Origin of the sequence: Leptolyngbya sp. FACHB-60, from assembly GCF_014695775.1 — a bacterium.
Lineage (GTDB): Bacteria > Cyanobacteriota > Cyanobacteriia > Phormidesmidales > Phormidesmidaceae > Nodosilinea.
In genome coordinates this window covers 56,207-112,757 of the sequence record NZ_JACJOX010000058.1, presented here as the reverse complement: position 1 = coordinate 112,757, position 56,551 = coordinate 56,207, and the positions used below count along the sequence as shown (strand labels likewise).

Sequence of the window (56,551 nt, the reverse complement as noted above, 5' to 3'; positions counted from 1 at the left end):
AAGCGGCCTCAACCTCCTTCTTCAGCTGTAAAATTTCCTACTTCTAACCGCTCCTTAGGATGGAAATTGCAACCGCTTTGAGTAGTGCCTCAATTTCCTCTTGCCAGATTAAATTACAGTACTGATTTGACCGATCGCGCCGTTGCTGGCGTTTTATCTCAGATTGCCCACAGCCACACTCCACACTCCCATCCCAGGATTCCTTGAACCCGAGATGATGGTGGCCCTAGCCCAGCGCAGTAGCCATCGCTATCTATTCAAAATTGACGAATGGCCCAAAACTGCAAGACGCTGAGAATACTGTCCAGACTCAACACCGATAGCACGCTACCGGCGCTGCCAACGCTCAAAATGCTGCCTGCACTGCCAATGCTCAAGATGCTACCCGCGCTGCCAATGCTGAGAATGCTGCCGGTGCTGCCAATGCTGAGAATGCTGCCGGCGCTGCCCAGACTTAACAAGCTAAAGTAACTCCCTCGGCTTAAAACAGCGCGATGCCGTGGGGGAACAGCATGACCGTTAGTAGTAGGGGAGTTTTGCTGCATTTCAAACACGTTTCAATAACCTGATCAAGCTTGGGTATGAAAACTTTCTCTCATTATGATTATTCCTCAGCTACCTCAAAGCCAACCGATAAGCTTGAACTGAGTGTTTACCCAGCGCGCGATGGGTTTAGCGAAGGGCGATCGCACCTCTACTCATCGGTTATAACCTCATAGGTCTTAACGTTCCTTCTCCCTCATAAATTGACAAGGTGGTTGGGATAGATCGAACATGCAAAGCCCCTTAGTTGCCCTCAATTTGCCCCGCCTTCACCGTCAAAATCTGCGATGAGGTCATCCACTGGCTGCCGAAAGCCCCCAAGTGGGTGGTGGTGATGATGGTTTGAAAGCGATCTTGAATGGCTTCTAAAAGCTGATTTTGGCGGTTGAGATCCAGCTCGGCCAGCACGTCATCGAGCAGCAACAGGGGCGGTTCGCCAACAACCTCATCGATCAGGTGCAGCTCCGCCAGCTTGAGCGCCAGCACCAGAGTGCGCTGCTGGCCCTGGGATCCATATTGGCGGCTAGGAGTGTCATTGATGGTGAACTCAATGTCGTCGCGGTGGGGGCCAACCAGGGTGGTGCGCTGGTGCTGTTCTGCGATCGCCCGCTGCTTAATCTTCTCTAAAAAGCTGGCCTGAATCACCTGCGGATCATCCTTTGTCATTGGCACATTGGGCTGGTAGTGCATGCGCAGGTCTTCTCGCTGGCCGCTGATTGCCTGGTGCCACTGGTGAGCGATTGGGGCGAGGCGATCGATCGCCCTGGCCCGCCGCCGAATCACCCGCGTGCCCAGGGCCGCTAGTTGGGCATCCCACAGGGCAAACTCGGTGGCGTCTAGGGCAGGGGCAGGCTCGCCATCGTCATCGCCAAAGGATTTTTTGATCAGGGCGTTGCGCTGCTTGAGCACCTGGTTGTATTGGCTGAGAATGTGAGCATAGACCGGCTCTAGCTGGATCAGCAACGTATCAAGCCAGTCGCGCCGCCCTCCCGGCCCGCCCCGCACCAGGTCGAGATCGAGGCTAGAGAACTGCACCGCGTTGAGGGCACCGAGAAAATCGAGCTGTCGCCGCAGCTTTTCGCCGTTGAGAATGGCCGTGCGCCGCCCCGCCTGGCGTAGCACCAGGGAGAGATCGGCTACGCCCAGGTCGCGCCGCACCGAGGCGGTGATTTGAGCCACAGGCTGATCTTGCTGCACTAGGTCGCGATCGCGGCTGGTTCGGTGCGACTTGAGCGTCGCCAACAGCTCCACTGCCTCCAGCAGATTCGACTTACCCTGGGCATTTTCCCCCACCAAAATGGTCTTGGGGGCGGCAAAGTCGATCTGCTGCTCGCCGTAGTTGCGAAAGTGCCTGAGCAATAGATGGGTGAGATACAAGGGGTAAAGCCAGCGCTGAACTTGGTTTAGGATACAGGACAGCGTAGAGAATCTAAGAGCTGAACTCACAGACGCACAGGGCGCTAACCCTGCGGTCGGCTCATCAGCACTACGGTCGATCGCGGCCCCACTGGGTACAGGTCGCTTTCAAACACCGGGGCTTCCTCTGGGTAGCAAAAGTCGCGGGGGGGCGGCACAGTGGTATCGACAATGCGGTGCCAGCGATCGTGGGGACCTAGCCCCGGCAGGTCAAACATCAGCGCCTCCCAGTAGGCGTTGAGCATGACGTGAATTTGTTCCTTGGCGTCGGGATAGCGCAGGGTAAAGGCCAGGGTGCGGGAGTGCTCTGACCAGTCAGGCTGGTTTAGTGTGGTGCCATGCCAAACAATATGGGGTTCGTAGTGCCAGGTGGTGGTCACCCGCAGCAGGTGCCGTAGCTGAAACACCTTTAGGTTTTGAATGAAGTGAATCAGCCCCTGGGTAAAGCGCAGCAGCGGCTGTTCTTTCTCCACGGCATCCCAGTTAAACCAGCTCAGGTCGTTGTCTTGGCAATAGGCGTTGTTGTTGCCGCGCTGGGTGCGGCGCACCTCATCACCCATCAGCAGCATCGGGGTGCCCTGGGCCATAAACAGCAGGGTGAGAAAGTTTTTGATCTGTCGCTGGCGCAGCTGTTCTACCTCGGATGGGGCCGAGAGACCCTCTATGCCGCAGTTCCAGCTGTAGTTGGCGTCGGTGCCGTCGCGGTTATGCTCGCCGTTGGCCTCGTTGTACTTTTGGTTGTACGAGACCAGGTCGTTGAGGGTAAAGCCATCGTGGCAGGTGACAAAGTGAATGCTGCGGTTGGGCTCACGGTTGGGCTTTTGGTAAATGTCGGGGCTACCCAGCAGGCGGGCGGCCAGGTCGGGCACCACGCCCTCGTCACCTTTGATAAACTGGCGCACGTGGTCGCGGTAGGGGCCATTCCATTCGGCAAAGCGATCGCCGATAAAGCTGCCCACCTGGTACAGCCCAGCGGCATCCCAAGCTTCGGCGATGATCTTGGTGCCCGCCAAAACCGGCTCCGACTCAATATTCCACAAAATCGGCGGGTCTTCGAGGGGGTTGCCCGCCATGTCGCGCGACATCACCGAGGCCAGGTCAAAGCGAAAGCCATCCACGTGCATTTCCGACACCCAGTAGCGCAGGCTGTCGAGAATCATGCGCCCCACAACAGCGTGGTTGGGCGACAGGGTGTTGCCGCAGCCGCTGTAGTTGGAGTAGTAGATCGGGTTGTCTTCGAGCATGTAGTAGGTTTCGTTGTCGATACCCTTAAAGCTGAGGGTGGGGCCTTCGTGGTTGCCCTCGGCGGAGTGGTTAAACACCACGTCGAGAATAACTTCGATGCCCGCTCGGTGCAGGGCCTTGACCAAATCGCGAAACTCGTTCACCGGCCCCAGAGGGTCTTTGCAGGAGCTGTAGGCGCGGTGGGGGGCAAAAAAGCCCAGGGTGCTATAGCCCCAGTAGTTCTCCCGCCCAGGCATCGCATCTTGGGCGTCGAATTGGTGAATGGGCAGCAGCTCCACTGCCGTAATGCCCAGCGCTTGCAGGTAGGGGATTTTTTCGATTAGCCCAGCGTAGGTGCCCCGCTGCTCGTCGGGCAGCCCCGAGGAGGAGTGGCGGGTAAAGCCGCCCACGTGCATCTCATAGATGACGCTGCTGGAGTAGGGAATGTGCAGGGGGCGATCGCCCTGCCAGTCGTAGTTGCGGGTGTCAACCACCACCCCCTTGAGGGCGGTGGCACAGTTATCGCCAGGGCCAATGGCGCGGCTGCGATCGTAGATATCGTCGCCGACAATGGCGCGGGCGTAGGGGTCGAGCAGTACTTTAGTGGCGTCGAAGCGGTGGCCACGGGCCGGGTCAAAGGGGCCGTGGACGCGGTAGGCATAGACCTGGCCACTCTTTAGCCCCGGCACAAACAGGTGCCAGTAGTAAAACGTGCGGTTCCACAGCGGGTCGAAGGTAATCACCCGGCTGGGCTCGGTGAGGTCGTCGGCCTCAAACAGCAGCAGATCTATACCAGTAGCATGTTTGGAGTACAGGCAAAAATTTACCCCCACGGCGTAGACGGTGGCCCCCAGGGGGTAGCTTTGGCCAGGGAGAACTTTTGGATTCATAGCGTAACCTGTGTGCTGAAGGCTGACAGTACCTCTCCACCAGAGATAGCCTTACGTTCTAAGGCTTTACCTTATCACCGAGAGTTTGCCAGATGCCCAGGCTCAATACTTAGTTAAGCTCTAAGCTCTGGTTCACCGGGGCCGAGCGCTCTAGCTGCCACAGACCGAGCGGGTCATCTAAATCCAGCGGCGTCCACCGAAGTGGGGTGCCCAGGCTGGCCTCAGTGCCAAACAGAGAATGCCAGGTGTGATCCCAATATTGCCAGGCCGTGGCAGAAAACGCGCCAAAGCTCTCCGCCTCCCGCAAGGGGTCAGTGGTGGGCGATTCTCCAGGGGAGACGCTTTGCGATTCTCCACCGGAGACGCCTTGCGATCGCCATTGATGCACCAAGACGGCCCAGTTGCCTACCCGGAGAGCCTGCCCCTGCTGATCGGCCCGCTCCAGACGCCACACCTGCACGGGGCCAGGGTGAAGGCGATACCAGTGCTCCACAAAGGGGTGGAGACCGCCCTCGTCATCCTCACAGGTGCCCTGTTCTAAAAAGTCGTCTGGCCCTAGCCATTGATAATCGCTGGTGTCGGGCCACTGGCGGGGGGTAAGGGCAAGGCTATGGTGCCAAGTACAGGTCGGGGGAGCTTCGGACCAGCTAAAGGTGCCGGCAAAGCCGAGCAGGTCGGCGTCGAAGCGCGATCGCCAATCCATCGACCGATACCGCTCTGGCGTGAGCCGTCCCGCAAAGGGAGCGCTACGCACGTCAGCGAAGTAGGTTTCGGCCTGAATCCACAGGACGGATTGGCTGGTTTCGATCGGGCCTTGGTCAAACTGAATGGAGCGGCGTTGCCAGACGCCGAGGAAGGGATTGAGGGGCATGGGGTGGATGAGTAGGCGGGGGAATGGGTAGATGGGTGGGCGGGTGGATGGGTAAAGGTGGCAGTGGGTCGTAGGGTGGGCAGTGCCCACCAGCGTTACCTAGCGCTATACAACCAGGGTTCCGTGTAGGGGCAAACGGTGTTTGCCCGGCATCAACTCATGCTGCTAATCAGACCCACGTTGCTAATCAGCTCCACTAGCAGCGGCAAGGGCGTCCCAGATCAGCTTTTGCTGGTGGATAACACGCGATTCCAGACCATTCACCGGGCCGGGGGTGTAGGCACCGCTGGCGTAGCCCTGCTGCACGCTTTCGGTGAGCACCATGTCTTCTTGCATGAAGGCTTCAAATTCGGCCAGCAGGGTTTCGTTGGGCGGGCAAAATTCTGGGTCGCCATAGAGGTCTAGGGAAACCTGGCAAGACTCAGCGGTGAGCGGCTCGATGTGCAGCCAGGCCAACAGGCCGTTGGGCAGCCCTAGCAGGTGCAGGTTGGGATAGATGCCGTAGGTAAAAAATCCCTCGCGGCTGCGGCCCTGGAGGGACGGCAAGATGGGGTTTTCGGCCTGCCAATCGGCGGTGGTGGGAGTGTAGAGCAGGTTGACGAAGGCTTCGAGCTGGTGCTGGTAGTGGCGAATGGGGCCTTGCACCTGGTTGAGGGTGGTGCGGTGGGCGATCGCCACGTGGTAATCGCACAGGGTGTTGTCGTGGTAGTTCTTCCAGTTGCAGGCGACAGTGTACTGCTTGGCCGCCAGCGGTTGGGTGGCGGGGGTGCGGTGCTGCCCAAGGTGCTCAGGGATGCTGCCCAGAAACTCGACTAGCGGCGGCGCACTGTCGTCAAAGCAGACGAACATAAAGCCCGACCAGGTCTCTAGCCGCAGCGATCGCAGGGCAAACTCCTGCTTCTCAAATGACTCTGAAAACTGATTTTGGGAAGGCACCCCCACCAAATTCCCAGAGAGGTCATAAACCCAGGCGTGGTAGGGGCAGACCAGCTTTTGGCAGGAGTGAATGCCCGCCTGGGGCGACAAAATTGCGGCTCGGTGGGGACAGAGGTTGTAAAAGGCCCGCAGCTCGCCACCATTGTCTCGAACGATCAGCAGGGGAGCCCCCGCCACCGACCTGGCCCACACCATGCCCGGCTCAAGGCGATCGCCGTCGCCCACGTAGAGCCAGGTGCGGCGAAAGATCGCCCGCTGCTCTATCGGGATCCATTGAGGATTGGTGTAGTGATCGGCAGTGAGCAAAAATCGTTCCGGCAGCCCGTGAACATCGGGGGGAACCGGCGATGACCCTTGGGGGTCGGTCATTGACCATTGCAGCGGCAGACTAGAAACCATGGCTAGATACTCCCTATTAGCTCACCAAGGCCGGCGTTGTCTTGCCCCGCAGCAGATCCATGATGCCTTCGCGGTAGTCCTGAAAGGCGCGATCGCGGCGGATCGTGTAGGTGCGATCGCTGGGCAAATCCACAAACACTTCTCGATGAATGGTGCCGGGGTGCGCCGTCAGCACATAGACTCGCTGGGAGAGGAATACTGCCTCATCGACATCGTGGGTAATCATCAAAATGCTGACTCCGGTGCGGTTCCACAGGTCGAGCATGAACTGCTGCATGGTTTCTTTGGTCTGCACATCCAGGGCCCCAAAAGGCTCATCCATCAGCATAATTTTGGGCCGCGAGGCCAAGGTGCGGGCGATCGCCACCCGCTGTTTCATGCCTCCCGAGAGCTGCTTAGGCAGCGATCGCGCAAACTTGGTCAGCCCCACTACGTCTAGATAGTAGGAGGCCATTTCCCGCCGCTCCCGTGGCCCCACGCCCTGGAGCTTGAGGCCAAACTCCACATTTTTCTGCACCGACATCCAGGGGTATAGGGTGTAGCTCTGGAATATCATGCCGCGATCGGATCCTGGACCCGTCACTGCTTGACCATCCACCGTAATCCCCCCCGCCGTGGGCATATCCAGCCCCGCTACCAGCCGCAGCAGCGTAGATTTTCCGGAGCCTGAGGCCCCCACCACGCAAACAAACTCGCCCGTTTCCACATGCATATTGATGTCATCGAGTGCCAGCACCGGCCCCTGGCGGGTGTCGAACTGTTTGCTGAGGTTGTTGATTTCTAAGTGCATGGTGGGGTGGGGAGTAAGGGATAGGGGGTGGATGGGTGAAGGGGGTGCGCCGTAGGGTGGGCACTGCCCACCAGTCCAGATCAGCGCTATAAACCGATGAACTGCCTAATCCACGACCCATTTGCAGGTGACCTTCATCAGGTACCGCAGCGATAGATCCAGGGCAAAGCCGATCACGCCGAGGATCAGCAGGCAGGCAAAGATTTCATCGGTGTTAAAAAACTTTTGGGCCAGCACAATCCGTTTGCCCAGGCCGTTTTCTGCCGCCACCAGTTCCGCCACCACCACCAGGTTCCAAGAGGTGGCAATGTTGATGCGAAAGGTGTCGATAATGTTGGGCACCACGTAGGGCGTAATCACCTGAAACAACGCCTGTCGCCGCTGCCCGCCCAGGGTGTAGGTGGTTTCGAGCAGAGCCTTGGGCACAAACTTCACCGCATCCATAATCATCAAAATGTTGAAGAACACCGTGCCGATGAAAATCAGGGCGATTTTAGGTGCTTCGCCCAGGCCCAGATAGATCACCAGCAGGGGAATGAAGGCCGGGGCAGGCATGTAGCGCACCACGCCGACGATCGGTTCGAGCAGCGATCGCACGCTGGCAAAGGCCCCCATCGCAATGCCAATGGGAATCGACACCAGCGCCGCCAGCAAAAAGCCCACTGTTACCCGCATGATGCTGGCGGCGGTGTCTCCCAGCAAAAAGCCATCCGTCCAGAGCCGTCCCAGCGCCTGAGCCACCTGAAATGGTGAGGGCAAAAACTTGTCATTTACCAGATCCAGGCTGGCCACCACCCACCAGAGAGCAAAGGGCACCGCAATGGAGAGCACCATCAGCGCCGTGCTCATGGATTTAGGAATGTCTTCGGCCAGTCGCCAAAAGACACTGGGCTTCATGCCTTGGGAAGCGGTGGGCGCGGTGGAAAAGGAAGGGGAAGCGGGAGTCACAGAGGTTAGCCCAAACGTACAACAAACCTGAAAAGCATTAGCCCCATCATCCACAGAACGGTGATTGGGGCTTGCATCAACGGCTACTTCTTGGCGGTGTAGGCCTTAACAAATTGGTCATCGAGAATGGCCTCTAGGTCGGGGGCTTCGGGGATAAACTTAAGCTCCACCATGAAGTCAGCCATGACTTGGGAGGCGTAGGGCATGTACTTCATGTCGTCGCCGCCTGCGCTAAAGGCTTCTAAGTTGTCGTCTAGGGTGAAGATTTTGGTGCCCTCGGTGTACTTCTCAAACTCGGTGTCGCTAACGCTGGCTCGCTTCGCCATAATTTCGTTGGCCCGGTCGGGGTTTTCCTCGATAAAGGCCAAAATGTCGAACCAGGTATTTACCAGGGCTTGCACCTGGTCGGGGCGGCTATCAATCAGCTTTTGGGCAACCACCAGTAGGTCGGGAATCGCACCCGGGTATTCTGCCGATGTCACCAGCTCTTTGCTGCCCTCGCGGGAGAGCGCCGTTTCCCAGAAGGGTACCCAGCCGGCAAAGCCATCGACCTGCTCGGCAGCGAAGGCGGTGGCAGCGGACCCAGTCTCTAGATTTTTAATTTCTACAACGTCGCGGGTTAGCCCAGCATCTTCGAGGGCCAAGCTGAGTAAAAAGTCGCCTACTACGCCCTCTTCTAGGGCGACGGTTTTGCCCGCCAGGTCGGCGACGGTGTCGATGCCCTCGGCCCCAATCACCTTGTCGTTACCGGCGGAGTTGTCGTTGACCAGCACCGCCACCATGCCGTTAACGGCATCCCCCGCGAAGGAAATGGTGTCGTTGAGGGTCTGACTGTTGGCATCGAGTTGCCCGGCGGCTAGGGCTTGCAATGACTCTAGGTAGCCGTCAAACCAGATCAGCTCGACGTTGGCCCCGTTTTTCTCGAATAGGCCCTCTTCTTCGGCGATCGCCCAGGGCCACCAACCCGCCCAGCTGCTGTAGCCAAGCTTCACCGGCTCACCGGTTGTAGCAGTCGCGGGGGCATCGGCGGGCGCATCGGCTTGGGGCGTATTTTGGGCACAGCTAACGGTAATCAACAGGCTGCAAAAGAAGGCAAGCAGCGTGGGTAAAAAGGTACGTCGTTGCATAGCTGTGGGTCTTGATCTCAAAAAACTATAAGAAAAGCTGTGGAAAAAGCTGTGGAAAAACTGACGCCGCTGGGAATGGTACGGCGCGATCGCTAGAAAAATTTCAGGTACCGCTTGATTTCCCAGTCGGAAATGTGGGTGTGGTACTCCTCCCATTCCTGGCGGCGAAAGTCGATGTAGGTCTGGTACATCAGCGGCCCCATCACGGTTTGGCTAAGGGAATCGGTCTCAAAAGCGTCGATTGCCTCTTGCAGCGTGCGGGGCAGCATGTCGATCGCCATCGCCTGCAGGTCGGCCAGGGAATAGTTGTACATGTTTTCGGTGTGGGGATCACCGGGGTCGAGCCCCTCGGCAATGCCCTCTAGCCCGGCGGCGAGAATCATCGCAGCCCCCAGGTAGGGGTTGGTGGCGATATCGGCGGCGCGGCACTCAACTCGGCCCCCCGCCAGGGGAATGCGCAGCATGTTGGTGCGGTTGTTGTTGCCGTAGCAGATGTAGACCGGGGCCCAGGTAAAGCCCGACATGCTGCCCTGACGCAGCAGCCGCTTGTAGCTGTTGACCGTCGGGCAGGTGACGGCGCAGATGGCCTTGGCATGGCGCAGCACCCCGGCAATAAACTGGTAGCCCAGCTTAGAGAGCTTGCAGCCGCGCGAATCGTCAGGATCTTCGAACAAGTTTTGCCCAGTTTCAATGTCGGCCAGAGACATGTTGTAGTGAGCCCCGCTGCCGGTGCGATCGCCAAAGGGCTTGGGCATGAAGCTGGCGAAGTAGCCGTGCTTGCGGGCAATTTCTTTGACCATCAGCCGAAAGAAGGTGAGGCGATCGGCCATAGTCAGGGCATCGCTGTAGGCAAAGTCGGTTTCAAACTGGCCATTGGCGTCTTCGTGGTCAAAAGAATAGACATCCCAGCCAAGCTGGTTCATGTACTCCACCAGTTCACTCAGCCAGGGAGTATTGTCGAGCAGGCTGGGCAGGTCGTAGCAGGGCTTGGCTAGGTGGTCGCGATCGCTCACCGGCCCAAAGCTACCGTCTGGGTGCTCTTTGAGCATAAAGAACTCGGTTTCAATGCCCAGGTTAAAGGTAAACCCCATCGCCGCCGCCTTGGCCAGCATTTGCTTGAGAATGGTGCGGCAGCAGGCCTCAAAGGGTTGCCCTTTTAAGTAAAGATCGCTGGCGAACCAGGCCACTTCAGGCTTCCAGGGCAGCACCGTGGCCGAGGCCGGGTCGGGCATGGCTGCCACTTCCTCATCGCTAATCTCCTGGGGTACCCCGTCGAGGGCCGCACCGGTAAACAGCTCTGAACCCGCCATCATTTGGCCTAGGTGAGCCAGGGGCACCATTTTAGCCTTGCCCATGCCGTGGATATCGACATAGCTGGCCAGGGCATATTTGACGCCCTTCGCCTCCAGAGATGTTTTGAGCGCTTCGATTTCAGGCATTAGAGAATGGGCCATAGGTGAGTCGATAAACGAGTCAGTGGGTGAATGCGTGGGCAGGGCGATTTGAGAAAAATGGCATAAAAAATAGCGGCCCGAGAGAATGACGAAGTCATGCTTCGCTATCCTCCCGGGCTTTTATCCCGCCGTGTACCAGATACCTTAGGCCGCTGCTGCATGCAGGGTTGAGGAAATCTGGCGGTTTCTCTCGGACCAGGCGCTTGACCACTGCGGCGGTCAGCCGGAACCCTAGAAACCCTTTTGGGTATTTACTTTGACTATTTAAAGTGGCTAATTAATCGATTAATTTTTGACTAGCGTTGGAGCAAGGTCGATGCCTTAATAGGCTTAGCAATTGCTCAAGCATTAGAAAGTAACCGCTGTTACTAAACCGCCCTTTATTCGGAATTCTTCCCCGCTTGGCGGTGAATTAAACCTACAATTTAGGGCAGTTATAATTTCTAAACCCATGGCCCCAGTTGAGTTTGATCACGCCATTGCCCTTCGCTATCCCCGGCGATCGCTCAAGCGGGCCGAACGCGCCTTTCGGTGCTCTTCTTTTCGATTAGATCTGCTGGGAGATATGCGATCGCAGAGCATCTCCATTCGCCAGGTGTGTGGCCAGAGCGGCATCAAAAGTGGCTATAGCCGCCGCCCTCTTACCGAACTAAAAGCCGAAAACGAAATGATGTGGCTGATCGCCGTGGGCATGCTGCGCCGCGAAGTCGATGGCCAGGGCCTCACTGACAGCTTTCGCCTCACCCCTATGGGTCGCCAAGTATTTGATGCCCTCGCACCCCTCACCCCGGCCCAGTATCACCCAACCCTGGGCGATCATCTTTATAATGCATGGTGCCGATGGGTGCGATCGCCGAGCTGGTGGCACGGTTAGACTTGGCCCCTGTCTTTTGCCCATCGTCCTGATGGGTTGTGTTGTTCCTGAAGAATCTGCATAGGGAGTGGCTAGGTGCCGGGCAACCGTCCCGACTGTCGCCCTACCGTCAAACTCATTCATCTTTGGAGACGCTCCATGAGAGCAATCATGGTAGTGGGAACAGCCTCCCACGTGGGTAAATCATTGATTACCACGGCCCTCTGCCGCATTCTCAGCCGTCGGGGCTGGCGGGTCGCCCCCTTTAAAGGGCAAAACATGGCCCTCAACTCTTACGTCACCGCCAACGGCGGCGAAATGGGCTACGCTCAAGCGGTTCAAGCCTGGGCCGCAGGCGTGCCCCCCCAAGTCGAGATGAACCCCATTCTGCTCAAGCCCCAGGGCGACATGACCTCCCAGGTCATTCTCAAGGGCCGGGCCGTGGGGCGCACCACCGCCATGCAGTACTACGAAAACTTCTTTGACCAGGGCTGGCAGGCCATTCAAGAAAGCCTCACCCGCCTCGGCCAAGACTTTGACTTTTTGGTCTGTGAAGGGGCGGGCAGCCCCGTTGAAGTCAACCTTAAACACCGCGATCTCACCAACATGCGAGTCGCCAAGCACCTCAATGCCCCCACCGTGCTAGTGGCCGATATTGATCGCGGCGGCGTGTTTGCCCACATCATCGGCACCCTAGAGCTGATGGATCCGGAGGAGCGCGCCCTGGTCAAAGGCATTATCATCAACAAATTTCGCGGCCAGCGTGAGGTGCTAGAGCCCGGCCTAGCCTGGCTCAAAGAGCGCACCGGCATCCCCGTCCTCGGCGTAGTGCCCTGGATTGAAAACGCCCTGCCCGCCGAAGACTCGCTCAGCCTGCTCGATCGCACCCCTGGCAGCAAAAAACAGGCCGACCTCACCATCGCCGTCATTCGTCTGCCACGCATTTCTAACTTCACCGACTTTGACCCGCTGGAGGCCGAGCCCAACGTGCGGGTGGTCTACCTCAGCCCCAAAGAAAAGCTCAGCTACCCCGACGCGGTAATCATTCCCGGCACCAAGACCACCATCGCCGATCTGCTAATTTTGCAGCGCACCGGCATGGCCGAAGAGATTCAAAACTACGTGGCCGCTGGGGGCACGGTGATGGGCGTCTGCGGCGGCTTCCAGATGATGGGGCAGTTCTTAGCCGATCCCGAAGGCATTGAAGGCCACGAGGGCCGCTTCCCTGGTCTTGACCTGTTTCCCCTGCGCACGGTGATTACCCAGCAAAAGATCGCCCGCCAGCGCACCGTTAGCTCCCGTTTTCCGCAGGAGGGGCTGCCGGTGTCGGGCTACGAACTGCACCAGGGCCGCACCCAGCTACTACTCTCCGAAGGGAAAGACGAGAAGGGAACCCAGTTTGAGTTCTTATTTGAAGACCGCAGCCTGGGCGTGGTCGATGCCAGCCAATCGCTGTGGGGCACCTACCTGCACGGCATCTTCGACAACGGCCCCTGGCGGCGAGCCTGGCTCAACCGTCTGCGCCAGCAGCGGGGCCTGGGGTCATTGCCTACCGGCATCCCCAACTACCGCGAGCAGCGCGAGGCCATTCTCAATGAGCTAACTGAAGCAGTCAGCGAGCATCTAGATCTGACGCCACTGCTCAGCTAGTCAACCCGCGCCGGGATCCGATGATCTATACCTAGTGCGCTACCCTCAAGTGCCCCACCGCCGAGAGGCCTTGATCTCGGCGATGTTGAGCTGTCGCCTGCGCTGCTTTTGAGCATACATAGCAGCATCGGCCTGGGAGATTAGCTGATTCAACGTTGGGTTGGCACCATCTCCCTGGCTTACCGCTAGGCCCACACTCATTGAGAGGGGATAGGGGAGATTATTTTCTTGGGCAAAGACCTCGGCATTGGCTTTAAGCCGGTTGACCACCTCTTGGCCATCGGCGCAGTCGATCGTTAGCACAACAAACTCATCACCCCCTAGCCGCGCCACAATGTCGCCCTCGCGAAAAATCTTGTGCAGACTAGCGGCGGTGCCCAAAATTAGCCAGTCGCCTGATTTGTGGCCATAGTGGTCGTTTACCTGCTTGAGATAGTCAACATCAATAAAGAAGACTGTTACCGACTGTTGCTGACGATGGGCTTGCAGCAGCTGTGGATTTGCCAGCAGAAAAAAGCCGCGCCGATTATATAAGCCGGTTAAGCCATCGGTGAGTGAGAGCCGCGTTAGCTCAGCTTCGGTGGTGTGGCGCTGCAAGACTTCGGCTCGCAGTTTGGCATTGGTGTGCTCAAGCACTTCGAGCTGCGATCGCGCCGCTGCCTCTAGCCTCTCTTGACCGAGGAGGCGATCGAGCACCGTGGCGGTGGTGTCAGCTAAGACTGCAGCAGCTCAACTTCCTCGGTCAGGGGTTGATGGCGTTCGGCCCAGTACACGCCGATCACGCCCACCGGATTATCCTGGCGCATGGGCACCACGGTCAGGCTTTTCACAAAGGTCGGGGCATAGGCCTCTACCGGAATCCGCGCATCGCTGTACACGTCTTCAATGATGGCGGCCTGTTTGTGGTTAATGGCCCAGCCACAGATGCAGCTACAGAGCGGAAACCGCTGCCCCTTCCACAGTGGAGCAACCGCGTTTTCGTGGGCGTAGAAGCATTGATCCCCCTCTTTAAGCACAAAGGTAGCCCCGTCAGCATGGGTGAGTTCGCGGGCGGCCACCCCCACCAGGGTCATGAGAATATCGAGGCTAGGGGCGAGGCATAAATCTCGAATAATTTCAACTAAGCGCTTTGTGGCCTGTAGATCGTTAGCCATTGGTGTTCTCCACCACAACTCAGTAGGTGGCTCGATGAAGGCGCTTAGTAGGGCTGTAGATAGCGCCTTGACGTGTCGTTTCGCGCTATATTGCCGGTCGGGGTGGCAAGGTAGCCGCTACATAAAACGCCCTTACCTCATTAACCCGGATCTCCAGGGTGAGCTAAATCCGTATAAACACTGCTTCTTCATATACTCTTCAAGTAGGTTTTTCCATTACAGGATCGGGCGGCTGCGGTTGCGGGATTCTGTAGGTAGACCAAGTCCTCCATGTTTGTCAGCAATCCATGACCGCATCCCCGCGCCCGGCCTCCAGCAAAATCTGGCCCTTGGGTATTACAGTTCCTCAACGGGTGATTCCCTACCTATTTTTGCTGCCCGCCCTGGTGGCTCTGGGGATCTCGGTGTTTTGGCCAGCGTTGCGGGCGTTTTATCTGAGCTTTACCACCTTTGGGGTAGACCTGACGGCGGCCCCCACCTGGGTGGGGTGGGCCAACGTGCAGCGGCTGAAAACCGACCCAATCTTCTGGCAAACGGTGCGCAACACCCTGGTCTACTTAGCCGGGGTAGTGCCGATTTTGACCTTTGCACCCCTAGGCCTAGCGATCTTGGTGAATCGGCAGCTGCGGGGCATTCACTGGCTGCGGGTGGCCTACTATTCGCCCGTGGTGGTGTCAATGGTGGTAGCGGGCATTGCCTGGCGCTGGCTCTATGCCGAGACGGGGCTGTTTAACCAGGTGCTCAAATCTTTGGGGCTGACCGAGAACGGTATTCCCTGGTTGACCAGTCCGGCCCTAGCGCTGTTTAGCGTCATGGTGGTGACGGTGTGGAAGGGTCTGGGCTATTACATGGTGATCTATCTAGCGGGGCTCCAGGGCATTCCCCAAGATTTGTACGAGGCGGCGGCGCTGGATGGCTCCGACGGCTGGCGACGCCATTGGGATATTACGCTGCCGCTGATGCGACCCTACCTGGTGTTGGTGAGCGTGATCTCGGCGATCGCCGCCACCAAAGTCTTTGAAGAGGTCTATATCATGACCCAGGGCGGCCCGCGCCACAGCTCTAAAACCGTGGTCTACTACATTTACGAGCAGGCCTTTCAAAAGCTCGAAATCAGTTATGCCTGCACCATCGGGCTGGGGTTGTTTTTGGTCATTCTCGTGCTGTCTGCCCTCCGTCTGGCAGTCAACGACGGCTCAACACCCATGGCCTAAGCAACCTATGCAGAGTCAAGACTAAAAATTATAATTCTCATCGGTGGGTGCAGCGGAGCCTTCGCAAAGCGTCTCTAGAAGAGAAAACCTTACAGCAGCAAGCCTCGTTGGGTTCTGCTATTGCTTAAGCCCAACCTACAACTAGGATTTGCTCAAGCTACTCGCACTGACTGGGCTAGCTCTAGAACGTTGACCTGCACGTCGTGTACTTCAACGTGGGTGGTGCCTTCGGTGTGCAGCGCTAGGTCAACGAGCTGATCAAGCAGATCTAGGGTGTCTATCTGGCCGCTGAGAATAACAGCCGAGCCACGCTGCTTGACGGTGAGCTGCTTAACGGCCTCACGCCCCACTTGACCCTGAAAACTCGTCTTAATGCGTTTGGCCAAGCCGTAGTAGTCATATTCGCCATTTAGCCCGACCCGCTCGGGGGGAATAGCCGATAGGGCCGGGATCGACTGGCTCAAATAATTGGACTTGGCATAACAGACTCCACGAATGGTGTGGCCCGTTGCCACCAGCGATTGCATGATGTTAGCCATCTAAGCCTTACCCCTTTGCCTCTATGACAAAAACCAGCACCTACAGCCGCGAACCCTCCACAGATTAGCCTTGAGACAAGACCCAATCGAAGCTCAGCAGTAGATACACAGCCATTACCGCAAATTCCGCTCTAAACTCGTATCAATCTTGAAGATATCATAAAGTAAGTTTACGAGTTTCTCGAACAGATTAAGTATCTTTTACAACCATTGCTGAGAGTTTTTGAGGTCAAATCTACATATGCAGAGGCTCTGACTCATACAAATTTCACAAAGTGGTTTGACCCCTAAGGATTCAAAAGGTTCCCAAGGGACGAGAGTCAAACTTTGGCGGCTTGGGCAAGCCAGGCGAGGGGGGATTAGTCGGCGGTCGTGAGGAGCGCTACAGCGTAGGCAGCAATTCCTTCCTGGCGACCAACCGGGCCGAGTTTTTCGTTGGTAGTCGCTTTTACCCCCACCTGGTCGGGGGCGAGACCCAGCTGACCCGCTAGGCGCGATCGCATCGCTTCGATGTGGGGCTTGAGCTTGGGCTGCTCGGCCACCACTACCGAGTCGATGTTGCTCACCTGCCAGCCCCGCTCGTGCACCATCGCATTCACCTGCGCCAGCAGCTTGAGGCTGTCAGCCCCCGCCCACTCCGGATCGCCAGGGGGAAAGTACAGGCCGATATCGCCCAAACTCAGCGCCCCCAGCAGCGCATCCATAATCGCGTGGGTCAGCACGTCAGCATCGCTGTGGCCATCGAGCCCCAGGTGGTGGGGAATGGTGACACCGCCCAGAATGAGCGATCGCCCCTCTACTAGCCGATGAATGTCATACCCATTGCCAATCCTGATCCCCATAGTTTCCCCCACCATTAAATGACCTTAGCTTTTGAGATGGTGCATCGCTACGCGGATGCACCCCAAGACTTCTCCCATTCACCCATCCACCCACCTACTCATCCACCCGCCTACTCCCCACACTCTCCCTCCACCCACCGCTCATATAGATCAGGCCGCCGCTGCTTTGTGCGCTCGATCTGCTGCTGCCGTCGCCACTGGGCGATCGCCTCGTGATTGCCCGATCGCAACACCTCCGGCACCTCCCAGCCGCGAAAGCTGGCGGGGCGAGTGTACTGGGGGTAGTCGAGCAACGGGGTCTCAAAGCTCTCAAAGCGCAGGGAGTCAGTTTTACCCACGGTGCCCGGCAGCAGCCGCACCACGCCGTTGATTAACGCCAGGGCCGGAATTTCGCCGCAGGTGAGCACAAAGTCCCCCAGGGAAACCTCGCGGGTGAGCAGATGGTTGACCCGCTCATCGACCCCTTCGTAGTGGCCGCAGATCAACACCAGCTGATCGAGCGTGACCAGGTGGCGAAACAGGTCTTGGGTCATCGCCTCGCCCTGGGGGGTGAGCAAAATCACCTCGCGGCGGGGCAGCACGGGCAGCGATTCCACCGCCGCAAAGATCGGGTCGGGCTTCATCAGCATGCCTACACCACCGCCGTAGGGTTCGTCATCGACCCGGTGGTGCTTATCCGTTGTAAAGTCCCTGGGATTGGTAAGATAAACTTCTGCAATTTGGCGCGCCAGGGCTTTACCAATCAGCCCTGACTCTAGGGGAGATGAAAAAAAGTCTGGAAACAGGCTGACAACATCGATTCTCAGATGGGAAGCCCCAGGGATGCCAGTTGTCATAGCCTAGACTGCTGAGGCCTAACGACCTGATGGGTTGAGTAAATGTCATCCAAGTTCAGAAGTGGAGCCCTACCGGTAGGAAAACTACAGATCTTGAGCTGGACTTGGTATATAACGCTCTCTATCATGCAGTAATTGAGTCTAGGTAGCAATTTTCGTCCCTTTGTTGAGCGGCCCATGTCTCCCGTCAAGCACCATGCGATTCTGGCCATTGGTGGCGCAGAAGATAAAGTTCACGGTAAAGAGATTTTGCACACCTTTTTCGAGCGGTCTGGGGGGACGGCGGCTTGCATTGGTATTATTCCTTGCGCTTCGCGGGATCCGGTAGCGATCTCGGGTCGCTACCAGGAGATTTTTGCCGAAATGGGCGCTGCCGAGACGGTGGTGATGGATATTCGCGAGCGCGCCCAGGGCGAAGACCCCAGCTGGAAAACCATCGTCGAACCCTGCACTGGTGTCTTCATTACCGGCGGCGACCAGGTTCGCCTCTGTGGCCTACTGGCCGACACCCCCTTAATTAACACGGTGCGTCAGCGGGCGCAGCTGGGCGAAATTACCCTCGGCGGCACCAGCGCCGGGGCCGCCGTTATGGGCCACCACATGATCGCCGGGGGTGGCAGCGGCGAGTCGCCCAATCGCTCGCTGGTGGATATGGCGATTGGCTTGGGCTTTGTGCCCGAGGTGATTGTCGATCAGCACTTTCACAACCGCAACCGCATGGCCCGACTGATGAGCGCCATGGCTATGCAGCCCAACCGTCTGGGTTTAGGCATTGACGAAGACACCTGTGCTCTATTCGAGGGCGACGGTAGCTTTCGCGTGATCGGCAAGGGGGTGATTGCCGTGGTTGACCCCGGCGATATGACCCACACCAACGAGCCCGACATTACCGCCTCCGACCCGCTCAGCATCCACGGGCTGCACCTGCACCTGCTGGCCCACGGCGATCGCTTCGACATCAACCACCGCAAAGTCTTGGCTACAGCTAAAAGCTAAGACTCAGGAGATTGATCTAAGCGCCAGAGCCGAATGTAGGGTTGGGTACCGCCAATAGTGATGATTTGGCCATTGGGCTGCACCGTAAAGCGCCAGATATCGGTTTCAAAGCCAGTAATCCGTTGAATCGGGGCTTTTTGCTGCAAATCCCACACCAGGATGGTTTTGTCAGCGTCGGCACTCCAGAGGAGAGGCCCCTCCAGTCGCAGGGTATTGACATAACCCTGATGCCCTTCCAACGCAGCCGTTTTAGCCTTTGTGGCCATATCCCAAAGCAGCACATTTTGATCGGCTGAGGCACTCACTAGGGTTTGATCGTCGTCGGTAATGTCGATCCGATTGATAAAACTGGTGTGCCCCTCCAGGGTGGTAGGCAGGCTGTCCGCCCCCACATTGGGATCTTCTAGACTCGCTAGATCCCAAAGCTGGAGGCTTTTGCCGCCACTGACCAGCATGCTGTTATCGCGAGTAAACAACAAGTCGTTGAGGGTGCCATCGGCCTGGAGGGTGTGGCTGGGGCCACCGTCTGCCATCCCTGGTAGATTGAGGGCACCCGTGCTGCCGGTCAATGGCCATAGTTTAATGGCACCCTCGCTGTCAGCACTGACCAATGTTCGACCATTGCGGCTGACCTCTAGGGCACGAATGGGAGTGCCGTGGGCATTGTCAATTTGTCCTAGGGGACGGCCATCGGGCAATGACCAAAAGCGAATGGTGCGATCATCCCCGGTGCTAATCAAGGTCGTCTGATCAACAGTAGTGGCGATCGCCTGAACAACATTGCTGTGCGCCAAGGTGTGACGCAGCGTATTGTCCTCTAGGTTCCAAATGCGGATTGTGCTATCGGCACTAGCAGAGATCAGCGTTTTGCCGTCTCGCAGTAGTAGCAGATCGTAGATATCATTCTCATGCCCGGTCAGCATTGATACAGGGCTAACCGTCAAATTCTCAAGAGCAGGCGCAGTAACCCGAGGGCCATTGCCTGCCAAGGGCATTGCCCCTCGACTTAGGGCATACCAGCCCAAAGGCACCGCTAGAGCCAATCCTGTAAGACCGGCCAGCAGCCAGGGGCGCTGGTCTAACCAGGGGGGCAAAAAGCTGTGCGAGGGTTTAGGGAGAGTCTGGGCCTCGTGGGGGTTGAGGGTGGTCATCGGCCAGGTTGGGGCAGCGGCGCTGGCCGGGCGAGGCAAACCAGAGACCTGGCGCGATCGCACCTGAGCCAGACGTTCTAAAATCGCCTCGGTATTTTGGGGCCGGTTGGCCGCCGCCGGAGCGATTAGATTGTCAATCAAATCGGCCAGGGGGGCAGAAATCTGCGGCGCTGCCAGCCGCCACGCAAACGCATTGGTGCGCGAGTTGTAGATAGCCGGGTCATTGGGCAGCTTGGCCGTCATTAAATAAATGAGCGTGCGACCCAGGGCATAGAAGTCAGACTGAGGCACTGCCTGGCCCTGCTCCTGCTCGGGGGGCGTATAGCCCGCCGAACTCACCGTCGTAATGCCGCTATCGCCCAGGTTGGCCATGTAGGTCTGGGTCATCTCACGGGCCGCACCAAAGTCGACCAGCACCAGCTGCCCCGACGGGCGCAGCATAACATTTTCGGGCTTGATGTCGCGGTGAAAGTAGTTGTGCTGATGCACCAGATCGAGCACATCGGTTAGCTGAGTCAGCCACAGCATGGCCTGCTTTTCGCTGATCGGATGGTTGCCTTGCTGCACCATCCACTGCTTCAGGTTGGGGCCTTCGATCTTCTCCATCACCAGGCAGTGAGAAGGCTCGCCACCATTGGCTGGGTGATAGAGAAAATAGCCCTCAGACTCTACCCGAGGCACCCCCGGATGGTTGAGCTGGCTCAAGACCTGGGCCTCACGGCGAAACAGCTCTACCACTTTGTCGTTGGTGTTATAGCCCTCTTTGAGCACCTTGAGAATTTTGGGGACGTTGCGCTCGTAGGCCTCATACACACGGCCAAAGCCGCTGTCGCTGCTAATCAAGCGCATCACCCGGTAGCGATCCTGAAGCACCAGGGCCGACCCACAGGCCATGCAGGTAGAACTGCCCCCGTTATCGGGATGGTTGGGCTGACGGCAACTTGGGTTAATACAAAGACTCATAGCCGACGTTAGAATGCATTCCCTGTGTAGCAACAGTGTTCCATGGAATGCAGGCGGTTTATCCAGGCAACGGCCTTTCTTTGCAATTGATCAGCGGCCAACAAGTGAGGATTCACTTACCAATTGCCGCTGGCTCCGCCCCCCGAAGACGAGCCACCCCCCGAAGACGAGCTACTCCCCGAGCTATATGACGAACTTGTGCTGCGTTCAAGGCGCGGCAAAACGATCGTGATCTGATCAGTATGGTTGCAGTGGCGGCAGCAGCGGTCAGTCAGCGCCTCCCCTGATGACTGGTAGGTTGGCTCACGTAGGGTCGTTTCTTTCAAAACTTTTAGGGTTTTATAGTGGCAGCTAGGGCAATCGCTATAGGCAGTAAAACTAGGAAAGTGTCGCTTTATATACTGATGACACTGAGGGCATTCTAAAACGTTGTGAGTCACAGACCCGATCTCCAACTCTAGGCACTGCCCAGCATCAAGGTGAGTTTTGGCAGCTTCTTGGCTTAAAGAGGTCATGCGCACTTGGCAATGCTCACACTTAGGCCGCCAAAAGTCGAAGGCTTTCTTCCCGCCAAGAAGTCCACCTAACCCCAGCACCATCAGCCCGCCACTGAGAACTAACGACTCTGTGCCGGATAGGGGCACAGGTTCTATCGGCGAAGGGGGTGGGCCGGTGAGTTGGCGAATCATCGCCTCAGTGCCAGCGTACAGTCCAGCGCTGTACTCAGAGTTGCGAAAGCGGGGCACCATGTACTCATCAATAACCGTTTGCATAGGAGCCTCGTAGTCGCGGCTGTAGCCCCTACCTAGCTCAATGCGCACGGCGCGATCGCCCTGGGAAAACAGCACCAGTACCCCGTCGTTGCGTTGGGCATCGCCAATGCCCCAGGTGTTGAAAAGATTGGTGGCAAAGCTCTCAATAGCGGCATCCTCAGTTTCGTAAAACCCGATTGAGGGCACTGTCACCACCACGATCTCAATGCCGGCAGTCGTCTTCACCTGCTCCAGCAACGCTCGCAGACGATCGGCATCAGCCGGTAACAGCACCTCACCGTAGTCATTGATCAGGGCGTCTTGGCGCTGGGGATAGCTCGTTCGAGCTTGAGCCAGGAGCGGCTCAGCGGCGGTTTGGGTTAGACCGGGTTGGAGGTTAGCATTGCCTAATGCTGGGTCAGGCGCTAAGAGCACTAGCCCCATCAGAGCACTCATGCCCACTACCAGAATCCATTTTTGCCGCAGTGTTCCACTGATTGTTGCCACTGGTTAACCCCGCCTCCGCCGTGTTAGTTAACTCAAGAATTCCCTTGAACCCGGCGGCGATCGCTCCTGACAGAGGCTAGGCAAAACTCTATTTATAAATGCAGCAGATCGGCGCGCTTTTGCCAGCCCGCTCAACTCAAACAGCTTTGGTGGCAGGCTGGGATAGAGACACACCCGCGGCGGCGAGCGTGACTAGGCCAATGGCACCAATCATGGTCAAACTCAGGGTTTCGCCGAGCCAGAAAAAGCTGATCACGGCGGCGATCGCAGGCTCTAAGCTCATCAGCACGCCAAACACGTTCACCGGCATGCGCCGCAGCGCCGTCATCTCCAGAGAATAGGGCAGAGTCGAGGCCAGCATCGCGACCCCCAACCCCAGCAGCAAAACATTGGGTGACAGCAGCAGCCGGCCCTCCGCCATAATCCCGACGGGCAACAACAACAGTGCACCCACCGCCATCGACAGGGCCAACCCCTCCCCGCCGCGAAAGGCCTGTCCCATGCGGGCCGACAGCACAATGTAGCTGCCCCAGGCTACCCCGGCCAGCAGCGCCATCACCACACCCAAACTGTCAAGCGCCGGGGTGTTGAGGGGCGACAGCAGCACAATGCCCACCGCCGCCAGAGCCACCCAGAGACCGTCGAGCCAGCGGCGCGAGTGCAGCAGCGCCACCGTCAGCGGGCCGGAAAATTCTAGCGCCACCGCCACCCCAATAGGAATCCGGGCGATCGCACAGTAAAACAGCGCATTCATCACCGCTAACGACAGCCCAAAGGTCACCAGCAGCCGGTAGTCAGCTAGTCGGTGCCCGCGCCAACGGGGACGGCACCAAGCCACCAGCACCACCGCCGACAACCCCACCCGCAGCAGCACCATGCCCAAGGGCCCCACCTGACCAAACAGGCTCTTGGCCAAGGTCGAGCCCAGCTGGGTCGAGGCCATAGCGGCCATCACCAGCAGCGGCGCTGGCGGGTTGAAGGCAGGCAACAAGGGCTTGGGTAGCCAAGAATTAGGCAGCACAGGGCAAAGCTCCAGGAGCGAGGTGAGAAAGAGTTCTCCAACTCTAACGCCCCCAACCAACCCAATCTAGCGACGGCATCGATACTCTATTATCACCGGCACAAATATATAGATGTATGGATGGCCGCACCTCTAGCCGTCCTAGCGGTGGTCCTGGTTTTGGCTATGATCCGCTTTAGACTGCGGCCATCACTCCAGCACCCTGCCCCCAGAGGTGTGACGTTTTCCAGGATGTTTTCTATGCCCATTTTTTTAGCCCTTGACCCGACTACCTCGCCCCTGCCCCAGGGCATCTCTGGGATGTACGCCCAAGTGACCCAGTGGGTAGCCAGCCTAGTCAACAGCAGCAGTAGCTCCCTCACTCAGCTAGGTCACAGCATTGCTAGCTTGCCTGCCCAGGTGCAGGTGCCCACAACGCTCGACACCACTGAGGTGTGGCATCTCGCCCTGTACTGGCTGCTGGTGCTGGTCATGGTGGTGGGAGTAATCGGCGCAGTAGTGCCCGCCCTGCCCGGAATCACGCTGATTGTAGGGGCCATGGTGATCTGGGGCCTGGTAGTCGGGTTTGTCGGCCTCAAATGGGCGCTGGGGGTTGCGATCGCCGCTCTCATCCTCAGCTTTGTCATCGACTATTTAGCTGGTGTGCTGGGGGCGCAGCGAGTGGGGGCTAGCAACTGGGGTCAAATTGGCGCCTTTGTAGGCATGTTTTTTGGCCTGTTTGGGCTGCTGCCCCTATTGCCCACGGGCATTCCCCTGCTCGGGCTTTTGGTCGGCACGGTGCTGGGGGCTTTTATCGGCGAATTTCTGCACCGCCGTGAGCTGAAGCTACCGCAGCGGGTTAAGCAGTCGGCCAAGGTAGGCTTGGCCATTGTGGTTGGCACGCTGGTCGGCAATATTTTGCAGGGCATTCTCGCCCTGATTAGCCTGATCGTGTTCTTAGTGACCACGTGGCCAGGAAGCTGGGCCTAGAGTCTAGCTCTTTAGCGGCTTTAGACCAGCCAGCAGCGCCATCTCGCGCCATTTCCAAAGGCAGTCAACATCGTCAAGCCCAAGCTGCCTGAGCCAGCCCAGCTGAGTTTCCACATCGAGCAGTTGGTTTGAGGGATCTTCTGTCTCAGGGGTATAGCCAATCGCTGCTAAAAACTGGTGGTGCAGCCGTTCTGTAGGAGAAGCCACATGTTCTAGGTTGCAAAAGCAGCCTCCAGGCTCCAGGATTTGACATATTTCTGCGTAAAGCGCTGCCTTGCGGGGATGATCGAGGTGGTGAATAGCAAAGCTTGAGACCACTGCGTCAAAAGTGCCGAGGTCGGGTAAAGGCTGAGACAGGTCGTGGTTGACGATGGTGACGCTAGGGTCTGCGTCGAAGCGATCGCGCACCGCTGCCAGCATGGTCTGCGAAAAATCCAGTGCTACGCAGCTGGCATTAGGACGATCGATTCTTAACAGTTTCAGGAGCCGCCCATCCCCTGTACCTAGGTCGAGAATACGGCGAGCAGTCTTGGGCACCAGATTCAGCAGTACAGCCTCCCCTTCGGTGCGGTGCGGAATCGTATCGGCCCGGGCCAGGTAGTCTAGGGTATGGCTGGCGAGGTCCATTGATTGCCGGTCGGAGATAGAGTCATGGGGTTTGCGGATATAAAGGCGGTTGGCATTGCTTGGCGTGCAGCGCAGAGATTTTCTCAGCCAAGGCAAATCTAGGTTCGTCAAACCTCCAGCGTCATGGGTGGTCACAGAGAGCGTGACGTGGTTGTAGATCTCCCGATCAGGGTAGTGCTCCAATCGATCAGGGGGTCTACGAGGTGCTCCACAAAGGCGACGGCGGCAGCAAAGTCAGCTAATTGTAGGCCGTCATCAGCCCCTCTCCCTCCTGCACCCACTCAGAAGGCACGCCCCTTATAGCAGGCAGTACATTACCACCCCCCAGGGTAAGACTCAAACTCAGTGCGCCCAGCTTTATACCCGAGCTACGTCGCCGAGGAATGCTGCCCTCCCGTAACGCAGGCTTCACCCTCAAAACCCTGGCCACAACTTTGGCATAGGTCTAGATGTAGAGCGTTTACCACCAGATTAACTTATCGATAGCACAGAAATGTCAAATCTATTGGCGATCGCTGGTTTAATTAAGCGATTGCCAACAGCTTGATCGCACCATTTAGACAGTCGCTCTAGAGATCCAAAAAGCGACAAATTAGAGAAATCTCACCTAACGTTTAAGTACCAAGACACAAATTTTTGTTTCGGCCAGATGACGGAAGTACAAAATTATCTCTGTGATCCTACGGAGACTTACCGCCAATTGGCAGATTCAACTCAGAAAACCCGTTAGTTTTTTCGGATTTCTCGGTTGCGATTAAACTTACAGTGCGCTCAAAGCCTGAATTTTTACGCAGATTTACGGATTGCTTTACTTTCCAAAAAAACCTGCTTTTTTCAAGGCTTTTTTTGGGGGTGAAACCCCTCTTAGAAGATTTTTGCCTCTTAGCTAAACTTAACCTATTGAAGCGTGAGCACTCGGTTTGAGACGTGGTTTTTTCACAGTTCTCGATTAGCTGGGTCACAGAAAATCTCACCTGAAGTAAATGGCTAAAGTTTTTGTGTTCCCCTTTTATTTATTAGTAGTTAGTCAAATTTAGAGAACGCCAGATCAGGGTGCGAGGAAAATGTCAAGGGATGCGCTTGTTGTCGGAATCAATACTTACCAGCACCTGCCGGTTTTGCAGGCCCCAGCCCACGATGCTGAGTCGGTAGCCCGCTGCCTAGAGAGCTTTGGTGAATGCCGTGTAGTCAGGTTGCCAGAGGCTATCACCCATCAAAAACCAGAGATTAGTCAGCGAGGCGGTGTTACCACAGCGCTGCTCGAAGAAGCTCTCATTAAATTATTTAAGCCAGCCGGCAAAACCATTCCTCAAACCGCCATTTTTTATTATTCTGGCCACGGTTTACAGCGCCAGGCAGGCATTCAAGAAGGCTATTTGGCAACTAGCGACGCAAACCCAGCCGCCGGGCATTATGGGCTATCACTACACTGGCTGCGGCGACTGCTGCAAGAAAGCCCGGTGCGTCAGCGCGTTATTCTGCTCGACTGCTGCAACAGCGGCGAGTTCTTTAACATGCTAGAGGCCGATCCCGGTGCCCGAGCGGGCACCGATCGCCTCTTTATGGCCGCAGCCCGAGAGTACGAAGCCGCTTACGAATCTCTCAACAGCAACCACAGCGTCTTCACCCAAGCGCTACTGTCGGGTCTTAATCCCTACAAAATAAAGGGTGGCATTGTTAACGGCCACTCCCTTACGGATGCGGTCAACCGGGATCTCAAGGGCGAGCTTCAGCAGCCTCTGTTTGAAAGCTCTGGCAGCGAAATTGTGCTCACTCGCATGTCAGGCATGACTTCCCAGGCCGCAGATACAGCGCCCCCGCTGCTGGAGAGACTGCAAAAGCTGCGCTATGGATTTTGCCCCTTTCCGGGAATTGCCCCCTTCGAGGCTGCCCATAGCGAATTCTTTTTTGGCCGTGACGAGATCACTCAAACCCTAGTCGATCAAGTGCAGTCATCGCGGCTGTGTGTGGTCACGGGGGCATCAGGCATTGGCAAGACCTCGCTATTGCGAGCCGGACTGCTGCCCCGTCTAGCCAAAAGCGAAGGCTCCACCGCCTGGACGCTGCGCTACTTGGCTCTGGGGTCTTCACCCCTGGCCAGCCTGGCAGAAGCCTTTGTTGACCCCGGTGCTACTGGCCTGCATCGGGCCGAACAGCTGCGCCGGGCTGAATCGTTTTTGCAGCAGGGATCTGAGGGATTTTGCCAGCTAATCCAAGCCCTGTTAGGAAAACAAGGCACCGAAGTTCGCCTGGTACTCGTTATCGATCAGATAGAAGCGCTGCTGACGCCTGCAATGCCCGATCGCGATCGCCGCCTGGTGATCGATTGCTTGACAGCAGCCGTGCAAAACGCCCATATCCCGGTTCACTTAGTGCTGGGTCTACAGGCCCACCACCTTGAGAGCCTCAACAATTTTCCAGAGTTTCAGGCTTTGGTGACGGCCCACAGCCTGGTCGTACCTGCCATGACCTACAACCAGCTCAAGGCTACCATTATCGGCCCCCTCGACAAGGTGGGGCTGCGCTACGATGCCAACCTGGTCTACACGCTGCTGCTCGATATTGTCAGTGCCCCCGCCGACGTAGCGCTGCTTCAGCTGATTTTAAAAGAACTGTGGCTACGGCGAGAAAGCACGCCTACCCTCTCCAATCCGCCGCATCTGACGTTAGCGGCCTACGCCAAGATGGGGGGCGTTCGTCACTTACTTAACCAGCGGGCTAACGAGCTGTACGAGGGCCTGACGGTTCCGGAGCAAGCCATTGCCCAGCGCATATTGCTGAGTCTCTGCGACCTGGGCGATGGTGCCATGGTGACTCGCCGCTCAGTGTCTTTGGCTGAGCTAGTGACCGAGACTATGCCCAAGCCAGCCGTGGTCGCTGTGTTAGACAAATTCATGGCCGCCCGGCTGGTGGTGGCCCACACCCAACTCCAGCTCCCCCAGTGTGACATCACGGCCTTTTCGGTGCCCGGATGGGCACCGTCGGATCCTGACGGTGGCTTGTCTACTATTACGGGCGAGCTGTTGAAGGCTAAACCAGCCGCTACCGCCAGCGTTCCCTACTTTGACATTGCCCATGAGGCGTTGATCCGCAACTGGCCGCTCCTGCAAGAGTGCTTGCAAACACAGGGACCACGGGTCAAGCAGCAGCGGGCCGTTGAGGGTGCCGCCCAGGAATGGCAACAGCAGGAGCAGCCCAACCATCCCGACTATTTTCTGACCAAAACCCGCCTCAACGAGGCCAAAGCTTTTCGGCAGGCTTACCCTGACCAGCTCTCAGTGCTGGCCAATCGTTATTTGGAGGCCTGCGATCGCTACACCAAGCGCTGCGGCCGTCAGCGCCACTTGGTTCGACTACTGATTCCGCTGAGCATGGCCACCGGCATGCTCACGGCCTATGGCCACAGCTATCTCAGCCAGCCGGCGACTGGGTTTAGCCTGGCGAAAGAGCCTGGGGTCAGCACGATTACCCCTTCCTTTAACCTGGCTGACCCACCAACTCCCGGCACAAACATTGCCACCCACCTGGGCTCGCCCCAGACAGGCGTGGTGCGCACCAACATACTGCCGCTAAACTCGCCACTCCCCAGCTCAGCACCTCAAACACATCAAGTAGCTGCACCGCAGCTTCAGACAGCCCTGGCCAACACGGATCAAGCATTGAAACCGCTCATCCACCAGACCAGTGCCTTAAAAGCCGCTCCGACCACCGTTACGACCCCGACCCCAGCCGCTTCTAGCAAAAGCGGTAGTTTACCCCCAGCCAACCAGGTCGTTGAGCTTGAGGCCTGGTGGGTTTCGCCCGACAATCCCTCGGTGATGATTCAAATCTGGTGCACGCGCACCCAGGCAGAACCGGTGTGTTTTACCTCCACCGCCGCCCACAGCCAACCCTAGCCCCAATGAAAGAAAGCTATCCTAGTCTTCGTGGCTGACGCGATGGAACGGGGCAAGCAATGCAAATTTTGTCGGTGGCGCTGCAAAACTTTAAGACCCACCGCGATCGCTACTTTGAGTTTCAGCCGGGCACCAATGCCATTTGCGGCGAAAATGGCGCGGGCAAGACCAGCATTTTAGAGGCGATCGCCTGGGTGCTCTTCAACTATCAGGGCGACTATGGCAAAGACGATCTGATTCGCAACGGCAGCGGCAGTGCCCAGGTTACGGTGGCGTTTACCTCCAACTACGACGGCCGCACGTACCACGCCCAGCGCTGTACCCAGCGGGGCTACGCTCTGTTTGACCCCCAACTCAACGAGCGTCTGCCCTACACCCGCATCAAAGACGAGGTGTTGCCCTGGCTACGCCAGCACCTAGGGTTAGGCCCCACCACCAACTTGCCGCAGCTGTTTGCCCGCACCCTGGGGGTGCCCCAGGGCACCTTTACCGCCGACTTTTTGCAGCCTGCTGAGCACCGCAAAGCTGTGTTCGACGCCATTCTCAAGGTTGAAGACTACAAGCTGGCCTTTAAGCAGATGAACGCTCTGCGCCGCTACGCCGAAGATCAGGCAGAGGCCACTAAGCGAGAGATTGCCCAGTACGAAGAAGCGCTCACCCTCTGGCATGACCTACACCAGCGGCAGCACAAGCTGTCTGGCGAAATTGGCACCAGCGGGCAGCGCCTAGAGACCTTGCAAACAACGCTCGCCACGCTGCACACCCAGCGGGACGCGCTCAAGGCCCAGGCTCAGGCGGTACAGACCTTGGCCACCCAACGCCAGGGTCTAGTTCATCAGCTTGAGGTCAAGCAGACCGCGCAAGCCCGACTTCAGCAATCGGTGCAGCAGGCGGAGCAGGCGATCGCCCTGTGCCGAACCCACCAGCAGTCGTTCAAAAGCTATCAGGCGGCAGAGCAGGCGTTGGAGGCGCTAGGACAGGCCCAGCAGCAGCGCCAGCACTTGCAGGTTGAGTACCAAACGCTGCAAACTGCACAGGGCAAAACCCAGGTCGAGCTGGCTAGGTGGCAAACCCAGCTCGAATCGTTTGCGGCGACAGAGCGCGAGCTCGCTCAGCTGGAGCCTCAAATCGCGACTCAGACCCAGCTTGAGGCCCAGCGCCAAGATCTGGTGCAACAGCTAGAGCAGGGCCAGCGGTGGCAGCTCCAGCAGCAGCAGTGCCAAGCGGAGTTGAAGCACCTCGACCAGCAGCGGCAGCAAGCAATTCAAACTCGCGATCGCCTGATAGCCCTACAGCCCCAGGTCGAGGCCATTGCTGCCCTCGAAGACCAGCGCGATCGCCTTCAGCAGCAGCTCAGTCGCCTGGCTGCGGCCCGCCAATTTGAAGCTGAAATTAGCGCTCTGGTGGTAGACAGCCGCCGTCAGCGTCAAGCGCAGCAGTCTGAGATTGAAACCGTTCTGAGGGATTTAGCGGCCTTAGCCGCAAGCCTGCCGCTGCTCTCAGGCCAAACCTTAGACCGTCTGGAACAGTCGCTTCAGGAAGCCACCAACCTGCATGGGTCGCTGCTATCGGCCCTAGACGCTATTCTCAGCGACTTAGCCAATCAAACCGACGAGGCCGCCCTCCAGACCACGCTGCAAACCCTGGAAAACGACCTCAAACAGCGCTACGGCTGGCGGGCCGAGCTGGCGCAGCTTGGTGGCATCACCATTCAGCTAGAGCACATTCAGCAGGCCCAAGCTGAATTGATCGCACAGGGAAAAACCCTTACCCAGCAGTTAGCCCAGCACATCCAGATACAAACCACCCTAGAAAAGCTGGAGCGAGAGCTTGAGACCCTAGGGCGACCGCGCGAAAAAAGCCAAATTCTCGGGCGCACCCTGCAAGACAAGGCCCGAGTAGAGCAGGCCGCCACGGCCCAAGTCACCGCCCTAGACACGCTAGACCAACAGCTCAAAGCGCTGTCCAGCCAGCTAGCGCCCTTCGCTGACCTAGATCAGCGCCTGGCTCAGGTGCAGCGCGATCGCGCCCAACACCAGGCAGGCTACAGGCTATACCTACAAAACCAATCGCTGGCCAACCAGCACAGCCGACTGGAGGCCGAACTCGCCGCTGCCCAGGCCGAACTCGCTCAGGCGCAGCAGCAGCAGCAGGATGCTGACCAGGCCTACCAGGCTGCCCTGGCGCAGTTTAACCCCGAGGCCGCTGCCACACTAGAAACCCACTACAGCACGGTCAAATCTGAAGCTGACCAGCTGGCGGGGGGCCTGCCCCAGCAGCGCCAGCGCCTAGCCGACATCGACCAGCAAATCGCTGGGCTTAAGGCGATCGCCCAGCGTCGCGACACCGCCAAACAGCAGCTTCAGGCGCGGGAAAAGGCCAGGCGCTTCATCAATTTTGCTCGCAAGGCTTACAACGAAGCGGGGCCACGCATTACGGAGCAGTACCTGCGAAGCATTTCACAGCAGGCCGATCGTCTGTTTCGCGATCTGCTCAACCGCCCCAACGTGGCTCTGCAATGGACCCGAGACTACGAAATTGTGGTGCAGGATGGGCCCAACCAGCGGCGGTTTATTAACCTGTCGGGGGGCGAGCAGATGTGTGCGGCCCTGGCAGTGCGCCTGGCCCTGCTCAAGGTGCTGGCCGATGCCGACATCGCCTTCTTTGACGAACCCACCACCAATATGGATCGCCCCCGTCGGCAGGGGTTGGCTGAGGCCATCAGCCGCATCAAAACCTTTGAGCAGCTGTTTGTGATCAGCCACGATGACACCTTTGAGCAGGTGACCGAAAACGTAATTGTGGTGGAGCGGGAGGTCAGCTAATCATTCTGGGCAAGAGCAATGGCTTGCGATCAAGCTCGACGTAAGTCACAAAAAAAGCCGTCCCCGCGTTGGGGACGGCTCTAGAGGTAGGAGCTCTACAGGGAATAACTAATACCGCTAGCAGATAAGGAGCAGAGGCTATCTACTAGCTAGGAATCACGTTACTTGAAAAGGCATCGCCGCTGTAGGCGGGTACGCGATCGCCGAAGTCGGTAGACTGGCCGGTCACAGACTGAGCCAGCTGATCAAAGGAATCAGAACGCCAGTTGCGCTCGTGGATTGGTTTGGTTTGCTCACCCCGGAAGTAAGCCTGGGTGCCGATCAGCGCAGCAGCAACCCAGCCGATGACAAAAAGAGAAATCAATAGGGCAGTCATAAATAAACCTCCAATGCAGGACGGTGACAGTCGCACAACGCGCCGCTCACCTAACTCAGCGATGCGATCTACGTAGATGCATTGCGCTTATGTAACTCAATGTAAACGAAATGTAACAAAATGTCAAATTAAGTTGTCACGATTGAATCAGCAATGCTAACAAGCTTGTGCGAATTGCTAAAAGCGGAGTTTATAGCCCCCTTAACCTTGCTAAGGCGTCTACATGAACCACAGGAAGGCTCTAGGAGGACACAAATATTAAAAGCGCATTGGGTATAAGCTCTGCAAAAACGTCTAGGATAAAATCCAGGGTTAAATGCGTCAAAGTCTCTCATTACAAGGGTTTAGGGCAGTCGACTAGGCACATGGTCATCTACGCCCCAGTGATCGCCTGTCTGCGATCGCTCAACCTAGCCTTCTCTCAACGGCCTTCCCATGCATGCCTACACGCGCTACTCCCTTGACTTGCTCACCCAGAACTACAGCCGTGGGCAGATCAAGTTTCATCATTTAGACCTGCGGAATGTATCGCTAGAGGGCATTAAGCTGCCCTTTGTCGAATTTATTGACTGCAACCTCTCAGGCTTGAATCTATCGGGTGCCTTTATGCCAGGGGGCGTGTTTACCCACAGCATTTTGCGCAAGAGCAAACTCAACTGGGCCAACCTCATCGGCAGCGACTTTTTTCGGGCCGATTTGTCTGGTGCTCAGCTCAACCGCGCTCTACTTTCGGGAGCCAGGCTGACCGGCATCAATCTTCAGGGCGCTATTCTCAAAGAAGCCGTACTCAGTGGTAGTGACCTGTGCGGTGCCAACCTTAAACAGGCCTGCCTGCGAGGCGCTAATCTCAGCCACGCCAATCTCCAGGGAGCCGATCTGCGCGAAGCTGACCTGACCAACGCTGACCTCGACGGCGCTAACTTGATCGGAGCCATGATGCCCGACAACACTTACATAGACTACCGTTTTGACATGCTGCCCGCTGGGACAGAATAGTCTTTCAGCAGTTGAGCCGGACGGTCGCCGCCACAAAAATTAGGCGGTTTTGGCAAAGGAGCCTGAGACGACTGAACGCCCGCTGGTTGCCCCCGTTTTTTGCGATCGCCCAAACACGGCCTGAGCCAGCCATGGGTTAGTGCGGCGCTAGCCCGGCACCGCCAAATAACACCAGCGACAAAAAGAAGTCGACCATAAACAGCCCCACCCAAGTGGTGACCACCGCAGACGTCGCAGCTCGGCCGACCGACCGACTACAGGTGGTCGTTAGCCCCCAGGTGCAGCCTGCCAAAGCGACGATGGCCCCAAACAAAACCGATTTGATCAAGACAGCGATGAGATCGTTGAGCACCATTAGCGATCGCACTGAGTCTAAAAACTGACCCGCCGGCATTTCATAGAGCAAAAAGGCTACCCCAGCCCCGCCGACAATTCCCAACACGAGGCCCAGCACGGTAAGCACTGGCAGCATCACGCAGCAGGCCACCACCCGAGGCACCACTAGATAGTTGATGGGGTCTGTGCGCAACACCTTGAGAGCATCAATTTGATCCGTTACCTTCATGCAGCCAATTTCAGCGGCGTAGGCTGTGCCCACCTGTCCGGCCATAATAGCCGCCGTCAAAATGGGGGCCAGTTCTCGACAAAAGGCCATAGCAAAAGCCCCACCTAGGGCGTGCATGGCCCCAAAACGCTCCAGCTCGCGGGCGGTTTGCACGGTAAAAATCATGCCGGCAAACACATTGGTCAGCAGCACGGGAGTTAGGGTCAACGGCCCTGCCGCAACCATTTGCTCTAGAGTCCGCTGACCATTGACCCGGCCGCGCAAAATGCGCATGAGCACCTGACCGCCCAAAAAGCAGGCCATCACAATGTGATAAGGACAAGATTTTGTCTGCACCGTCGTTGCCGCTCGGGGGCTAGGCCGGGGGCCGCAGCCGGAGTTGGCCAGCTCCGGTAGGGCAAGGGAACGCCGTAAGGTTTTGTCGTAGGCCTTAACCATGGCAACAACTCGTAGGGTAGATGGGCTGAGGCAAATTACCAAGCTCAGAATGCCCTAATGGGGCAATTCTGTGGAGCTATTAGGCACGGCAGCGACGACAAAAATGTCTTCTAATCCCAGAACAAAATCAGGCTTCAACAGCGCTAATGCCGCGCCCCAAGCCAGCGCAGCCGAGGTTTCAAGAGCTAAGCATCAAAGGCAATTGTGATAAATCGTCACCCAGTTGCCCCCAATTTACAGAGCCTGATTGAGTTACTGAGGTTTCTTCGGATAATTTTCACAATATTGGCGGCATTTTGAAGCGAAACCGGTCTTTAAGGGGGCAGTCCGGTGCCGCCCCTGCTTCAGTCGCATTAACGTTTACCGGAGGCGAACCCGCCAAGCCCAACTTCTCTGAGCTAGAGCAGTTAGTACATTTTTTAGTACGCATCCGAAATAGATATGGTACACTTGTATCACCTTTCTCTTCGGGACTGCACCGAAGCCAGGTGGCTGGCGATCGCCAATGATCGCTCTACACCGGTCAGCTTGAGCTGAAGGGCGGGGTTGATGGTTTTTGGCTGCTCTCCACAGGTTACTAAGCAATGGATTTTCAAAGCATTCAAACCAAACTCACCAACACAGTCAACGCTCTCAGCCAAAGCGATGCGATCGTACAGGTTGACTGGGCCAGTGAACCATCGCTGCCTAGCACGGCGAGTCGAGGGGCTCAGGCCAGCTCTGGAGGGCCGTCACGCCCTAGCGTAGATTTTTCTACGGCTATTGATGCCCTGCAATGGCGCTCTGAACAGGCGGGGGGAGCCGGGCTAACGGCCAACCCATCCGCTGGAGCACCGCCCGTGGAAGTCTACCTCAAACGCCTGAACGCCATGGCCCAGAAGATTAATCAGCTGTCGTCCGAGCAAGAACGGGCGATCGCAGAAATGCAGCTGATCCAGACTCGATTGACCCGCGCTCATCCTATTGCCAACGCCCAGGGGCAGCCGGTGGCACCTCCCTACCTCGATGCCGATCGGGCCGTCTTAGCTTCAGCCGAGATGGATCACCAAGGCAATATTGTCCTGGCTTACCGCACCGTTAGCCCCAACCTATCCCCTGCACCTCGCAATCCTATTTCAGCCGAGGTCAACCAGTTAGCTAGCCATCTGCGCACCACCTATGGCCCTTCCAAACGTCGGAGTCGGGGCCAGTGGAGTGCTCTAGCCTCTGATCTGTTTGCGCTGGGGCAAGAGCCCTCCGAGATCATTGCCCACCTGAGCCGTACCGTTTGGGATGCTGGTTTAGCGATCGCCCGCTTTGTTGCCCCTCAGCAAGCTAAGCCTGCGGTCACCCATTCTCCCCTAGGGCATCCGAGTCGAGGCGCGTCTCTGTCTGTGGTGGATGGGGTGCTGTGGCTTGGAGGCGGCGTCATCGGTCGCCTGGCTTTGAATCTGCTACTGGCTGCCTTTCCAGCCCTTTGGTCAGTGGCGGTGGCAGTGATTACCGCGATCACAGCCTATGCCCTCTACCGAGCCACCCTGGCCCCCAATCTGGCCTTCGGCCCGGCCATTCGAGTGTTTTTGCTGGTTTTAGGGCTGGTTGTGGGCGGCCAGCTTTAGCGCGGTGTAGCTCTATTCTTCACTGAGTTTCAAGGAGGCAGCTGATGGTTCCAACGCATCCCCAGGGGAAAAAAATCACCTTGGCAAACGCCAAGCCCTTTGTTGCGGGGGCAATTGTTCTGGCCATTGGGCTACTGGCCATCGACGATCAGAAGCTGGGCGGCTGGTTGCAGTCCGCTGGTACCCAGAGCGCTGAGGGATGCGAAAAGATTGTGCAGAGCACGGCCCAGTTGAGCCGTGAGCAGCTCGCTCAGCTGCTGGTCGTGCCCGAGCGTGACCCGAAAGAAAATGTGCGCAAGATCGTTGCCGAGCCCTACTGTAGCCTGCCTCAGCTCCAGGTGCGCTCTGGGGTGGTCTCAGAGCGCGAAGCATATCCGATGGCGTGGGATCCAACCGTTCAGCTAGTAATTCTGTACGAAAATGACGAGTACGCTGGCTACCGCTTTCGGTTTCAATAGCGCCCTGCCGCTAATTGGCCACTTTGGCTGGAGATCTTTAGGTCCTTGGGCGAGAGGTCAGTTTTCTCAGCCGTTCTTGCGCTTGGGTCGACGCTCCCTTGGCCGGCTGGTCCTCGGTTTAGGTTTAGGCATGCTGCTGCTAGGTCTAGGCGGTTGCGGCAGGTTGACGCCAACGGTGCCCCGTCAGATTGTGTTGAAGCAGACCTGGGAGATCGAGTCGGGCGATCGCGTGGCTGGGCAGTTGGTCACCGGCAGCCTGGGCGATATTTCGATTCGGCTAGAGGGTGCCAAGCTACGCGCTCCGTTTACCGGACAGGTAGAGCTAGCGGCCAAGGGATTTAACTGTATTTATTTTTCGACCCCAGAGGTACCGGCCTACCTGTTTCGCTACTGCGGTGTTAGCCACCCCCCTTTGGGACCCATTGAAGCTGGAGACGTTATGGGGCGCGGGCGCTACATTCACTTTGCTACCCTGCGACGGCAGCCCGATGGCTCTTGGGCTATGGTCGAGCCCTCCGATCGCGTGCTGGAGCGATCGCTCAATCGACCACCGCCACGCCTGCCGTTCTAGGCCCAACCACTCCTTATTCAAAATCCCGACTCCTGCCTCAGCCCAAATATGTTCGGCCATTTACCCCCCCGCTGCCCCATGAAGCTACATCCCACTCTCCTAGCCGCCAGTGCTCTGTTGGCCCTGTTTAGCCCCACCGCCGTGAGGGCCGACGACGGCATTCTCAGCTTTGAGCTCTCCCAGCCTCAGTGGGCCGAGCAGCCCCCCACCGCCGAAACTGTGGTCGCTGCCCCAGCGATCGATGTCACCAGTCACCCTCTGCCTATTCCAGCCCAGGCGGCCAACCCGCCCATGCGCTATCACTCACCCCAGCAGTTGCCCACTGGGGTGTATCGGCGCGGGGTCGCTGTTGCCCTCAACGAAAGCACGTCGGCCACAGCCTTGCTGCCCCCGGCCCCGCCGTTGCCCGAGGCCACCGTGATGGTGGCAGTAGCTCCCCCGCCGGTCGCCCCCGAGCCCCAGGCCGAACTCCCCAAAGAAACCCCGCTTTTAGCCCTCGATTTTGGTCTGGAGCCCTCGAGCGCAGTGGTTATGGCCCAGGCCAAATTAGCTGAGCCCAAAGTTCTAGCCAACCCGCTGCCGGGTTTGTTCGAAGGTCATTCAGACTCGCTGGTGGCCTGGGCCGTGGGCAGTGCTGAAGGCACCCGCACCCCCAATGGCGCCATTAATCCTGCCTACTTTGGCCACACTGATCCTGGCAACCGCGTGTGGAATATGGGTACATTTTCGTATCAGCACGGGGCCAAAACTCCGGCGGAAGCCGATCAGAAGCAGCTAGCACGGCTTCAGAACCAGGGAGATATGTTGCGAGAAAGGGCGCTTAAACACGGCCTCAATCTCACCCTTGAAGAAACCCTCAACGGGCTAGATCTGGCGAACCAGTCACCCCTGGCCGCGATTGGACGGGTGGGCTACATTGAGCGGCTGGCCGAAGCTAAGGCCAACGGCTATGAGGGGCCGGAAGCCATTTTAGTAGCCCGTACCCGGTCTTACATCAATCCCAACACCGGACGCTGGAATGCTCCTGGGTTGGGCAATACAGAACCCAGCATTCGTCGCGATCAGCAGCGCCGCGCCAATGCTGTCGCCCAGGCGATCGCCGCCTACGAGGCCCAAAACCCTGACCTCCATGCCCAGACTTGGGTGCTGAGCCCCGCTCCCGAACCAGCAAACCCGATCGCTCTAGAGATCGCAGCAGCGGAGCCTGTAGACGAGGTGCTACAGATGTGGACCTCCCCCAGCGACCCTGTTGCCCAAGCTGAACCGGTCAACGAGGCGATCGCCGCCGTGCCTGAGCAGAACGCGCCAGAAACCGATCCCTTGGCAGCGCTGTGGCAGGTCACCGTCGAACGCTTCACTCAGGCTGCGTTTCCGTCTGGGGGCAGCACCTCTCCTCAGACCGCCTCCATTGCTAACCTGTTATTCAACCGAGGCGATACCCCTTCTCCCACGGCTGATACCGGTGATGACGGCGTTGCGCCGCTTCTCCCAGAGGAGCCATCTGACGGCAGTGCAAACCTTGTCAACCCAGAAGGGCTAATGCCTTTAGAAACAGCCCCCGTTGCCGATAGCGGCAATGCCGAGGCTGTAACAGAGGCAACGCCGCTGGCGATCGCACCCCTAGCTCATGAGGTAGAAGCGGAGGCCGCTGCGATTCCAGCTCGGAGCGCTTCGCAAATCGCGTCCCCCTCCTGGGCCGATGCCAAAGAAGGCGGTCAACCCGTTGCGGCTCCAGTGACGACTACATCCCCAATACCTGGGGCATTTCCCGACAGCACAGTCTATATGCCCCAATCCAGCGCCCCAGCGCCCGAACAGCCAGCAGCGGTTATATCTCAAGAAGATGCTGAGGCGTTAACCAACCCAACGGCCACCCCAGCTGACCTATTGCCGACTCTAGATCCAACCTCAGGGGCTGCTGAGGTTGGATCTAGCAATGCCGTTCCAGCTACCGAACTCCAGGTACCCTCCCTAGAGAACCCTAGCCCGGCTGACCTAACGATCGTCCCAGCGCAGGAGGAACCCCTGGGATTTGAGCAGGTTAGTACCGACGATCTATCGGTTGAGACGTCCCCAGCGGATGTACAGACCGCAGGCGAAGAGGCGATCGCCCTACCAATGCTCCCCAGCGAGGTCATCACCCCAGACACGGCTAGGGAAGGCGCATCGGTACAGTAGCCCCTATGCCACCCAGGCAGATGATCACAGCACTGATGACAACGTTATGAAACTCTTTTCTGTCAGCGTTTTAGTTCTTAACAAACCCTTTTTTAGCAGCATCAGCTCTCAGACGGTTAGAGTAGACAAACCAGTGGAAGGGTAAAGCCTCCCATAAAGATTAATAGGCTGATCTTAAGAAACTACCCCTGTGTCTTGCCTCGCGCCTAGCATAGGGGAATCCTGATCGTTAACTTGCCAGGCCCATGCCGGAGCCCGAGACCCACGCTTTAGCCAACGACCTTTCTGCCCTAGACATACAAAGCGGCAGTGAGGCTGTTGATAGCCGCCTCAACGTGGCCCAAATGCTGTCTCTAATCGATAGCATTTTGCCCTTTGAAGCCTGCCTTTACCACGAAATTATTCCGCTCTCGGTAGAGTCGAGTTGCCTACACCTCGGCGTGGTCAACCCGTCCGACACTGTTGCTACAGAATACGCCCGCAAGCAAGTCTCATTCATCCACTGCTCGGTGAAGTCATGGCCTGTGACCTCTGACTGGCAGCGCAAGATGCTTTCTAAGTATCTAAGCTACGCCTCTCGTCAAAAGGCACGGCCTCAGCCACAGATTGAGGCACCACCCCACACCCAAAACCAGGGTGATGAGTTTCTGACCTTTATCGTTGACAGTCCTGAAGATCTGCACAGCGATCGCCCCGCTCCGACACCCAGCCGGCCCACAGCTCCTCCACCTGCACCTGTAGAACCACCTCCAGTGGTTAAGCCACCTCCAGTGGTTGAGCCAGAGTCTCAGCCACTGGCCCTTGCCCTCGATCCCATCCTCAGCCAGGTGCCCCTCGATCAGCTGCATCGATTGTCGCCCCCCAAGCTCACCCAGGCACTGCTTTATCAGATATTAACCGAAGGCATTGGGCGTCTATATATAGAACGGCGACCCGCTCACGGCCAAGTGCTTTGGAGCAGAGACGGCGTAGTTCAAGCTGCCCTAAAGAACTTGAGCCTTGACCAGGTTCAAAGCATCATCAACGAGCTCAAGCGGCTGACGCACCTGCCCCTGTTGCCAACTGCCCAGCCCAAAAATGCCGACATTGAGCGGCTGTACAAAGGCGAGCGCGTGCTACTGCGCCTGCGACTGATGGCAGGTTCCCACGGCGAAGAAGCCACCCTTCAAGTGCTGCGAGGAGCGGCGCTGAAATTTTATCAACAGCAGCAAATCAAACAGATGGGAGAAGATGCCCTCGGCGTCGCCCAAACCCTACAAAAACGGATTTTCGAGATTCGCCAGCGGGCTCGCCAGTCGCTCACCATCGAAACCCCCTCGGCGCGAACGCTAGAGGCGCTGAGCCAGATGCTCAAAACAATGGAAGAGCAGCTTGAGCAAATTATGCAAGCGTCTCTCGAACCAAACAGTGAGAAACTGCCTTGAACAATCGGTCAGGTGCCATAGCATAGGACCAAAGATTGCCAACTCTTAGCTACGGAGCCTAATACCCAACCCAACTCCCAAAGCCCCGATCCGCCATCGATATTCCGTAGGGACATTGCAGTGCAATGTCCCTACAAAGCGGGATATACAGACAGGATTCAGTATACATTGTCCTAACATTGCTCAGCTATTGCTAGCTGCTGCCGCTCGGCCACTTCAACAGCTCGATATGCCCAACACAAAACCAGGCAGCATCGTTGGAGAAAACAGCCTTTAACCCTGTCTAACTAGGGAAAACCAATAAGCTGCGGGAATTATCCCGCAGCCAAGCCAGAGTCTATCTACAACATTAACGCTCCGACTTGGCACCCCAAGCACTGGTCATACGGCCAAAGTTAAGCCGAAACTCATCAAGGCCTAACCGGGTGCCGGGGCGATCTTCATCCCAGGAAGCCGACAGTACACCGTAGGTCAGACCCACTACCCCCAGGCCAAAGCAGCCCAAGGTGACCAACAGCACAAAGTAAGAGGGCAACGCTACTACCTGATTCACCACCAAGTAGTAGCTCACAAAAAAGGTTAGTATTCCCGCCCCGGTTGGGACACCAGAAAAGGCTAGCATGCGCCGCAGCATGCGATCGCTCACCACTTCAGGAATAGCGGTTGCTGCCCTGGCCGACGGCTTACCGCCACTTTTCTTTTTAGAAACCACCCCCGGCTTAGCAGGAGCAGCTTTTTTGGCAGAAGCTGATTTCTGAGCGGTGTCTTTAGCAGGAGATGGCTTAGCAGTAGCCTTTTTGGACTCTTCGGCAGGCTTAGCAGCGCTCTTACGAGGCTCAAATGGCAGGCGCTTGCGAGACGAATCAGGGGCCATAGCGCTACACGACAACAACAGACAATTTTGAGACCAGGCTGCAATTGCTAGATCGCCTAGCCTAGATGCGTAGCCTGGACAAATAACTTATAGGTTTGACGTGAGCTAACCACTGCAACTATCAGCTTAGATTAGCCCACTCTAGTCTACGCATGAGCTTTAGCCTTGACAGACCAGTCCTAGCCGCGAATGCCGAGCTTTTGAATCAGCGCCCGATAGCGCTCGGAGTCTTGCTTTTGCAAGTAGGCCATGAGGCGCTTGCGGTGACCAATCATTTTGAGCAGACCACGGCGAGACGAGTAGTCTTTTTTGTTCTTTTGCAGGTGGGCGCTCAGCTGATTGATGCGATCGGTGAGCATAGCAATCTGCAGATCGGCGGAGCCGGTGTCAGTTTCGTGCACCTGATAGTCGGAAATAAGTTCCTGCTTACGCGCTTGCAACAGAGTCATGGGAAAGACAACTTCTCTAGAAGAATAATTTTGAGCCAGGATTTTTCACTATAGCATAGGGTCTGCGGTCACCATCAGTCTAAGCAGAGGATCACTGACTGAGCCAGGCGATCGCCTCGCGCACCCAGCTTTCTGGATCCGCTGTCTTTTGCAAAGTAGAGCTACGCCCCACGGCCTGAAGCGCCTTGAGAATCTCGCTCTGGCTATAGCCCAGGGCGCTGAGCGTAGCCTCGACCTCTTCGTAGAGGGTTGGTACCGGTCCAGCATCGGGCACTAGACCCACCCCCGACTGGGTTTGCCAGTCTTGCAACTTGGTTTTAAGCTCCAGCACCAGGCGTTCGGCGGTTTTGTTGCCCACCCCTGGGGTACGCGACAGTAGACGGGTGTTACCGCTAACTACTGCCTGGGTCAGCTCAGCCTCGCCCAGGGTGTCGATTAGGGCCAAAGCCATCTGGGGACCAATGCCACTGACGCTAATTAGCAGCCGAAACAAGTCGCGCTCTTGGCGCTGGCCAAAGCCAAACAATACCGCCTGGTCTTCGCGAAAGTAGAGGTGGCTAAAGAGCTGCACCACCTCCCCTAGGGGCGGCAGCTGCGACAGTTGGCGGGCAGGCACCTGCATGTCGTAGCCCACCTGATTGACATCTAAGGTAACGATGATTTTGTGGTTACCGGGCTTTTGAATATCGGCCAGCACCCCCTTGAGATAGCTGATCATGCAGAGGGGTCAGACTTTTGCGGTGGACGAGGGCGATTTGAAGAGCGATCGCTTCCCCCATCGACACGGGGGGCTGCTGGCACAGCACTGGGCGGCCCACCTTTATTGGATTTAGGCCGCTGGGTTGGAACAGGTACTGGGGCTTCTTTCGGCGGCTGAAGGTGGCTGCGCCCGTTTTGAATAATCCGCAACATCTGCGAGAGCTGCTGCTCTACGCTAGAGAGCACCTGATCAGCATAGCCATCGGCCTCCTGCTGAATCATGTCTTGCTCGTCTAGGGCCTTTTGGCGCAGGGCCTCCCACTCGCGCTGAGCTTGAATCTGCATTTGCTCGATGTCACCCATTACCTTGGTACGCAGACCATCGCAGTCTTGCTGGGCCTGGGTTTTCACCTGTTGGGCCATGTGCTCGGCCTGGCGCACGATGCCAAGCTCATCGAGTATTTGGGCTGCCTCCTGCTCAGCAGCGGCGATCAGTTCTTGGGCGTAGCGCTCAGCTTCGGTAAGGAGACTGTTGCGCTGCTGCAAAATTTGCACAGCCTGGCGAAAGGCCGGCGGCAGGTTGAGGCGAATAGCATCGAGTTGGTCAAGCAGCTGATCCTCATCGACCAGGGTACGACCACTAAAGGGCACCCGGGGACTGGCCAAAATCAGCTCTTCGAGCTTATTCAGCTCCTGTTGAATATCAATGTCGCCGGGGTTAGGCAAGTCCGATTTCGTTTCCGTCGCCTCTACAGACAATCCATTGGCTTGGGCACCGGCACTGCGGGACTGGGAGCTGCGGGGCTGGGCATTGAGGCGGGCAGGGTCTGGGCGTAGCATTGGTAAATGTCTCGCGCTACATGGTGGGGAACAAGGTGGTCGATAGGGCCGCCAAAGCGAGCGATTTCTTTGACCAGGCTGCTGCTAAGAAAGCTGTACTCTGTGGAGGTCGATAGGAAAAGAGTCTCAATATCATCGGCTAGGGTCTTATTAGTATGCGCCATTTGCAGCTCTTTTTCGAAATCGGAGAGCACTCGCAGCCCTCGCAGCAGCACCTGGGCATGGCGCTGCCTGGCGTAGTTAATGGTGAGACCATCGTAGTGGTCAATGTCAATATTGTTGAGATGCCTCACCGATCGCTCAATTTGCTGGATGCGCTCGTCGGTAGAAAACATTGGCACCTTGTTGGGGTTGCTAGACACCAGCACAATCACCCGCTCAAACAATCGACTGCCGCGGGTAATAATGTCTAAATGGCCCAAGGTAATGGGGTCAAAACTGCCGGGATAGATGGCAATCAAAGCTGTCTAGCCAGTATTCCAGAATTAATGTGGCGATTATAGCTAACTTCTGGCCATTAGACTTAGGCCCGTGTTTCTACCCGATGGCCTGGTTGGCTGGGGAAGGCAGGCGCTTACGGTAGACGCGATCGCATCGAGCCGTCTCGACCCCAGTGGCAGCTTCATAACCACTGGCTTCGTACAGCCCTACCGCCTCTTTTAGCACCGAGGTGGTTTCTAGCCAGATATCGGTGAAGCCGCGGTGCCAAACAGCAGACTCTAGCGTGCTAAGCAGGTAGCGTCCCAGCCCTTGCCCCCGCGCCTGGGGTAGCAGATACATCTTGCGCAGCTCCACCGCGCGATCCCCACGCTGGGTAGGACGATAGCCAGCGGTACCAACCAGCACGCCGTCGATTTCCACTACCCAAAATTCGCCACCCGTCTTCCAATAGCAATCTTCTACTTCTAGGGCATCGCGATCGCTGTCGGTCGGTTCGCAGGTGAGGCGGTATTCCTGCAACACCTCGCCAATGACGGCAACGGCGGCGGCGCGATCGCCCGGCTGCCAACTGCGAATTAGGTAAGGGCCAAAGGTGCTGCGGTGTTCTAGCGGCATCGAACGTCTCTAGCTATGAACGCGGGGTTGGGGGTGAAGGCGAGTCAAAATCTCGCTTTCGGCAGCGGCCAATTCAGCTAGCCGCCCTTCTACCTCAGCACGGGGAAAGCGCCCGGTAGCCAATACCCAGTAAGCACCATAATGGCGAGCCTCTGAAGCCATAAGACTACGGTAAAACTGGGCTAATTCTGGATCGGGGCAGTGCTGGCCCAACAGTCCTAACCGCTCGTGGCTGCGGGCCTCGATCAGAGCCGACACCAGCAGCACGTCAAGCTGACGATGGGGTTCGACGGAGCGCACCTGCTGATGCAGAGCGGCTCCATAGGGAGGTGGCGGCAAGGGGCCAAAGGGAATATCGCGGCGCTCCAGCCACTGGTTGACCTGGGCAAAGTGGGCCAGTTCTTCTTGGGCGATCGCGGTTAGCGCTTTCACTAACTCAGCATCTGACGGATAGCGGTTGATCAAGCTCATGGCCACCCCCGCCGCCTTGCGCTCACACTGGGCGTGATCGACCAAAATCACGTCTAGATTAGCCAGAGCTTGCTCAACCCACGCCTGGGAGGTTGGCATCTCTAAAAATTTAATCGTGGCAGTGGCCATGCAACCTCGGAGAGGGTTTAGCGCCGATCTCAGTCTAAACCACTAAGAATCTGCGGGCACTTGATGCCGGTCTTTAAGGTGTTTTACCAGCGCGTGCAGCCCTAGGCGATAGCTGTCAGCGCCAAAGCCGCAGATTTGGCCTACGGCCACCGCAGCAATATAGGAGTGATGGCGAAAGGCCTCGCGCTGGTGAATGTTGCTGAGATGTACCTCAACGGTGGGAAGGCCAACAGCTGCGATCGCATCTCGAAGGGCCACGCTAGTGTGGGTATAAGCCCCAGGATTAATTAAAATGCCATCTTTTTGCCCAAAGGCCGCCTGGATGCAGTCCACAAGCGCCCCTTCGCTGTTGGATTGAAAACAATCCAATGAAACGCCTAGGGCGATCGCTTCAGTCTCTAAAGACGCCTCGATGGTAGCTAGAGTTTGCCGACCATAGATCTCGGGTTCTCGCAAGCCCAGCATGTTGAGATTTGGGCCGTGAACAACTTGAACCCTTAGCAATGATCGTTGTCCTTATGTATTAATATTCACGCTAGCAATACCATTTGCTTGCTTATTCTCTGTACGAGCACAACAACCTAAGTATCGAGTGCCGCACTCAAGAATAATATCAAGCGACAGCATCGCTAGACTCTAGTTAAAAAATTTTCAAGAGCACCCCTAACGGCGGGGTTCTTCTACCGGAATAGGAATCAAGTCAGGTTCTGCTTGATGCTCAGGGCCAAATAGAGCTTCAATTACTCTATCAACCCAGTCGCTCAGCTTTTCGAGAGCCTTTTCGATGTAGTCCATTAGGGCAAACTCCTTACTGGCACATGCCACCCTGGTTGCTCTTACCTAAAACCAGCTCTAGGCCAGATGGGGGCTGCATTTATCCATAATTACATAATAGCCATTTGAAGCAAATGATCAACCTACGTTACAGCAGGTTGCGTCGTAGAGCATCTAAGGCAGAGAGGGCACTGAGCTGGCGCACCCAGTCGCGCCCCCGATAGCCAGAAAACTCGTGTTTATACGTCAACACATTGCCCTCGGGAGTAGCCAGGCCAATATAAACCAAGCCTACGGGTTTAGTCTCGCTGCCCCCGTCTGGTCCAGCGATGCCAGTGATGCTCAAGGCCCAGTCTGTTTGCAGCAGCGCCTTAGCCCCTAGAGCCATCTGCTCGGCCACGATCGCACTCACCGCTCCCTGCTCCTCTAAAACAGCGGCATCCACCTTGAGAAGATTGACCTTAACCCGGTTGTCGTAGGCAATCACGCCTCCGTAAAAGTAAGCAGAGCTGCCGGCAATGTCGGTCAAGAGCTGCCCTAAGCCACCGCCCGTACAAGACTCGGCTACAGCGACGGTTTGCTGCCGCAACCGCAGCAGTTTGCCAACCACCGAGGCCAGCGTATCGTCATCGGCACCGTAGCAGTCAGCGCCGACTAACGCCCGAATGCCAGCTTCGATCGGCTCAATTTTGGCCAGGGCCGCAGTGGTGGAGTCGGCCCGCGCGCTAATGCGCAGCTTGGCTTCGCCTTTGCTGGCGTAGGGGGCGACCGTCGGGTTGCCTTGACTTAGGTAAGCAGCGACCTGCTCTGCTAGAGACGATTCACTAATGCCCCAAAACCGCAGCATGCGGCTGACAATAGTGGTCGTCACCCAGCCCTGGGCGCGCAGATAGGGCACGGCAGTTTCTTTCCACATTGCCTGCATTTCTCGCGGCACGCCGGGAAATGTCATTAGGGTTAAGCCAGGCCGGGGCGACCAGATAATGCCGGGAGCAGTGCCCTGGGGGTTGGGTAGCACCATCGCCCCCTCGGGCAGCAGCGCCTGTTTGCGGTTGCTGGGGGGCATGGTTCGGCCCCGGGCGGTAAATTTGGCCTCAATATCAGCCAGTAGGTTAGGGTGCTCAACCAGGGGGGCACCAAACAGGTCAGCCAGCGTCTCTATAGTGAGGTCATCGGGGGTAGGGCCTAGACCGCCGGTGAAGAGCAGGAGCTGCGATTCCGCACCGGAAGGCTTCGCAAACCGCTCGGCTGCGGTAGTCACCGCCTGCTGAATGCGAGCCGGGTTGTCACCTACAACGGTTTGGTAGTAGTGGGCAATGCCTAGACTGGCCAGCTCTTTAGCCAAAAACTGGGCGTTGCCATTGAGAATATCCCCCAGCAGCAGCTCAGTGCCCACGCAGATAATTTCTGCACTTCTGGTGCCAGCGGGCGAGTCTGTCTCGGAGGGCTGAAACGCTGGGCTTGAGGTCATAGAACGTCCTGAGGGCGAAATGGGCCGGGGAAGGGATGGCCGAGGCGCAATAGTGTCATTATGGCCATTGCAGGGAAGCCAGGAAAAGCCCCTTGGGCTCATTGGCAAAGTCCCTAGATTATGTCGCGCGTTGGTTGTTTAGGGGAGGCTACCCGATGGCAGGTTGGAGCGAGGGGGATAGAGCCGCCGGGGGCGATGATCAAAAACCCGCCCTAGGGGGCGATCGCAAACCGGGCTGGGCCACCGGGCTGCTAGCCCTCGTGTTAGGGGGCCTGCTCTACCGCACTATCGTGGCGGTCTGGTTCTTTCCAGGGTTTGACGAAGCCTACTACTATCTCTACAGCCGCTACCTGAGCCTAAGCTATTTCGACCATCCACCCATGGTGGCCCTCACGACCGGGATTGGCTGGTGGCTCACCGGGGTCATTTCACCTTTCACCATTCGCCTAGGGGCGCTGCTGCTCTACTGCCTCAGCTTGGGGCTGCTGTACCTGGCGGCATCACGGCTGTTTTCGGCGGCGGTAGGGCAGATGACCGTGGCCCTTGTCACGCTGATACCGCTGCTTGTCATCGGCTTTGGTATTCTCACCTCTCCCGACAACGGGCTGATTTTGTTTTGGAGCGCCACGCTGCTGGTGGCCGCCTGGGAATTTTTCCCCTCTAGCAGCCACACTGGGGGCTCCGAGGCAGTTAAAACAACCTACGTGCCCACCTGGCGCATTGTGCTGCTGGGGCTGACGGTGGCTCTAGCGGGGTTAAGTAAGTACCACGGTTTTGTGCTGGGCGTTAGTCTAGTGGGATTTTGTGCTGCCTATCGGCCCTACCGAGCGGCGCTGCGATCGCCCTGGACGCTGCTTGCTTTAGGCCTCTTCATTCTCACGCTCTTCCCCCTGTGGTACTGGAACAGTCAGAACGACTGGATCTCCTTTCGCTTTCAGCTGGGCATGCGATTTGACGGGGGCACTGAAAGCAGCGGCTTTAGCCTGGGACAAATGGTGGGCTACTGGCTACTGTCAATTGTTTACCTGTTTCCGCTGTTTGGCTTTCCGCTGTGGTGGGTGGCGGCGCGGCAGGGTGCCAAGCAGGCGCTGTTCTGGCACTCCCCCAACATAGGCGATGACGCAGTCCAGGAGCACTACAAACGGGGGCTAGTGCTGTGGCTATCACTGCCAATCATGCTGCTGTTTACCCTGCTGGGGGGCAAGCAGCAGATTTTGCCTGCCTGGCCTGCTCCAGGCTACTGGGGCATCGTCATTTTGCTAGCTGCTCAGGTGCTAGTTTGGCAACGCTATCGCCCCCGACTCATTCGCCGCTGGCTGTGGGGGTCGGGACTGTTTTTAGGCTCTCTGTCGATGGTGGCGCTGCTCCACCTACGGCTGGGCGTTCTACAAAAACCGAGCACCTACGCCCTGTTTGGTGGGCTAGTCCCCGTCGCGCAGGATGGCTCTACAGAACTGATCGACACCAGTCAGCTCAAGCGGCGGTTTGCCGATATCCCCGAAATTCGAGCGGCCCTGGATGAAGTGGGATTTGTCTTCACCAACGAATATTACCTAGGGGGCTACTTTGCCATGGCTATTCATCCCCTAGTCGATCTGCCGGTGACGGCCTTTAGCCAAGACCCACGCGGATTTGCCTACTGGTTTAACCCCCAGGACTGGGTTGGGCAAGATGCCCTCTATATGACGTTGAATCGCTTTGCCCAAGACGACGAGATTGTAGCCGGCTATCGGCCCCTCTTCGAGAGTATTGAGCCGCTAGGTACAGTGCCGCTCATGCGCGGCGGCGAAGTGACCGAAACGATTCACGTCTATCGCGCTAGCAATTTGCGGCAGGCCTACGAATACCCCTACGGCCCCTCAGCGGGTGCGCTGCCGCAGCCGCCAGCCCGTGTAGCTGAGTAGCGCTGTGGCGGCTAGGGCGTAGACCAAGCCGCTAGGCATGCCCGCAAACGCCAGGGCCAAACTACCGGCCCACAGTGTCAGCACGTAGATAAAGAGCACCGTCACCCGATGGGACAGCCCCGCCTGAAGCAGCCGGTGATGCAGATGGCGCTTGTCGGCTACGAAGGGGGATTTACCGGCTCGCAGGCGATCGAGAATCACAGCCGACATATCGAGAATCGGGACCGCCAGAATTAGGTAAGGCAGCAGTACGGCAGCAGTAGTCACCGTTTTAACCAAGCCGATGACGCCGACTCCCGCTAGGGTAAAGCCCATAAAGTAGGCTCCCCCATCTCCCATGAAAATTTTGGCTGGGTTGAAGTTGTAACGCAAAAAGCCCAGGGCTCCACCGCCTAGAGCGGCAGCAATTAGCGCCGCTGCGGGCTGGTTCATGTAGAGACTCACCACCAGCATAATCAGCGCGGCAATGCCGGATACCCCTGCCGCCAGGCCATCGAGCCCGTCAATCCAGTTGATAGCATTGGCCATGCCCACCAGCCACAGAATGGTTACTGGCAAGCTGATGAAGTCGGGCAGCTGGGTGAGCCCATAGAAGGGAATGGTGAGAAAGTCGATGCTCACGCCCACATACCAAGCCATGGTAGCCACCACCGCCTGCATAAACAGGCGACTGAGGGGCGATAGGCCAAACAGGTCATCAGTGAGGCCAATTAGAAAAAAGGCCAATCCGCCGAGGGTAACCCCCCAAATCTGAAACTCCTGGGGCGGGGCCAAATGGGCTCCGGCAGCATCAATAAAGCCGCCCATGGACCATACGACCAGCAGCGCTAGCAGCGTACCAATAAAAATTGACACCCCACCCAACCGCACCATGGGCTTGTCGTGTACCTTACGTTCGCCGGGCTGATCAACTCGCCCACTTTTGAGGCCAATGCGGCGCACGATCGGTGTTGTGCCCAGCACCACCGCGGCGGAGATACCAAAGGCCAACACGTGATACAGATAAAACGGCATCTCACTCCCCTCTATGGTTGGAGAAACTCTCTCCTGGCTAGCCACCTCCCTAGCCCAGGCCAACCCCAGCAAACTAGTTCTGTTGGCCATCGCTAACAACTTCGGGAGCCCTAGGGGCTGCCCTGAACCAAGTCCAACCAGGCCAAAGGGTATTTGGCCCGAAACAGTCCATAGGATAGGCCGAGTCTTGTTAAATAAGCAAAAACTCCATGCAATTATGACAGATCATTAAGGGGTAACCCTAACTTTCTGCGGTTTTGCATGGAGTTAACGCCTAACCCACGGGTCAAAGGCTTGCCCGAGAAGGTATTACACCCTTAGACCAGGGCCGGAACTAGCCCGCCCAGGTGGGCATAGAGGGGGAAGCGATCGCACAAAGCCGCCACCCGACGCTTGCAGTGCTCAGCGATCACCGCATCCTCAGGGCTGAGCAGGCGATCGGCGATGATGTTGGCGATCTCAGTGAACTCAGTCTCGCCCATGCCGCGGGTGGTCATCGCTGGAGAACCCAGGCGCAGGCCGCTGGTGACAAAGGGCGACTCGGGGTCGTAGGGCACGGTGTTTTTGTTAGCCGTGATATTGACCTCACTCACCAGCTGGTCAGCCCGCTTGCCGGTCATGCCGATGGAGCGCAGATCGACCAGCACCAGGTGGTTGTCGGTACCGTCAGACACCACCTTGATGCCTCGCTGCTGGAGCTGAGCAGCCATGCGCTGGGCATTGGCGATCACTTGAGCAGCGTAGGTGCGAAACTCAGGCTTAAGGGCTTCACCAAAGGCCACGGCCTTAGCCGCAATTACGTGCTCTAGGGGGCCGCCCTGGCTACCGGGGAACACCGCCTTGTCAAACTTTTTACCCAGTTCGGCATCGCGGGTCAAAATCAGGCCGCCGCGAGGACCGCGCAGGGTTTTATGGGTGGTGGTCGTCACCACGTCACAGTGGGGCAGGGGGTTGGGGTGATGACCGGCGGCCACCAGACCGGCGATGTGGGCAATGTCGGCCATCAGGTAGGCGCCAACTTCGTCTGCGATCGCGCGAAACTTCTCAAAGTCGATGACGCGGGGGTACGCCGAATAGCCGCAGATGATCAGCTTGGGTCGGTGCTCCAACGCCAGCTCACGAATTTGGTCGAAATCAAGCTGTTCACTGTCGCGGCTGACGCCGTACTGAACGACCTTAAACCACTTGCCCGATACGTTCACGGGCGAACCGTGGGTCAGGTGCCCGCCGTGGGAGAGATCCATGCCCAAAATGGTGTCGCCGGGCTGGAGGAGAGCGAGAAACACGGCAAAGTTGGCCTGGGCTCCGGAGTGGGGCTGCACGTTGGCGTGGGCGGCACCGAAGAGCTCTTTGGCGCGATCGATCGCCAATTGCTCGGCCTCATCCACAAAGGCACAGCCGCCGTAGTAGCGCTTGCCGGGCAGCCCCTCGGCATACTTGTTGGTCAATACCGACCCCTGGGCCGCTAGCACCGCAGACGAGGTAAAGTTCTCGCTGGCGATTAGCTCCAGATGATCGCGCTGGCGCTGCAACTCGCGCTGAATAATGCTGGCCAGCAGCGGGTCAGACTCTTGCAGAAAATCAAAGTTAGTTTGAGGCACGGGCAAGGCTCCCAACAATCGACAGAACTAGACAGACAAAGGGGACCGTTAATGGGTAGCCGATAGAGCGCCTTCCCCCACGGTGCTGCTTGCTGCCCTGCAACTCTCTCAGGAATCGCTTCGCGAGGCGCAGCCCATAGTGGAGCGAAGAGAACCCACAGCGGGGGCTGAGCATCAAGCAAGCAGTTTAATACGCAGTCTATTATCTTATCTGAATGGCCTACAAATGGGTAGTCAGCCCTTAAATATGCTGGAAACAGAGAGCACGCATTTGGAATTTCGGGCAAATGTTACGGATTGCAACATATAATCTTTAAGAACGGCAGAGGCAGGGTTGCTTCGGGGAATGGGCCGATTTCAACTGTTTTGCCAAAGTTGGGTGCAGTTGTGAGAGGCTAGGTTAAGCAGAATTGCCTGTAGTCGGTTTGAGATTTATATTCTCCAGGTTTGGGTCATTAATGCTGCAACTGACGGATTCTCCCCCCATCCAATCCCTATCCTCCGTTGAGGATGCCTACGAGGTGTGCCGACGCGTCACGGCGAAATATTCCAAGACGTTTTACACCGGCACCATGCTGATGGCCCCTGCCAAGCGGCGCGCCATTTGGGCTATTTACGTCTGGTGCCGCCGCACCGATGAACTTGTGGACGGGCCGCAGGCGCAGTTCACAAGTGAGAAGACGTTGGATCGGTGGGAGTCGCAGCTAGAGTCAATTTTTGCTGGCTGCCCAGTGGATGACGAAGATGTCGCCCTGGTGGATACCCTGGAGCAGTTTCCCCTGGACATTCAGCCTTTTCGCGACATGATCGCGGGCCAGCGGATGGATTTACACCGCAATCGCTACGACACCTTCGAAGACTTAGAACTGTACTGCTATCGCGTAGCCGGCACCGTAGGGTTGATGTCGACCACAGTGATGGGCGTTGATACCCAACTGCAAACTGCCCCCTGGAGCCAGCAACAGCAGCTCGACCCCACTCCCCAGGCGATCGCCCTGGGCATTGCCAACCAGCTCACCAACATTCTGCGAGACGTGGGCGAAGACGCCCGCCGAGGCCGCATTTATCTACCTCTAAAAGACCTGGCCGCCTTTGACTACACCGAGGCTGATTTGATCGCTGGTGTTGTGGACGATCGCTGGCGTGCCCTAATGGCCTTTCAGATCGATCGCGCCCGTCGGTTTTATGCCGAAGCAGAGAGCGGCATTGGGCTGCTAAGTGAAGACGCCCGCTGGCCTGTGTGGTCTGCCCTGGCCCTCTACCGCCAGATTTTGGACGTGATTGAAAAGAACGGCTACGACGTGTTTAGCCAGCGTGCCTACGTGCCCTCTCTGCGCAAGCTGCTCACCTTACCCAGCACCCTGTTAAAAGCTCGGGTGCTTTAGTCTGGTGGCGCTTAGTCAATAGGCAAGAATCAGATTTGATGGCCCTTGCAGCAGACCAAGGTCGAGGTTGTTAAGATATGTGTAGGGATTATTTTCCTTTGCACTGTCTTGGCTTCAAACTCCTATGACGACCGCCGCTGCATCTTCTGCCCAAGCACCCCACGCGATCGCTTGGAGAATCAAGCTGCTCTATGATGGCGACTGTCCCCTCTGTCTGCGGGAAGTTAATTTTCTGCGCAAGCAAGACAACGGGCGTGGTCTGATCGCCTTTACTGACATTGCGGCTGACGACTACAGCCCCACAGACAACGGCGGTGTCGATTTTGCTACGGCCATGGGTCGCATCCATGCTGTGAAGGCTGACGGCACCGTGATTCAAAATGTGGACGTGTTTCGCCAAGTGTATAGCGTTCTAGGCATTGGCTGGGTTTACGCGCCTACCCGTTGGCCCTTGTTTGGCCCGTTGGTTGATTGGGTCTACGGTTTGTGGGCTAACTGGCGTCTAGCGGTTACCGGCAGGCCCAGCCTTAAGACGATTTTGGCCGAGCGTGAAGCCCGCCTAGCCAAAGGTTGCAGCACCCTAGGGACTGACCCTGGTTCCGAGTCGGTTGCCAACCGCTGCCGCCTTTAGAGCGGTGCATCCCCAGCCTCTCAAGCAAAAGCAAGCAGGTATCAAAAAGGCTGAGTTCTCTCGGAAAGGAACTCAGCCTTTGAGTTTCAAGGGTGCTGCTTAAAGAATGGCGTTAGAGGTCGGGCTCTGAGCCGCTATCTTCTGGCTCATCGAGGGCGCTACCGTTGCCGTTGTAGAGAGCGTCGAGCTGCTCACGAGCATCTTTAACCGAGATGGACCGCATCACTAGCAGCGGCTCGCGGATTACCTGGCCGTCTTGGTCAAGCAGCTCAGGATGGGGCATAGGCCGATCGCCTGAGGCATTCTGCTGTCCGCCGTAGGGCCTGGGTGATTGGGGATTGCGGGCGTTGCCGCCGAGCAAAATTAAGTTTCTGACCAAGTTTGCGATCGCCATAATCGCCAGAACCGCAAACGCAATAATGTAAACCACATGCCACATAGCTGCTGTCCTCTGGCGAACCTTTGCCTGTATTGACTTTAACGCGTTTCAGGTCGGCGTGCTTCGCTAGACCAAAAACTCAAACATCGGTACCTTATAACCTCTAGTTTAACCAGAAGATGTCTTCCTCAACCTGAGGAGCTGAAGGGTTGAGAGGTTGCCAGCCTGGCTGCCAGAGGGCGCGATTTTTGAGCTGTTTGGCATTGACCCATAGCCTCACTGTGGGGTCGCAGGAGGCCACCAGCTCCGCAAATACCCACTGGCCATCCTGCTTGCGGTTGGCTACCTGAAAATGTCGCCAGCCTTCAGTCTTTTGGCAGGCCGTCCATTTTGAGCCGAGCAGGTGGGGATACTTTTGCTTGCGGGGCATGAGGGGGAGTGAGGGAGTTGGGGAGGGAGTTTTGAGTGCTTAGTTTTGAATTTTGAATTTTGAGTTGTATCAGAAGAATTCAAAACTCAAAATTCAGAACTCAAAACTTTTGCCGCTCTCCTATCGTATACCGCTGGCTTCGAGGCGTTTTTTGATGCCGCCCATGTGCACGGCCCGGCTGCTGATTTGGGCCTTTTTTTCACTCAGCAGCACATACACACGGCCAGATAGGAGCTGGCGCACGAAGGGACGGCGGTAGGCCAGGATGCCCTCTAGGTTGGCCTCAGTGTCTTCGGTATAGCCCATTTCAGCCAGGGCAGCATCTAGCTCCCGCTTGAAGGTTTTGCGGCTGTTGATCGGCAGGGTTAACGTGGTGCTGCGGTTCACAAAAGCACCCAAGAGGCCGCCCACAGTGCCAAATAAGGTGCCATATAGGTTGGGCAAGCCGGTGTCTAAGCCAATGCCGAGGGACTTGACCGCTAGCAGAGCTGTGACCAGAGCAGTGCCCGAAAAGTAATACAGAAATGTGAGGCCGAAGCCGGGACCGGAGGGCATAGTAGGTTCGTCGGACATAGTGGAGAAATCTCTTGAATCCGGGCACTGGTGTTATCTTTTCATCAATCTTGGCCCTTGGGAATGGGGGAAGATTGATAGGCTGATAGAGATTTTCCAAACCTTGGCTATGCTCGACCTGCTTCAGCTCACTGGCAAACAGCGGCAGTTTATCGACCTGTTGCAGCGGCAGCAGACGGTGGAGAGTCTGCGATCGCTCTGTGCCCAGGCCGGGTTCGACTTCAACTTTATCAATGGTTTTTTGCTCAGCGGTGCTCTAAATGGCTACGTCCAGTGGCAGGAGCATACCCAGCAGACCTGGGCACTGACGGCCAAGGGAGAGGATTTGGCCGGCGTGCTGCCGGGGTTCCCTTTAGCCGATAGGCTGTTGCAGGGTCAGCGCGATGGCGGAGCCTCCCCTACGGGGAATCGCGCCACCCTCCAGGCTGAGCTCGGCCCCGCCTTTAGCCTCAACTACGGTGCCCTGCGGCGCGAGCAGGCCGTCGATTTGATCGATGGCGATGGTGAAGGGACTGTCGCCGTGCTGAAGTCGTCGGTGCTGGGTGCTTACCAGCAGCGGCAGGGGGTATTTGAGGCGATCGCGGCGGGCAAGGTTTTAGATGGCAGCGCGTCCTCCTCTCTAGAGTGGCTACAGCAGCAGGGCTACATCGTCAGTCGGGTCGAGACAGACTACAGCCTCACCGTGCTGCCTGCCCTGCAAACCCTAGATTTGGGGGATGTGGTGACGACCTTGACCAGCGAGCTAATTTTGTCGGGCCAGTGGCGACAGGCTGACCTCAAGCCCTACGACATTCACGCCGAGGTGCCCAACGTCGCCTACGGACGGCCCACCATTCTCACCCAGTGCATTCAGCGCATTCGCGATATCTTCTTGAACATGGGCTTCGATGAGATGTCGGGCTATATGGTGGAGTCGGCCTTTTGGAACTTTGACGCCCTGTTTACCCCCCAAGACCACCCGGCCCGCGAGGTGCAGGACACCTTCTACCTAGCCAACCCCCAGACCCTGCCCCTGCCCGACGACCCGGCCCTGGTGCAGCGAGTCAAACAGGTGCACGAAGCCAACTACGGCGGCCATTGGACCGAGACCGAGGCCAGCCGCGCGATTTTGCGGGCCCACACCACGACCTCTACGGCCCGTCGCCTGCATCAGCTCCAGGGCAAAGACGGCAAATACTTCTCCATCGATCGCGTCTTTCGCAACGAAACCGTGGACCGCACCCACCTGGCCGAGTTCCACCAGATCGAAGGCGTGGTGGTGGGCGAACTGCTCAGCGTGCGCACGCTGATGGGCTACCTCACCTATTTTTACGAGCGACTAGGGTTTAAGAATCTCAAGTTTAAGCCCACCTACAACCCCTACACCGAGCCGTCGCTGGAGGTGTTTGCCTATCACCCACCCAGCGATCGCTACCTTGAGGTGGGCAACTCAGGCCTGTTTCGCCAGGAAATGCTAGAACCTCTGGGCTGTGGGGAAAAGGCCACCGTGGCCTGGGGGTTGGGCCTAGAGCGCATCGCCATGCTGCTCTACGACGTGGAAAAGCTGTCTGACCTGATTGGTCCCGACATTCGCCTCTAAGGTCTACCGGCGGGGCCAGGCCCATCTCGGCAGGCACAGTAGCATGAAGGCATGGTTTTTATCGTTCCTCAAGACCAGTTTCGCCGTAGGCTGATCGGCGCGATCGCCCTGCCCGTCGTCCTACTGCTGCTTTTGTCAGGGGTATCCATCTGGCAAATCACTCGCTTACTGTCGGCCTTAGACTGGGTAGACCACACCGGCGAGGTGATTTCGCAGGCCAACTCGGCTCAAAAGCTGTTGCTGGATATGGAGACTGGCTTTCGGGGATATCTGCTGACCGGCGAACAAGAGTTTT

General features: G+C 57.4%; 54 protein-coding genes and 1 riboswitch (1 of these 55 only partly in view). Of the genes, 18 read left to right on the top strand and 36 right to left on the bottom strand.

Features of this window, described 5'->3' with window-relative positions; translation table 11 throughout:
* Positions 1-257: 257 nt before the first annotated feature.
* From H6F57_RS21850 to glnT, 9 genes are all read right to left on the bottom strand, one after another.
* A complete protein-coding gene (locus H6F57_RS21850) occupies positions 258-545 on the bottom strand; it encodes a hypothetical protein (RefSeq protein WP_190625954.1) in 288 nt (95 codons plus the stop codon).
* Between the two features lie 241 nt (positions 546-786).
* Positions 787-1,920 carry a DNA replication/repair protein RecF gene (recF, locus tag H6F57_RS21845; RefSeq protein ID WP_190625955.1) on the bottom strand — a complete coding sequence of 378 codons (1,134 nt, stop codon included), beginning with the start codon at positions 1,918-1,920 and terminating at the stop codon, positions 787-789.
* 83 nt (positions 1,921-2,003) lie between these two features.
* Positions 2,004-4,073 (bottom strand): glycogen debranching protein GlgX, encoded by a 2,070-nt coding sequence (gene glgX / locus H6F57_RS21840; RefSeq protein WP_190625956.1) that lies wholly within the window; start codon positions 4,071-4,073, stop codon positions 2,004-2,006.
* A 109-nt stretch (positions 4,074-4,182) separates the two neighbouring features.
* Positions 4,183-4,944, bottom strand: a complete 762-nt coding sequence (locus H6F57_RS21835) for a hypothetical protein (protein WP_190625957.1) — start codon at positions 4,942-4,944, stop codon at positions 4,183-4,185.
* A gap of 183 nt (positions 4,945-5,127) precedes the next feature.
* The gene (locus H6F57_RS21830) at positions 5,128-6,279 is read right to left on the bottom strand and encodes an aromatic ring-hydroxylating dioxygenase subunit alpha (protein WP_199289613.1); all 1,152 of its coding nucleotides are present in this window, start codon (positions 6,277-6,279) and stop codon (positions 5,128-5,130) included.
* Between the two features lie 16 nt (positions 6,280-6,295).
* A complete protein-coding gene (locus H6F57_RS21825) occupies positions 6,296-7,069 on the bottom strand; it encodes an ABC transporter ATP-binding protein (RefSeq protein WP_190625958.1) in 774 nt (257 codons plus the stop codon).
* A 105-nt stretch (positions 7,070-7,174) separates the two neighbouring features.
* The gene (locus tag H6F57_RS21820) at positions 7,175-7,966 is read right to left on the bottom strand and encodes an ABC transporter permease (protein ID WP_190626060.1); all 792 of its coding nucleotides are present in this window, start codon (positions 7,964-7,966) and stop codon (positions 7,175-7,177) included.
* 134 nt (positions 7,967-8,100) lie between these two features.
* The gene (locus H6F57_RS21815; RefSeq protein WP_190625959.1) at positions 8,101-9,144 is read right to left on the bottom strand and encodes an ABC transporter substrate-binding protein; all 1,044 of its coding nucleotides are present in this window, start codon (positions 9,142-9,144) and stop codon (positions 8,101-8,103) included.
* A gap of 92 nt (positions 9,145-9,236) precedes the next feature.
* Complete coding sequence (gene glnT / locus H6F57_RS21810) at positions 9,237-10,598, bottom strand: type III glutamate--ammonia ligase (RefSeq protein WP_190625960.1); 1,362 nt, start codon at positions 10,596-10,598, stop codon at positions 9,237-9,239.
* Positions 10,599-10,705: 107 nt separating this feature from the next.
* Positions 10,706-10,844: riboswitch (guanidine-I (ykkC/yxkD leader) on the bottom strand.
* Between the two features lie 205 nt (positions 10,845-11,049).
* Between glnT and H6F57_RS21805 the strand changes: the two genes are divergently transcribed.
* Together H6F57_RS21805 and cobQ are read left to right on the top strand one after the other, a co-directional pair.
* A complete protein-coding gene (locus H6F57_RS21805; protein ID WP_190625961.1) occupies positions 11,050-11,472 on the top strand; it encodes an Npun_F0494 family protein in 423 nt (140 codons plus the stop codon).
* A 138-nt stretch (positions 11,473-11,610) separates the two neighbouring features.
* Positions 11,611-13,101 (top strand): cobyric acid synthase CobQ, encoded by a 1,491-nt coding sequence (gene cobQ, locus H6F57_RS21800; protein ID WP_190625962.1) that lies wholly within the window; start codon positions 11,611-11,613, stop codon positions 13,099-13,101.
* 45 nt (positions 13,102-13,146) lie between these two features.
* Here cobQ and H6F57_RS21795 read toward each other — a convergent pair whose 3' ends face one another.
* Together H6F57_RS21795 and H6F57_RS21790 are read right to left on the bottom strand one after the other, a co-directional pair.
* Positions 13,147-13,797, bottom strand: a complete 651-nt coding sequence (locus tag H6F57_RS21795; protein ID WP_190625963.1) for a GGDEF domain-containing protein — start codon at positions 13,795-13,797, stop codon at positions 13,147-13,149.
* Between the two features lie 17 nt (positions 13,798-13,814).
* The gene (locus tag H6F57_RS21790; protein WP_190625964.1) at positions 13,815-14,255 is read right to left on the bottom strand and encodes a GAF domain-containing protein; all 441 of its coding nucleotides are present in this window, start codon (positions 14,253-14,255) and stop codon (positions 13,815-13,817) included.
* Positions 14,256-14,542: 287 nt separating this feature from the next.
* Here H6F57_RS21790 and H6F57_RS21785 point away from each other — a divergent pair, with 287 nt between their 5' ends.
* Positions 14,543-15,469, top strand: coding sequence for a sugar ABC transporter permease (locus tag H6F57_RS21785; protein ID WP_190625965.1), 927 nt, complete (start codon positions 14,543-14,545; stop codon positions 15,467-15,469).
* Between the two features lie 152 nt (positions 15,470-15,621).
* On the opposite strand, the gene H6F57_RS21780 is transcribed toward H6F57_RS21785, so the two are convergent.
* The 3 genes from H6F57_RS21780 to trmD all read right to left on the bottom strand — a co-directional run bounded on the left by H6F57_RS21780 (position 15,622) and on the right by trmD (position 17,686).
* Positions 15,622-16,008, bottom strand: coding sequence for a phospholipid-binding protein (locus tag H6F57_RS21780; protein WP_190625966.1), 387 nt, complete (start codon positions 16,006-16,008; stop codon positions 15,622-15,624).
* Between the two features lie 359 nt (positions 16,009-16,367).
* Positions 16,368-16,850 carry a 2-C-methyl-D-erythritol 2,4-cyclodiphosphate synthase gene (gene ispF / locus H6F57_RS21775; RefSeq protein WP_190625967.1) on the bottom strand — a complete coding sequence of 161 codons (483 nt, stop codon included), beginning with the start codon at positions 16,848-16,850 and terminating at the stop codon, positions 16,368-16,370.
* A 110-nt stretch (positions 16,851-16,960) separates the two neighbouring features.
* Positions 16,961-17,686: a tRNA (guanosine(37)-N1)-methyltransferase TrmD gene (gene trmD / locus H6F57_RS21770; RefSeq protein ID WP_190625968.1), complete on the bottom strand. Its 726-nt coding sequence runs from the start codon at positions 17,684-17,686 to the stop codon at positions 16,961-16,963.
* Positions 17,687-17,863: 177 nt separating this feature from the next.
* Between trmD and H6F57_RS21765 the strand changes: the two genes are divergently transcribed.
* Positions 17,864-18,682: a cyanophycinase gene (locus H6F57_RS21765; protein WP_190625969.1), complete on the top strand. Its 819-nt coding sequence runs from the start codon at positions 17,864-17,866 to the stop codon at positions 18,680-18,682.
* On the opposite strand, the gene H6F57_RS21760 is transcribed toward H6F57_RS21765, so the two are convergent.
* The 3 genes from H6F57_RS21760 to H6F57_RS21750 form a co-directional block, all read right to left on the bottom strand.
* On the bottom strand, positions 18,679-20,796 hold the full coding sequence (locus H6F57_RS21760; RefSeq protein WP_190625970.1) for a serine/threonine-protein kinase: 2,118 nt from the start codon (positions 20,794-20,796) through the stop codon (positions 18,679-18,681). The two genes, H6F57_RS21765 and H6F57_RS21760, sit on opposite strands and share 4 nt — an antisense overlap.
* A gap of 116 nt (positions 20,797-20,912) precedes the next feature.
* Entirely contained in the window at positions 20,913-22,055 is a 1,143-nt protein-coding gene (locus tag H6F57_RS21755; RefSeq protein WP_190625971.1) for a TPM domain-containing protein, read from the bottom strand.
* 136 nt (positions 22,056-22,191) lie between these two features.
* Entirely contained in the window at positions 22,192-23,076 is an 885-nt protein-coding gene (locus H6F57_RS21750) for an EamA family transporter (protein WP_190625972.1), read from the bottom strand.
* 471 nt (positions 23,077-23,547) lie between these two features.
* On the opposite strand from H6F57_RS21750, the gene H6F57_RS21745 reads away from it, so the two are divergent.
* Positions 23,548-24,045, top strand: a complete 498-nt coding sequence (locus H6F57_RS21745; RefSeq protein ID WP_190626061.1) for a DUF456 family protein — start codon at positions 23,548-23,550, stop codon at positions 24,043-24,045.
* Positions 24,046-24,048: 3 nt separating this feature from the next.
* On the opposite strand, the gene H6F57_RS21740 is transcribed toward H6F57_RS21745, so the two are convergent.
* Positions 24,049-24,672 (bottom strand): class I SAM-dependent methyltransferase, encoded by a 624-nt coding sequence (locus H6F57_RS21740; RefSeq protein ID WP_190625973.1) that lies wholly within the window; start codon positions 24,670-24,672, stop codon positions 24,049-24,051.
* Between the two features lie 680 nt (positions 24,673-25,352).
* Complete coding sequence (locus H6F57_RS21735; protein WP_190625974.1) at positions 25,353-25,634, bottom strand: hypothetical protein; 282 nt, start codon at positions 25,632-25,634, stop codon at positions 25,353-25,355.
* 102 nt (positions 25,635-25,736) lie between these two features.
* Here H6F57_RS21735 and H6F57_RS21730 point away from each other — a divergent pair, with 102 nt between their 5' ends.
* Entirely contained in the window at positions 25,737-28,568 is a 2,832-nt protein-coding gene (locus H6F57_RS21730; protein ID WP_190625975.1) for a caspase family protein, read from the top strand.
* A gap of 59 nt (positions 28,569-28,627) precedes the next feature.
* On the top strand, positions 28,628-31,393 hold the full coding sequence (locus tag H6F57_RS21725; RefSeq protein ID WP_190625976.1) for an SMC family ATPase: 2,766 nt from the start codon (positions 28,628-28,630) through the stop codon (positions 31,391-31,393).
* A 145-nt stretch (positions 31,394-31,538) separates the two neighbouring features.
* On the opposite strand, the gene H6F57_RS21720 is transcribed toward H6F57_RS21725, so the two are convergent.
* On the bottom strand, positions 31,539-31,769 hold the full coding sequence (locus H6F57_RS21720) for a hypothetical protein (protein WP_190625977.1): 231 nt from the start codon (positions 31,767-31,769) through the stop codon (positions 31,539-31,541).
* A 435-nt stretch (positions 31,770-32,204) separates the two neighbouring features.
* Between H6F57_RS21720 and H6F57_RS21715 the strand changes: the two genes are divergently transcribed.
* The gene (locus H6F57_RS21715) at positions 32,205-32,765 is read left to right on the top strand and encodes a pentapeptide repeat-containing protein (protein ID WP_190625978.1); all 561 of its coding nucleotides are present in this window, start codon (positions 32,205-32,207) and stop codon (positions 32,763-32,765) included.
* Positions 32,766-32,901: 136 nt separating this feature from the next.
* On the opposite strand, the gene H6F57_RS21710 is transcribed toward H6F57_RS21715, so the two are convergent.
* Positions 32,902-33,768: an MlaE family lipid ABC transporter permease subunit gene (locus H6F57_RS21710; protein ID WP_242024820.1), complete on the bottom strand. Its 867-nt coding sequence runs from the start codon at positions 33,766-33,768 to the stop codon at positions 32,902-32,904.
* A 584-nt stretch (positions 33,769-34,352) separates the two neighbouring features.
* Between H6F57_RS21710 and H6F57_RS21705 the strand changes: the two genes are divergently transcribed.
* From H6F57_RS21705 to H6F57_RS21685, 5 genes are all read left to right on the top strand, one after another.
* On the top strand, positions 34,353-35,366 hold the full coding sequence (locus H6F57_RS21705) for a hypothetical protein (RefSeq protein ID WP_190625979.1): 1,014 nt from the start codon (positions 34,353-34,355) through the stop codon (positions 35,364-35,366).
* A gap of 44 nt (positions 35,367-35,410) precedes the next feature.
* The gene (locus H6F57_RS21700; protein WP_190625980.1) at positions 35,411-35,824 is read left to right on the top strand and encodes a hypothetical protein; all 414 of its coding nucleotides are present in this window, start codon (positions 35,411-35,413) and stop codon (positions 35,822-35,824) included.
* Between the two features lie 130 nt (positions 35,825-35,954).
* Complete coding sequence (locus tag H6F57_RS21695; protein ID WP_190625981.1) at positions 35,955-36,395, top strand: hypothetical protein; 441 nt, start codon at positions 35,955-35,957, stop codon at positions 36,393-36,395.
* 78 nt (positions 36,396-36,473) lie between these two features.
* Entirely contained in the window at positions 36,474-38,573 is a 2,100-nt protein-coding gene (locus H6F57_RS21690) for a hypothetical protein (RefSeq protein WP_190625982.1), read from the top strand.
* A 245-nt stretch (positions 38,574-38,818) separates the two neighbouring features.
* On the top strand, positions 38,819-39,997 hold the full coding sequence (locus H6F57_RS21685; RefSeq protein WP_190625983.1) for a hypothetical protein: 1,179 nt from the start codon (positions 38,819-38,821) through the stop codon (positions 39,995-39,997).
* 349 nt (positions 39,998-40,346) lie between these two features.
* Here H6F57_RS21685 and H6F57_RS21680 read toward each other — a convergent pair whose 3' ends face one another.
* The 10 genes from H6F57_RS21680 to H6F57_RS21640 all read right to left on the bottom strand — a co-directional run bounded on the left by H6F57_RS21680 (position 40,347) and on the right by H6F57_RS21640 (position 46,760).
* Positions 40,347-40,871, bottom strand: a complete 525-nt coding sequence (locus H6F57_RS21680; protein WP_190625984.1) for a PAM68 family protein — start codon at positions 40,869-40,871, stop codon at positions 40,347-40,349.
* A gap of 179 nt (positions 40,872-41,050) precedes the next feature.
* The gene (gene rpsO, locus H6F57_RS21675) at positions 41,051-41,320 is read right to left on the bottom strand and encodes a 30S ribosomal protein S15 (RefSeq protein ID WP_073609954.1); all 270 of its coding nucleotides are present in this window, start codon (positions 41,318-41,320) and stop codon (positions 41,051-41,053) included.
* Between the two features lie 91 nt (positions 41,321-41,411).
* Positions 41,412-42,038 (bottom strand): Holliday junction branch migration protein RuvA, encoded by a 627-nt coding sequence (gene ruvA / locus H6F57_RS21670; RefSeq protein WP_190625985.1) that lies wholly within the window; start codon positions 42,036-42,038, stop codon positions 41,412-41,414.
* The gene (locus tag H6F57_RS21665) at positions 42,035-42,859 is read right to left on the bottom strand and encodes a DivIVA domain-containing protein (RefSeq protein ID WP_199289614.1); all 825 of its coding nucleotides are present in this window, start codon (positions 42,857-42,859) and stop codon (positions 42,035-42,037) included. The genes ruvA and H6F57_RS21665 overlap by 4 nt, the downstream gene beginning before the upstream one ends.
* Positions 42,769-43,320, bottom strand: coding sequence for a pantetheine-phosphate adenylyltransferase (gene coaD, locus H6F57_RS21660; RefSeq protein WP_190625986.1), 552 nt, complete (start codon positions 43,318-43,320; stop codon positions 42,769-42,771). Before coaD ends, H6F57_RS21665 begins: the two co-directional genes overlap by 91 nt.
* 76 nt (positions 43,321-43,396) lie before the next feature.
* Complete coding sequence (locus H6F57_RS21655) at positions 43,397-43,915, bottom strand: GNAT family N-acetyltransferase (RefSeq protein ID WP_190625987.1); 519 nt, start codon at positions 43,913-43,915, stop codon at positions 43,397-43,399.
* A gap of 9 nt (positions 43,916-43,924) precedes the next feature.
* A complete protein-coding gene (locus H6F57_RS21650) occupies positions 43,925-44,515 on the bottom strand; it encodes a tRNA-(ms[2]io[6]A)-hydroxylase (protein WP_190625988.1) in 591 nt (196 codons plus the stop codon).
* A 42-nt stretch (positions 44,516-44,557) separates the two neighbouring features.
* Positions 44,558-45,019 (bottom strand): type II 3-dehydroquinate dehydratase, encoded by a 462-nt coding sequence (gene aroQ / locus H6F57_RS21645; RefSeq protein WP_190625989.1) that lies wholly within the window; start codon positions 45,017-45,019, stop codon positions 44,558-44,560.
* Positions 45,020-45,178: 159 nt separating this feature from the next.
* Positions 45,179-45,310 (bottom strand): hypothetical protein, encoded by a 132-nt coding sequence (locus H6F57_RS28115; RefSeq protein WP_255524794.1) that lies wholly within the window; start codon positions 45,308-45,310, stop codon positions 45,179-45,181.
* A 127-nt stretch (positions 45,311-45,437) separates the two neighbouring features.
* Positions 45,438-46,760 carry a competence/damage-inducible protein A gene (locus H6F57_RS21640; protein ID WP_190625990.1) on the bottom strand — a complete coding sequence of 441 codons (1,323 nt, stop codon included), beginning with the start codon at positions 46,758-46,760 and terminating at the stop codon, positions 45,438-45,440.
* Between the two features lie 155 nt (positions 46,761-46,915).
* On the opposite strand from H6F57_RS21640, the gene H6F57_RS21635 reads away from it, so the two are divergent.
* Entirely contained in the window at positions 46,916-48,664 is a 1,749-nt protein-coding gene (locus H6F57_RS21635; protein ID WP_190625991.1) for a glycosyltransferase family 39 protein, read from the top strand.
* On the opposite strand, the gene H6F57_RS21630 is transcribed toward H6F57_RS21635, so the two are convergent.
* A complete protein-coding gene (locus H6F57_RS21630) occupies positions 48,620-49,678 on the bottom strand; it encodes an MraY family glycosyltransferase (RefSeq protein ID WP_190625992.1) in 1,059 nt (352 codons plus the stop codon). The two genes, H6F57_RS21635 and H6F57_RS21630, sit on opposite strands and share 45 nt — an antisense overlap.
* A 317-nt stretch (positions 49,679-49,995) precedes the next feature.
* Positions 49,996-51,279 (bottom strand): serine hydroxymethyltransferase, encoded by a 1,284-nt coding sequence (gene glyA, locus H6F57_RS21625; RefSeq protein ID WP_190625993.1) that lies wholly within the window; start codon positions 51,277-51,279, stop codon positions 49,996-49,998.
* 458 nt (positions 51,280-51,737) lie between these two features.
* Between glyA and crtB the strand changes: the two genes are divergently transcribed.
* Positions 51,738-52,664 carry a 15-cis-phytoene synthase CrtB gene (gene crtB / locus H6F57_RS21620; RefSeq protein WP_190625994.1) on the top strand — a complete coding sequence of 309 codons (927 nt, stop codon included), beginning with the start codon at positions 51,738-51,740 and terminating at the stop codon, positions 52,662-52,664.
* Positions 52,665-52,788: 124 nt separating this feature from the next.
* Positions 52,789-53,295, top strand: a complete 507-nt coding sequence (locus H6F57_RS21615; protein ID WP_190625995.1) for a DUF393 domain-containing protein — start codon at positions 52,789-52,791, stop codon at positions 53,293-53,295.
* Positions 53,296-53,407: 112 nt separating this feature from the next.
* Here H6F57_RS21615 and H6F57_RS21610 read toward each other — a convergent pair whose 3' ends face one another.
* From H6F57_RS21610 to H6F57_RS21600, 3 genes are all read right to left on the bottom strand, one after another.
* A complete protein-coding gene (locus tag H6F57_RS21610; RefSeq protein ID WP_190625996.1) occupies positions 53,408-53,734 on the bottom strand; it encodes a DUF2973 domain-containing protein in 327 nt (108 codons plus the stop codon).
* Positions 53,735-53,837: 103 nt separating this feature from the next.
* Positions 53,838-54,104 carry a TIGR02450 family Trp-rich protein gene (locus H6F57_RS21605; RefSeq protein ID WP_190625997.1) on the bottom strand — a complete coding sequence of 89 codons (267 nt, stop codon included), beginning with the start codon at positions 54,102-54,104 and terminating at the stop codon, positions 53,838-53,840.
* Between the two features lie 120 nt (positions 54,105-54,224).
* Positions 54,225-54,677: a hypothetical protein gene (locus tag H6F57_RS21600; protein WP_190625998.1), complete on the bottom strand. Its 453-nt coding sequence runs from the start codon at positions 54,675-54,677 to the stop codon at positions 54,225-54,227.
* Positions 54,678-54,786: 109 nt separating this feature from the next.
* On the opposite strand from H6F57_RS21600, the gene H6F57_RS21595 reads away from it, so the two are divergent.
* Complete coding sequence (locus tag H6F57_RS21595) at positions 54,787-56,256, top strand: phenylalanine--tRNA ligase subunit alpha (protein WP_190625999.1); 1,470 nt, start codon at positions 54,787-54,789, stop codon at positions 56,254-56,256.
* 51 nt (positions 56,257-56,307) lie between these two features.
* Positions 56,308-56,551, top strand: partial view of a CHASE3 domain-containing protein gene (locus H6F57_RS21590; RefSeq protein ID WP_190626000.1) — the 5' end (the start) only. The gene runs 1,739 nt beyond the window's last position; the window shows 244 of its 1,983 coding nt (coding positions 1-244); its start codon is at positions 56,308-56,310; its stop codon lies beyond the right edge, outside the window.

Excerpts from the sequence above, each read along its gene's own strand:
- H6F57_RS21850 (WP_190625954.1), bottom strand. The coding sequence starts at position 545 with ATGCAGCAAAACTCCCCTACTACTAACGGTCATGCTGTTCCCCCACGG.
- glgX (WP_190625956.1), bottom strand. The coding sequence starts at position 4,073 with ATGAATCCAAAAGTTCTCCCTGGCCAAAGCTACCCCCTGGGGGCCACC.
- H6F57_RS21835 (WP_190625957.1), bottom strand. The coding sequence starts at position 4,944 with ATGCCCCTCAATCCCTTCCTCGGCGTCTGGCAACGCCGCTCCATTCAG.
- H6F57_RS21830 (WP_199289613.1), bottom strand. The coding sequence starts at position 6,279 with ATGGTTTCTAGTCTGCCGCTGCAATGGTCAATGACCGACCCCCAAGGG.
- H6F57_RS21825 (WP_190625958.1), bottom strand. The coding sequence starts at position 7,069 with ATGCACTTAGAAATCAACAACCTCAGCAAACAGTTCGACACCCGCCAG.
- H6F57_RS21820 (WP_190626060.1), bottom strand. The coding sequence starts at position 7,966 with ATGAAGCCCAGTGTCTTTTGGCGACTGGCCGAAGACATTCCTAAATCC.
- H6F57_RS21815 (WP_190625959.1), bottom strand. The coding sequence starts at position 9,144 with ATGCAACGACGTACCTTTTTACCCACGCTGCTTGCCTTCTTTTGCAGC.
- glnT (WP_190625960.1), bottom strand. The coding sequence starts at position 10,598 with ATGGCCCATTCTCTAATGCCTGAAATCGAAGCGCTCAAAACATCTCTG.
- H6F57_RS21805 (WP_190625961.1), top strand. The coding sequence starts at position 11,050 with ATGGCCCCAGTTGAGTTTGATCACGCCATTGCCCTTCGCTATCCCCGG.
- cobQ (WP_190625962.1), top strand. The coding sequence starts at position 11,611 with ATGAGAGCAATCATGGTAGTGGGAACAGCCTCCCACGTGGGTAAATCA.
- H6F57_RS21790 (WP_190625964.1), bottom strand. The coding sequence starts at position 14,255 with ATGGCTAACGATCTACAGGCCACAAAGCGCTTAGTTGAAATTATTCGA.
- H6F57_RS21785 (WP_190625965.1), top strand. The coding sequence starts at position 14,543 with ATGACCGCATCCCCGCGCCCGGCCTCCAGCAAAATCTGGCCCTTGGGT.
- H6F57_RS21780 (WP_190625966.1), bottom strand. The coding sequence starts at position 16,008 with ATGGCTAACATCATGCAATCGCTGGTGGCAACGGGCCACACCATTCGT.
- ispF (WP_190625967.1), bottom strand. The coding sequence starts at position 16,850 with ATGGGGATCAGGATTGGCAATGGGTATGACATTCATCGGCTAGTAGAG.
- trmD (WP_190625968.1), bottom strand. The coding sequence starts at position 17,686 with ATGACAACTGGCATCCCTGGGGCTTCCCATCTGAGAATCGATGTTGTC.
- H6F57_RS21765 (WP_190625969.1), top strand. The coding sequence starts at position 17,864 with ATGTCTCCCGTCAAGCACCATGCGATTCTGGCCATTGGTGGCGCAGAA.
- H6F57_RS21760 (WP_190625970.1), bottom strand. The coding sequence starts at position 20,796 with ATGAGTCTTTGTATTAACCCAAGTTGCCGTCAGCCCAACCATCCCGAT.
- H6F57_RS21745 (WP_190626061.1), top strand. The coding sequence starts at position 23,548 with ATGGTGGTGGGAGTAATCGGCGCAGTAGTGCCCGCCCTGCCCGGAATC.
- H6F57_RS21740 (WP_190625973.1), bottom strand. The coding sequence starts at position 24,672 with ATGGACCTCGCCAGCCATACCCTAGACTACCTGGCCCGGGCCGATACG.
- H6F57_RS21730 (WP_190625975.1), top strand. The coding sequence starts at position 25,737 with ATGTCAAGGGATGCGCTTGTTGTCGGAATCAATACTTACCAGCACCTG.
- H6F57_RS21725 (WP_190625976.1), top strand. The coding sequence starts at position 28,628 with ATGCAAATTTTGTCGGTGGCGCTGCAAAACTTTAAGACCCACCGCGAT.
- H6F57_RS21720 (WP_190625977.1), bottom strand. The coding sequence starts at position 31,769 with ATGACTGCCCTATTGATTTCTCTTTTTGTCATCGGCTGGGTTGCTGCT.
- H6F57_RS21715 (WP_190625978.1), top strand. The coding sequence starts at position 32,205 with ATGCATGCCTACACGCGCTACTCCCTTGACTTGCTCACCCAGAACTAC.
- H6F57_RS21710 (WP_242024820.1), bottom strand. The coding sequence starts at position 33,768 with ATGGTTAAGGCCTACGACAAAACCTTACGGCGTTCCCTTGCCCTACCG.
- H6F57_RS21705 (WP_190625979.1), top strand. The coding sequence starts at position 34,353 with ATGGATTTTCAAAGCATTCAAACCAAACTCACCAACACAGTCAACGCT.
- H6F57_RS21700 (WP_190625980.1), top strand. The coding sequence starts at position 35,411 with ATGGTTCCAACGCATCCCCAGGGGAAAAAAATCACCTTGGCAAACGCC.
- H6F57_RS21695 (WP_190625981.1), top strand. The coding sequence starts at position 35,955 with ATGCTGCTGCTAGGTCTAGGCGGTTGCGGCAGGTTGACGCCAACGGTG.
- H6F57_RS21690 (WP_190625982.1), top strand. The coding sequence starts at position 36,474 with ATGAAGCTACATCCCACTCTCCTAGCCGCCAGTGCTCTGTTGGCCCTG.
- H6F57_RS21685 (WP_190625983.1), top strand. The coding sequence starts at position 38,819 with ATGCCGGAGCCCGAGACCCACGCTTTAGCCAACGACCTTTCTGCCCTA.
- H6F57_RS21680 (WP_190625984.1), bottom strand. The coding sequence starts at position 40,871 with ATGGCCCCTGATTCGTCTCGCAAGCGCCTGCCATTTGAGCCTCGTAAG.
- rpsO (WP_073609954.1), bottom strand. The coding sequence starts at position 41,320 with ATGACTCTGTTGCAAGCGCGTAAGCAGGAACTTATTTCCGACTATCAG.
- ruvA (WP_190625985.1), bottom strand. The coding sequence starts at position 42,038 with ATGATCAGCTATCTCAAGGGGGTGCTGGCCGATATTCAAAAGCCCGGT.
- H6F57_RS21665 (WP_199289614.1), bottom strand. The coding sequence starts at position 42,859 with ATGCTACGCCCAGACCCTGCCCGCCTCAATGCCCAGCCCCGCAGCTCC.
- H6F57_RS21655 (WP_190625987.1), bottom strand. The coding sequence starts at position 43,915 with ATGCCGCTAGAACACCGCAGCACCTTTGGCCCTTACCTAATTCGCAGT.
- H6F57_RS21650 (WP_190625988.1), bottom strand. The coding sequence starts at position 44,515 with ATGGCCACTGCCACGATTAAATTTTTAGAGATGCCAACCTCCCAGGCG.
- H6F57_RS28115 (WP_255524794.1), bottom strand. The coding sequence starts at position 45,310 with ATGGACTACATCGAAAAGGCTCTCGAAAAGCTGAGCGACTGGGTTGAT.
- H6F57_RS21640 (WP_190625990.1), bottom strand. The coding sequence starts at position 46,760 with ATGACCTCAAGCCCAGCGTTTCAGCCCTCCGAGACAGACTCGCCCGCT.
- H6F57_RS21635 (WP_190625991.1), top strand. The coding sequence starts at position 46,916 with ATGGCAGGTTGGAGCGAGGGGGATAGAGCCGCCGGGGGCGATGATCAA.
- H6F57_RS21630 (WP_190625992.1), bottom strand. The coding sequence starts at position 49,678 with ATGCCGTTTTATCTGTATCACGTGTTGGCCTTTGGTATCTCCGCCGCG.
- crtB (WP_190625994.1), top strand. The coding sequence starts at position 51,738 with ATGCTGCAACTGACGGATTCTCCCCCCATCCAATCCCTATCCTCCGTT.
- H6F57_RS21615 (WP_190625995.1), top strand. The coding sequence starts at position 52,789 with ATGACGACCGCCGCTGCATCTTCTGCCCAAGCACCCCACGCGATCGCT.
- H6F57_RS21610 (WP_190625996.1), bottom strand. The coding sequence starts at position 53,734 with ATGTGGCATGTGGTTTACATTATTGCGTTTGCGGTTCTGGCGATTATG.
- H6F57_RS21605 (WP_190625997.1), bottom strand. The coding sequence starts at position 54,104 with ATGCCCCGCAAGCAAAAGTATCCCCACCTGCTCGGCTCAAAATGGACG.
- H6F57_RS21600 (WP_190625998.1), bottom strand. The coding sequence starts at position 54,677 with ATGTCCGACGAACCTACTATGCCCTCCGGTCCCGGCTTCGGCCTCACA.
- H6F57_RS21595 (WP_190625999.1), top strand. The coding sequence starts at position 54,787 with ATGCTCGACCTGCTTCAGCTCACTGGCAAACAGCGGCAGTTTATCGAC.